Source organism: Pseudomonas sp. 14P_5.3_Bac1, assembly GCF_025466135.1.
GTDB lineage: Bacteria > Pseudomonadota > Gammaproteobacteria > Pseudomonadales > Pseudomonadaceae > Aquipseudomonas.
Genome location: NZ_JANLOF010000056.1, coordinates 286,660 through 344,330, shown reverse-complemented (window position 1 = coordinate 344,330; position 57,671 = coordinate 286,660). Strand labels below are relative to the sequence as shown.

Below are 57,671 nucleotides of genomic sequence, written 5' to 3'. Positions count from 1 at the left end.
ACAGTGCCAACCGATTCTCCGGCCTTGATGGTGATCACCGAGCCATTGCTCAAAGTGACCGTCACCGGCGTCTGCGCAGGGTTGGTCAGCGTTGCGGTGTAAGTGATCTGACCGCCTTCGGTGACAGTCTCGCCCGCCGTCAACGTGACGGTGGTGGTGTCGATCGAATCAGTAATCGTAGTGACCGCAGGCGCAGTACTCGGTACCAGGTTCTCAAAGTTACCGCCCGTCGCCCCAGTAATAGTGGTGCTAACAGTCGAACCATTGTTGTAAACGTCGTTAGCCGGCGTATCCACCACCACCGTGCCAACCGACTCACCCGCCTTGATGGTGATCACCGAGCCATTGCTCAAAGTGACCGTCACCGGCGTCTGTGCAGGGTTGGTCAGCGTTGCGGTGTAAGTGATCTGACCGCCTTCGGTGACAGTCTCGCCCGCCGTCAACGTAACAGTGGTGGTATCAACCGAATCAGTAATCGTAGTAACCGCAGGCGCAGTGCTCGGCACCAGGTTCTCAAAGTTACCGCCCGTTGCCCCAGTAATCGTGGTGCTGACAGTCGAACCATTGTTGTAAACGTCGTTAGCCGGCGTATCCACCACCACCGTGCCAACCGACTCACCCGCTTTGATGGTAATCACCGAGCCATTGCTCAAAGTGACCGTCACCGGCGTCTGCGCAGGGTTGGTCAGCGTCGCGGTGTAAGTGATCTGACCGCCTTCGGTCACTGTTCCGCCCGCTGTCAGCGTCACCGTGGTGGTGTCGATGGTATCGGTAATCTGAGTCACGGCCGGATTAGGGTCGAGGGTCAGTACCAGGTTGTTGCCGCCAGTGGTGCCGGTGACGTTGACGCTGATCTGGCTTGGATCGATGTAGGGGCTGTCATTCGGCGCCAGCGGTACGTTGACGGTGCCGGTGGTCTGGCCGGCAATGATGGTGATCACTGCGCCGTTGGACAGCGTGATGTTCAGGTTGCTGGAAGGCGCCTGGGTCACCGTGGCGGTGTAGGTCAGCACGCCGCCGGCTTCGGTGATGCTCGGGGTTGCGCTCAGCGACAGGGTGGACGCCTGCAGCACCAGGTTGCCGCTGTTGTCGGTCGAGCCTTGGGCGCCCGCCAGTTGGGTTTGTGTCGCCGTGGTCTGGCCCAGAGGGCCGGTCGGGAAGCCGATGGTCGGGTCGACACGGCCTGCGGTCGCGTCCAGCACGACGAAGCTGTGGCCGCCGCCTGCGGCGCCGTTACCGGCAGCGGTTGCGCCTGCGGCAGTGGCTTCCAGGTCGGTGGTCGGGTCGGCGCCGGCGGCGATGGCTTGTTGCAGCTCGGCAACCGACGGCGCGGCTTGCTCGGTGGCTGCGGCCAGATCGAGGCTGGAGTCCGGCATGTCGGCGCTCCATTGGGTATCCCGACCGAGGTCCAGCGTGCGGCCGTCGGCCAGTTCCAGGCTGACCGCGCCGGACATGCCGGTGTCTACCTGGTCGCCCGCGAACAGGCGATCACCTTCAACGAGGACGCGGCGTGTCCCTTCCGGAGAAATAACGAAAACGTGACCAACAATGCTTTTGACGATGGCAACAACACTGCTCATTAAAGATTTCTCCGGCGATCCGTTTCTGATGATTTCCATGCGGCCGCTCGCAAGTGCGAGGGCCAAACAGGAGGGGGCGTAGTCTAATTACTTATTGGCGTCAAATAATTGGCTAGATTTATTCGCTATCTAGTTTATGCCAAACTATTGACCTTCTGGTCGCCATCCTAAACAATTGGCCCTGTAATGTCACATTGATATTCATGCGGCGAACCGTCCTACATGTGTGAAGCAGTTCCGCTTTTTGAACTTTCCGACGTACGGTCATTACGGTAGCCATTATCCGACTCAGCGAGGCCAATCGCTGTGATTTGAGACAAGAAGTCCTGGGGAATTTTTAAATGCGTTTGCACCTGTTCAAGGCAATACCGTTCGTACTCGCCGCCAGTTTTGTACAAGCCCAAACATTGCCCCAGGCCATGCAACAGGCATTAGACGTGCACCCGGAAATTCAAGCCGGCGTGAATAGCCGTATCGCCGCTGATTACGATTTACGCGCTGCACAAGGTGGTTACTTGCCTCGCGTAGACCTGAACGCCGGTTATGGTCGTGAAGGCACCGACGATTCCAACACGCGCGCCGCCAGCGGCCCGAACGGCAACCAGTGGGACACCCACAACCGCGGCGAATCGAGCCTGCGTCTGCAGCAGATGATTTTTGACGGTTTCGCCACCTCCAGCGAAGTCGGGCGCCAACAAGCCAACGTCAATTCCCGCGCTTACTCCTTGCTGGGTACTTCCGAGCGCACCGGGTTGACTGTCGCCCAGGTGTACCTGGATGTGCTGACACGCCGTGAGTTCGTGCGCCTGGCTGAAGAAAACCTGCGCAACCACGAACGCATTTACGACCAGATCAAGCTGCGCACCCAGCGCGGCGTCGGTAACGGTGCCGACCAGGACCAGGCCGAAGCGCGTCTGGCCCAGGCCCGCAACAACCTGATCACCGAGCAGACCAACCTGGCCGACTCCCAGGTCAATTACCTCAGCGCCGTCGGCCAGATGCCCGACCAGCTCGAGCGCCCGGCGCCGTTCGTGGCCATGCTGCCGGCTGACTTCAACGAAGCACGCCGCCAGATGCTCGACAACAGCCCGGTCCTGCGTTCGGCCGAGTCGGATATTTCCGCCGCCGAAAGTCAGTACGAAGCTGCCAAGTCCACCTTCTACCCGCACTTTGATGCAGAGCTGGGCACTAATGCCGACAACAACGTCGGCGGCGATGCCGGCCACAGCAACGGTTGGGAAGCCATGGTGCGCATGCGCTTCAACCTGTTCGCCGGTGGCAGCAACAAGGCTGACCTGCAATCGAAGTCCTACCAGGCCAACCAGGCACTGGATATCCGCAACAACGCCCTGCGCCAACTCAACGAAGAACTGGGCCTGGCCTGGAACGCCTTGAACAACGCCAACGCGCAATTGCCGGTAGCCCAGCAATACGTGGATCACAGCACCCGCGTGCGCACCTCTTACCAGCAGCAGTTCAGCCTGGGCCAGCGTACCCTGCTCGACTTGCTCGACAGCGAGAACGAATTGTTCACCGCTTCGCGTCGTCTGGAAGAGATCAAGAACATTCAGTTATTTACTCAATATCGAATCAAGGCGACCATGGGCGAATTGCTCAAAAGTCAGGGCGTGGTCGCACCGATGGCCTCCGTCGTACAGAACGACGTGAAGCCAAAAGTCCAACTGCCTGGGATGAATTGAGTCACCCCTATAGCCCCATCTGTTAGTCGAGAGTGCAGCGCGTGGAATCCGAAGTCAGTCGAGTTCATCTCAGTCATGATCCACGCACGCTGCACGACGACCCGTTACTGGACGGGTTGTTGGCACTTTGTGCCTTGCATCAAAAACCGGCCAGCGCGGCCATGCTCACCACCGGCCTGCCGCTGCCTTCGCAGCGCCTGAGTGCCGAGTTGCTGCCGCGCGCAGCCGCACGTGCCGGCCTGCAAGGGCGGGTGCTGCAACGCAAGCTGGAACAGATTCCGACCATCGCATTGCCCGCGCTGCTGTTGCTCAAGGACGGTCGCAGTACGGTGCTGGTGGGTTGGCAAGGCGAAGACGAAGCCCGCATCCTGCTCAGCGAAAGCGACGGCGGTGAAGTGCTGATCAAGCGTGAGCTGTTGGTCGACGATTACATCGGCAAAGTCTTCTTCGCCCAGCCGCAGCACAAATTCGACGTCAACCACGGCACCCTGATCCCGCGAGCGCGCTCGTGGTTTCGCGACACCCTCAAGCGTTCGCGCTGGCTCTACACCGACGCCATCGCCGCCAGCTTCCTGATCAACATCATCGCCATGGCGGCGCCGCTGTTTGTGATGAACGTCTACGATCGAGTCGTGCCCAACCAGGCCACGTCCACCTTGTGGGTGTTGGCCGTGGGCATCGGCGGCGCGTACCTGTTCGACCTGGTGCTCAAGAGCCTGCGCAGCCTGTGCCTGGACCTGGCCGGCAAAAAAACCGACCTGATCATCTCGGCCACGCTGTTCGAGCGCATTGTCGGCATGTCCATGAAGTACCGCCCGGCACGGGTCGGCAGCTTCGCGCAGAACATCCATGAGTTTCAAAGCCTGCGCGATTTCCTCGCGTCGCTGACCCTCACCAGCCTGATCGACCTGCCGTTCACCCTGCTGATTTTCCTGGTGATCGCCATCCTTGGCGGCCACCTGGTGTGGATTCCGGTGCTGGCTTTCCCGATTGCCCTGGGCATCGGCTACGCCCTGCAAAAACCGTTGGTAGCGACCATGGAGCGGACCATGGCCCTGGCTGCCGAGCGCCAGTCGAGCCTGATCGAAACCCTCGCAGGTTTGGACGCGGTCAAGGTCAACAACGCCGAGAGCGAGCGTCAGTACGGCTGGGAACAGACCATCGGCACCCTCAGCCGGCTGGAGCTGCGCGTGAAGTTGCTGTCGGGCCTGTCGATGAACATGACCCTGCTGATCCAGCAACTGGCCGGCGTGATCATGATCGTGTTCGGCGTGTACCAGATCATCGACGGCAACCTCAGCATGGGCGGCCTGATTGCCTGCTACATGCTCAGTGGCCGTGCGCTGAGCCCGCTGGCCTCGCTGTCGGGCCTGCTGACCCGCTACCAGCAAGCCAAGGTCACCATGACCTCGGTGGACCAGATGATGGAGCTGCCCCAGGAGCGCAATTTCGAAGAACGCCCGATGAGCCGCCGCACCCTGCAAGGTGCCATCGAGTGTCGAGGCCTGAACTTCACCTACCCGAACCAGCAGAATGCCGCGCTGAAAAACATCAACCTGGTGATCAAGCCCGGCGAAAAAATCGGTATCATCGGCCGCAGCGGCTCGGGCAAAAGCTCCCTGGCCAAACTGATCGTCGGCCTGTACCAGCCCGACTCCGGCGCCTTGCTGGTGGACGGCGTGGACGTGCGCCAGATCGACGTGAGCGAATTACGCCACAACATCGGCTACGTCGCCCAAGACATCCAGCTGCTGGCAGGCACCCTGCGCGACAACCTGGTCTCGGGTGCGCGTTATGTCGAAGACGAAATGGTCCTGCAAGCCGCCGAACTGGCCGGCGTGCACGAATTCGCGCGCCTGCACCCGCAAGGCTATGAACTGCAAGTGGGCGAGCGTGGGCAGAACCTGTCCGGCGGCCAGCGCCAGAACGTCGCCCTGGCCCGTGCGCTGTTGCTCAACCCGCCCATCCTGCTGCTGGACGAACCCACCAGCGCCATGGACAACACCGGTGAAGAACGCTTGAAACAACGCCTGCAAGCCGTGGTGCAAAACAAGACCGTGGTGCTGGTCACGCACCGTGCCTCACTGCTCTCGCTGGTGGACCGCTTGCTGGTGGTCGACCGTGGGCAGATCCTCGCGGACGGCCCGAAAGCCGTGGTTATGGAAGCGTTGAAAAAGGGGCAGATCAGTGTTGCTTAACTCCATCAAAAGCGCGGTCGGCCGCTACTTCAAAGGCTCCGATTCGTTGCAGGGCCAGCCGCTGCCTGAGGTCAACAAAGCGCTGATCGAAGATGCACCGCGGGTCATCCGCCTGACCATTTGGGCAATCATTGCGTTCTTCGTGTTTCTGGTGGTGTGGGCAGGCTTCTCCAGCATCGACGAAGTCACCCGCGGCGACGGCAAGGCGATTCCGTCGTCCAAACTGCAAAAAATCCAGAACCTGGAAGGCGGCATCGTCTCCGAGCTGTTCGTCAAGGAAGGCCAGATTGTCGAAGCCGGCGCGCCGCTGATTCGCCTCGACGACACGCGGTTTGTCTCCAACGCCGGCGAAACCGAAGCCTTGCGCCTGGCCATGCAACTGCGCGTCGAGCGCCTGAGCGCGCAGGTGGATGACCGCCCGCTGAACATTCCCGACGACGTGCTCAAGGCCGCGCCAAGCCAGGCGGCCAACGAGCGCTCGCTGTATGAAAGCCGTCGCCAGCAGTTGAAAGACGAAGTCGGCGGTTTGCAGGAGCAACTGGTGCAGCGTCAACAGGAACTGCGCGAGTTCACCTCCAAGCAAGGCCAGTACCGCAGCCAGTTGTCCCTGCAGCGTCAGGAAATCAACATGTCCGAGCCACTGGTGGCCCAGGGTGCGGTGTCGCCGGTGGAAGTGCTGCGCCTCAAGCGCGCCGAGATGGAAACCCGTGGCCAGTTGGACGCCACCACCCTGGCGATTCCCCGTGCCGAATCAGCGATCAAGGAAGTGCAGCGCAAGATCGACGAAACCCGGGGCAAATTCCGCAGTGAAGCGCTGACCCAACTCAACGAAGCGCGCACCGAACTGAACAAGGCCGAATCCACCGGCCGCGCCCTCGAAGACCGCGTCAGCCGCACGCTGGTCACCTCGCCGGTGCGCGGTATCGTCAAGCAGCTGCTGGTCAACACTGTCGGCGGCGTGATCCAGCCGGGCAGCGACATGGTCGAAATCGTGCCGCTTAACGACACCTTGCTGGTGGAAGCCAAGATCCGCCCGCAAGACATCGCGTTCCTGCACCCTGGGCAAGAAGCGATCGTCAAATTCACCGCCTATGACTACACCATTTATGGCGGGCTGAAGGCCAAGCTCGAACGCATCGGTGCTGACACCATCACCGACGAAGACAAGAAAACCACCTACTACATGATCACCTTGCGCACCGACCGCAGCCATTTGGGCACCGATGAGAAGCCGCTGCTGATCATCCCCGGCATGGTCGCCTCGGTGGACATCATCACGGGCAAGAAAAGCATCCTGAGCTACCTGCTCAAGCCGATCATCAAGGCGCGGGCCGAGGCGTTGCACGAGCGCTGATCTTCAGCGCCGGCACGGGCCTCATCGCGGGCAAGCCCGGCTCCCCCATTTGAATATGTTCACAAATCAAAATGTGGGAGCTGGCTTGCCTGCGATGGCGCCATCGGCTTCATCACAGACCCCCCACCCTAATGCATATCGATATTCACTAACGGTATTTAATCGCCCGTTCTTATATCTATAAAGTCACTCTCCTGTCCGACCGGGAGTGCCCTCATGTCCGCCACCTCTACTGTTCCAACAGCGACCCCAACCGCCCAAACCTTCGACATCCGCCCATTCCCCGGCAGCGTTGGCGCCGAGATCGTCGGCCTGGATTTGTCTCGCCCGGTTAACGACCAGGACTTCGCACGCATCCACCGCGCGCACCTGGATCACCACGTCGTGGTGTTCCGCGACCAGCGCATCACCCCCGAACAACAGATCGCTTTCAGCCGCCGCTTCGGTGTGTTGCAGATCCACGTGCTCAAGCAGTTCCTGCTGGCCAACCACCCGGAAATCCTGATCGTCTCCAACATCATAGAAAACGGCCAATCCATCGGCCTGGGGGACGCGGGCAAGTTCTGGCACTCGGACCTGTCCTATAAAGAGCTGCCAAGCCTGGGCTCAATGCTGCACGCCCAGGAGCTGCCCTCCGAAGGCGGCGACACACTGTTTGCCGACATGCACAAAGCCTGGGACCAACTGCCCGAGCACCTGCGCAAAGCGGTGGAGGGCCGCAGCGCTGCGCATTCCTACACCGCGCGCTACAGCGAAACCAAATTCGAAGGCAATTGGCGGCCAACCCTGACGCCTGAGCAGCTGGCCCAAGTGGCCGAAGTGGTGCACCCGATCGTGCGCACTCATCCGGAAAACGGCCGCAAGGCGCTGTTCGTCAGTGAAGGTTTCACCACCCGCATCGTCGGCCTGCCCGAAGATGAAAGCCGCGACCTGCTGGCCCAGCTCTACGCCCACAGCGTGCTGCCGCACAACATCTACCGCCACCAGTGGCAGCCCCACGACCTGGTGTTCTGGGACAACCGCTCGCTGATCCACCTGGCCGCCGGTTGCCCGAGCCACCTGCGCCGCAAGCTGTTTCGCACCACCATTCAGGGCGATGCGCCTTTCTAATCCTGATCCTCGGCAAGAGAGTTGAAATGAACGCGCCCCTGCAAGGCCACGCGGCCAGCAACCTGAACACCGCCCAGCCGCTGTTGGCGGTGGACCACGTCAGCCTCGAATACCGCACCCCCGAGCGCGTAGTGCGGGCCACCCATCAAGTCAGTTTCGAGATCGACCCGGCTGATCGCTACGTGCTGCTCGGCCCTTCGGGCTGCGGCAAATCCACCTTGCTCAAGTCCATCGCCGGGTTTATCAAACCCTGCGAAGGCGAGATTCGCCTGCTCGGGCAACAGGTCGAACAACCCGGCCCGGATCGCATCGTGGTGTTCCAGGAATTCGACCAGTTACCGCCGTGGAAAACCGTCAAGCAGAACGTGATGTTCCCGCTGCTGGCGTCCAAAACCTTGAAGCGTCGCGAAGCCGAAGAGCGTGCGCTGTACTACCTCGAAAAAGTCGGCCTCAGCGCTTTTGCCGATTCTTACCCCCACACCCTGTCCGGCGGCATGAAAGCCCGTGTGGCGATCGCTCGCGCCCTGGCCATGCAGCCAAAAATCCTGCTGATGGATGAACCCTTCGCCGCCCTCGACGCCTTGACCCGACGCAAGATGCAGGAAGAACTGCTGCTGCTCTGGGAAGAGGTGCGCTTCACGCTGTTGTTCGTCACCCATTCCATCGAAGAAGCCTTGGTGGTGGGAAATCGCATCCTGTTGCTGTCGCCGCACCCGGGGCGTGTGCGCGCGGAAATCCATAGCCATCAATACGACCTGCACAGCCTCGGCGGTGTGGAATTCCAGGCGTCGGCGCGGCGCATTCATCGCCTGCTGTTCGATGAAGCGCCCGAGGCCGAACGTGAGTTGGGTTTCGCCGATATCCGCATCGCTTACTGAGGGGCCGACCTATGCGCCAGGAATTTGAAGTACACCTCGAACCGCTGCTCAGCGTCCCCGTTGAACGCGAGCTGCCGCTGCGCCAACGCTTGTGGCAGCAAGGCTGGCTGCGCAAGGGCCTGATCCTGATCGTGCTGGCGGTCCTCTGGGAGGCAGTCGCGCGTTACCAGAACAATGACCTGCTGCTGCCGAGCTTCTTGCAGACCTCTCAAGCGTTATTCGATGGCCTGCTCAGCGGTGAGTTGTTGAGCAAAGTGAGCATCTCGCTGGCGGTGCTGATCAAGGGCTACGTGATCGGCATCGTGCTGGCGTTTGCCCTGACCACGCTGGCGGTCTCGACCCAGCTTGGCCGCGACCTGCTGAGCACACTGACCTCGATGTTCAACCCGCTGCCGGCCATTGCATTGCTGCCGCTGGCCCTGCTGTGGTTCGGCCTGGGGCAGAACAGCCTGATTTTCGTGCTGGTGCATTCGGTGCTGTGGGCCTTGGCGCTGAACACGTATTCGGGGTTTCTCGGCGTGTCTGAAACGCTACGCATGGCCGGCCGCAACTACGGCCTCAAGGGCATGCGTTTTGTGCTGTTCATCCTGATCCCGGCGGCGCTGCCGTCGATTCTTGCCGGGTTGAAAATCGGCTGGGCATTTGCCTGGCGCACGTTGATCGCCGCCGAGCTGGTGTTCGGCGCCAGCAGCGGCAAGGGCGGTTTGGGTTGGTACATCTTCCAGAACCGCAATGAGCTGTACACCGACAAGGTGTTTGCCGGTTTGGCCGTGGTGATTCTGATTGGCTTGCTGGTGGAAAACCTGGTGTTCGACACCTTCGAGCGGCTGACGGTGAAACGCTGGGGCATGCAGCGCTGAACCCGCGATTTTAATCCTGCTACGATTGCACGCAATTCACTCTCCACCGACCATGAGTGCTTGGCATGCAATTACCGGACATGAACCTTCTGGTCGCGCTCGACGCGTTACTCGATGAGGGCAGCGTGGTCGGCGCCGCGCGGCGCATGAACCTCAGCCCGGCGGCCATGAGCCGCACCCTCACGCGTATTCGCGAAGCGGTGGGCGACCCGATCCTGGTGCGCGCCGGGCGTGGTCTGGTGCCAACGCCCAAGGCGCTGCAGTTGCAAGGCCAGGTGCGCAACGTGGTGGAGCAGGCGGCGTTGTTGTTCCGCTCGGCAGACCAGGTTGACCTGAGCACCTTGCGCCGGCGTTTCAGCGTGCGTGCCAATGACTTCTTTATCGGCGTGTATGGCGGTCGGCTGTTCGACACCATGGAACGCATGGCACCGCTGTGCGAGCTGTGTTTTGTGCCCGAAGGCGACACCGATGACGAGGCATTGCGTGAAGGCCGGCTGGACCTGCGGGTGAGTAATTCCATGCCGTCCAGCCCCGAAGTGAAGGTGCAGAACCTGTTTTCCACCACCTTTGTGGGCCTTGCGCGCGAGGACCACCCACTGTTTGACGAAGAAATCACCGCCGCGCGGTTTGCCAGCTACTCCCACATCAGCATTTCGCGACGCGGCATCGCCCGCGGGCCAATCGACACGGCGCTCAATGCCCTGGGCCTGGAGCGCCGCGTGGCCATGATCGCCCCAGGCTTTCATGGCGCGATGTTCATGCTGCCCGATTCCGACCTGCTGCTGCCGGTGCCCAAGGAAGCCCTGCTGAGTGCCAATCGCCTGAAGCTGCCCCTGCGCGCATTCCAATTGCCAATCTCCCTGCCGACGCTGATGCTGGCCCAGTTCTGGCATCCGCGTTTCGACAAAGACCCTGCCCATAAGTGGCTGCGCGAAACCATGCGCGAAAGTTGCCACGCCACCTGGCTGGAAGCGCAGCCCACCTAAAGTGTAGGCACTGGCTTATCGTGGCGAGCGGGCTTGCCCCGCGTTGGGCTGCGAAGCGGCCCCAAAGCCAGGCGCTGAGTTTCATCAGAAAACTCTCAGTGTCTTTATCGGGGCCGCTTCGCAGCCCAGCGCGGGGCAAGCCAGCTACCACGGGATCAGTGCGTGGCCAAACAGTTGCGTCTGGCGCACTTATAAGCTTCCGGCAAGTAACTTTTTGTTATGGGTGTGCCTGATTAAACTGCTCGGGTATTTCTAATCCCGAGTTACCTGTCCATGACCTCCCTCGCTGCCCCCGCCCTCCAGGCTGCAGCCAAACCCACTGCGCTCAACCCGCCCGTGTTCGGCCCGCGCATCATCATTGGCTTGGTCGGCGTATTGCTGGCGGTGCTGGTGTCCGGTCTCAACGAGATGGTCACCAAAGTCGCCCTCGCCGATATCCGTGGTGCGCTGTACATCGGTTTTGACGAAGGCACCTGGCTGGTCGCGGCTTATACGGCGACCTCCGTGGCGGCGATGGCCTTCGCGCCCTGGTGTTCGGTGACGTTTTCCCTGCGCCGCTTCACGCTGTGTGCCATCGGCGTGTTCACCGTGCTGGGCATCCTGTGCCCGTTTGCGCCGAACTACCAAACCCTGCTGGTGCTGCGCACCGTGCAAGGCCTGGCCGGTGGCGCGTTGCCGCCGATGTTGATGACCGTGGCGCTGCGTTTCCTGCCGGCCAACGTCAAGCTGTATGGCCTGGCGGGTTACGCACTCACCGCCACGTTCGGCCCAAGCCTGGGCACGCCGTTGGCGGCGCTGTGGACTGAATACGTCGGCTGGCAATGGGCGTTCTGGCAGATCGTCGCGCCGTGCCTGCTGGCGATGGCCGCCGTGGCCTACGGCTTGCCGCAAGACCCGGTGCGCCTGGAGCGCTTCAAGCAGTTCAACTGGCGCGGCGTGCTGCTGGGCTTCCCGGCGATCTGCATGCTGGTGATCGGCTTGTTGCAGGGCAATCGCCTGGACTGGTTCGAGTCCGGCCTGATCACCTTTCTGCTCAGCGGCGGCACGCTGTTGCTGGTGCTGTTTCTGATCAATGAATGGTCGCAGCCGATTCCGTTTTTCAAGTTGCAGATGCTCGGCCTGCGCAACCTGGCGTTTGCCCTGATCGTGCTGGCGGGTGTGCTGATGGTGCTGACGTCGGTCATTATCATCCCGTCGAGTTTCCTCGCCCAGGTTCAGGGTTACCGGCCGTTGCAAACTGCGCCGGTGATGCTGCTGATGGCGTTGCCGCAGTTGATTGCGCTGCCGTTGGTGGCGGCGCTGTGCAACCTGCGCTGGGTCGATTGCCGCTGGGTCCTGGGGATTGGCTTGAGCATGCTGGTGCTGTGCTGTGTGGGCAGCTCGCACCTGACGTCGGAGTGGATCCGGGATGATTTCTACGGCCTCTACCTGCTGCAAATCTTTGGTCAGCCCATGGCCGTACTGCCGCTGCTGATGCTCTCCACTGGCAGCATCCAACCGATGGACGGGCCGTTCGCCTCGGCGTGGTTCAACACCGTCAAAGGCCTGGCCGCCGTGATCGCCACCGCCGTGCTGGACACGCTGACCACCCAGCGTCTGCACTTTCACTCGACCATGTTGGTGGACCGCCTGGGCAACTCGCCCCTGGCCGACGGCGACGCGCCGGGCTTGGCGCACCGCCTGCACGAGCAGGCCGTGGTGCTGACTTCTTCGGACCTTTATTACGTCATGGCCGCTGTCGCAGTGGCGTTGATTCTGCTGATTTTCTGGATGCCGACGCGGATTTTTCCACCGCGCGCACCGACCTAGCCAAAAGGATTTCTCATGAAACGCAAAGACAAAATTGCCGTCGCCGTTATTGCTGTGTTTGCCGTCGGTGTACAGGTTTATCTGGTTGCGCCCGGCCTGTTGGGCAGCAAGCGCCAGACCACCAACGACGCCTTCGTTGCCGCCGACTTCACCTTGGTGGCGCCGCGCGTGGCCGGTTTTATCAAGGAAGTGCTGGTGGAAGACAACCAGCGCGTCAAGGCCGGCCAGCTGTTGGCGTTGATCGATGACCGCGATTTTCGCGCCGCCGCCCAGGCGGCCGATGCCGACACGCTCGTCGCCCAGGCCCAACTGAAAAACGCCACCGCGACCCTCGAACGCCAAAGCTCGGTGATCGCCCAGGCCCAGGCCACCGTAGCGGCGGACCGTGCCGAAGTGGCTTTTGCCGAACACGAACTGAACCGCTACAACCACCTCGCCGGGGTAGGCGCGGGCACCGTGCAGAACGCCCAGCAAGCCAAGACCCGCATCGACCAGGCCACCGCGCGCCTGGCCAATGCCACGGCGGTGCTCGCGGCAGAGCGCAAGCAGGTGGAAATCCTCACCGCCCAGCGCGATGCCGCCGAAGGCGGACTCAAACGTGCCCAGGCAGCGCTCGAAATGGCCAGCTATCAACTCTCTTACACGCGCATCGTCGCGCCGGTGGATGGCATGGTCGGTGAGCGCGCGGTACGGGTGGGCGCCTATGTGACGCCGGGCAGCAAGATCCTCGCCGTGGTGCCCTTGGCCGAGGCCTATGTGGTGGCCAACTTTCAGGAAACCCAGTTGTGGCACATGCACGCGGGTCAAGCCGTGCAGGTGCGCGTCGACAGCCTCGACGGCGAACTGCTCAAGGGCCACCTGGAAAGCCTCGCACCCGCCACGGGCGTGACGTTCGCCTCGGTCAAACCCGACAACGCCACCGGCAATTTCACCAAGGTGGTGCAACGCATTCCGGTGAAGATCGTGCTCGAACCCAATCAGCCACTGACCGAGCGCTTGCGTGTCGGCATGTCGGTGGAGGCCAGCGTCGACACCCAGCCTGTTGCGCAGCCGCGTGAGGTGGCCCAGCAATGAAGCCATTTGCCTGGCTCACCTTGAGCCTCATCAGCCTCAGTGCCTGTACCGTTGGCCCGGATTTCCAGCGGCCGCAAGGCCCGCACATCACGCAATGGGGCGAGCCCCAAGGGCGCCAAGCCGCCAGCCGCGCCGTCACCGAGCCTTTGCAGGAGCGTTGGTGGGACGTGTTCCACGATGCGCAACTCTCGGCCCTCACACGCCGTGCGCTCACCGATAACCTCGACCTGAAACTGGCCAGCAGCCGCCTGCAACAAAGCCGCGCCGTGCGCCAGGTGACCACCGCCGAGCGTTATCCCAACGTCAACGCCACCGGTGGTTATCAGCGTGAGCGCAACAGCGCTAAGGGTTTGAGTGATCCGTCCGGCGAGAATGGCCGTTCGGGGTTCAACCAATGGGACATGGGTTTCTCCGCCGCCTGGGAATTGGACTTCTGGGGCCGTGTAAAACGTGAAACCGAAGCCGCCGACGCCACCTTGCAAGTGGCCGAAGACGACCGCCGCGCCGTGCTGTTGTCGGTGCTCGCCGAAACCGCCCAGGACTACATCCAGTTGCGCGGCGTGCAGAACACCCGCGCCGTCACCGAGCAAAACCTCGACGTCGCTCGCCACAGCCTCAAACTCTCGCAACTGCGCCTGGCCGACGGTGTCGCGACCGACCTGGACGTGGCCGAAGCGGCTGCCCAAGTGGCCGCCATCGAAGCGCGCCTGCCGGATTTGCAGCAGCGCCAGGACCAATTGATCAATGCCCTGAGCCTGTTGATGGGCGAGCCGCCACAGGCCCTGCATGCACAGTTGTCCAAGGACGCCGCCGTGCCGCAAACCCAGCGCCAGGTCGCCATCGGCTTGCCGTCGGAGCTGGCTGAACGCCGCCCCGACATCCGCCAGGCCGAAGCACGCCTGCACGCGGCCACCGCCACTATCGGCGTGGCCAAGGGTGACTTCTACCCGCGCATCACCCTGTCCGGCAGCCTGGGCTCCCAGGCCTTGCAACTGTCGGATTTCGGCTCATGGGGCTCGCGTGCGTTCGCCTTCGGCCCGCAATTCAGCTTGCCGCTGTTCAACGGCGGGCGCCTGCAAGGCATGTTGAACCTGCGTGAAGCGCAGCAACAGGAAGCCGCGCTGGCCTACCAGCAAACCGTGCTGCGCGCCTGGCATGAAATCGACGACCAGCTGACTCGCTACAACGCCAGCCAACTGCGCCGCGACAGCCTCGCCGAAGCGGTGCGCCAGAACCAGATCGCGTTGAGCACCGCGCAACAGCAGTACGTCGAAGGCGTGGTGGATTTCGTCAACGTGCTGACCGTGCAAAGCGCGCTATTGGCAACGCAAGAGCAATGGGTTGAAAGCTCCACCGGCGTGTCGTTGGCCATGGTCGGGTTGTACAAGGCGCTGGGCGGCGGGTGGCAGTCTGTTTATCCCGCAGGCTAAACACAACACCCTGTGGGAGCGGGCTTGCCCGCGATGAGGGCATATCATTCAACATCACGTTGACTGAACTGCCGCTATCGCGGGCAAGCCCGCTCCCACAAGGGGTATTGAGTGACTATGGATTCTGCAGAAAAACCACATACCCGCGAAACCACTCATTCCCCTTCAAATACCCCGGCGCCTCCCACACGCCGCCCTGAATCAAGCCGACCTTGAATGGCAGCCCCAGCCGGTTCATGCGCGGCAAATACGCGGCGTAATCCGGGATGCTGTGGCGCCCTTGATACGTCTGCACCACCACTTCATCCACCACGCCTTTGAGCTGCGCGATGGCGGTTGGGTCGGCATTGCTGCTCCAGTCCATCAGCCCGGTGATGCTCAGCTTCAAGTCGGCGGGCAGGCGGTGGCGCAGGTCGCGCAGGAAGTCGGCGTACTCGTGCAGGTATTGGGTGCGGGCGTCGAAGTCGATCTGGATGCCGACCACCGGGTTGCCCGCGTCGCGCCAGCGTTGCACCTGGCCGAGCAGTTGGGTGTAGACCTGTTCTGGCCAGTGCAGAGTGTGGGCGCGGTAGACCACCCAGACGTCGCCCCGGGTGAGGCGCGGGATGCCGAGGCCTTGGGCGATCAGTTGCACGCCGCGCTCGGGGGCGCGGCGGGTGGAGTTGATCTGGCCTTGCAGGATGTACAGGGTTTTTGCCTGCTTGAGGACTGGCTGTGGAGTAACGCCACTCCACAGCCAGAAGGCGTCGTAGTCGCGAGCGTCGACGGCGCCAAAGGCCGGGCTTGCCAGCAGGAGCAAGCCGAGCCACAGGTGCTTCACCAGTAGTACTGCAGCGATTTGCCCCACTGGGTGTCGGCGAAGCCGCTTTTGAGCTGGCGGAACCAGGCCTTGCGCACGGCAGGTTCAACGTCATCGCCGCCGCAGCTGTTGTAGCCGGCCGGTGCATAGCAGTTGATGGCGCGGAACAGTGCGTAGGCCTTGTCGTTCTTCGGCGCCTTGGCGTTGGCGATCACCTGCTTGTAGCCGTTGAGCCGCGAGAAGGTTTCACCGGGGAATGGCGACGCGGTGCTGCCCAGGCTGCCGGCGGCGCGTGCCTGTTCCAGGGGCATGCCGTCGAGGTTATTGCGCAAGATGAATTCACCAAAGCAGTTCAGGGCTTGCGGGTTTTTCGCATCGGTTTGCAAGGTGGCGGCGGTTTGCGCGATGGTCGGGCAGCTGTAGCCGGATTCGGCTTTTTCACCGTTCCATTGGAACAGCTTCAAACTCTGGCCGCCGCTGTAGACGTAGCCCAGGCTGGTGCCCAGCTTGTCTTCAGGGGCCGGCGCTGGCAGTTGCTTGAGGTCGTCGGCGAAGGTGGCGAACTGGCCGCGCAGCAAGTCCTTATAAAGCAGCACGAATTGCGCGGTCTGGCGCTCCACCGGGTCGTCGGCGTTGGCGATCTGCTGGCGCAGCAAGTCAGGCCCGGCAACGTTGCGCAGCAGGATGTAACGCACTTGCTTGGCGCTGATCGGCGAATCGGCGGCGAACACTTTGGCCAGTTGGCCGCTGCGCTCGTAGTTGAGTGCCAGGGCCAACTCCAACTGGTCGCGTTGCAGCGCCAATTTGGCCAGCGGCAGCAGTTGCAGCCACAGGTCTTGTGCGCCTTTCCAGTCTTGCTTGGCTTCCAGGGCCAGGGCGCGCAGGGTTTGTTGGCTGAAGGCGAAGTAATTCAGGCTCGACGGCACGCTTTGCGGCAACTGCTTCAAGGCGGCATCCGGTTGATGCTCGACGTACAGCGCGATCACGGCTAACAAGTAGTTGTAAAACGCCGGCTCATCGGCAAACGCTGCTTTTTGCTTCTCAAGGTCTGCGCGGCTGAGCGCGGGCTGGTTGCCGCCACGCATGACCATCAGGTCGCTGACGAGTTGGATCATCGGCGTCTTGACCGTGTCGCTATTGACCATCAACAGCTTGAGGTCGGCCTCTTCGACCAATTCATCCACCGACACATTGCGCTGCTCGTCGGTGGCTTGAGTCAGTTGCCAGGCAAACGCCTCGGCGAGTTTTTCGTTGTCGTCCGCCAGCCAGTAAACCCGGCGCAGCAAGCCGCGCGCCGAGGCGCTGTACTCGCCCTGTGGATAAGTTTTCAGATACGCGTTGAAGCCTTTCTCGGCCTCGGCGAGCGCAGGTTTATCCACACGGTCGAGGTGCGGCACGCCGTCTTCGTCATAGGTGTTGGCCTGGGCCTGATTGAGTGCGTTACGCGCGATCATGTACAGCGCGGTTTCTTTCAGCCAGGGCGAAGTAGCGTTCTGGGTGGCGACGAAGCCAGGCCCGGCGTCGGTGAAACGGCCTGTGTAGAAATCGGCGGCGGCTTGCAGGTACGTGCGAAACAGCTGACCTTCGGTCGACTGGATATCTTGCGGCGGCTCCACCACCGGGCCTACCCATTCACAGGCGGTGAGCAATTGCAGGCGCGCCTTCACCAGCAGATCGCGTTCAGTGGCTGGCATGTCGGCTTTGACCACCTGGCTGATAAACGCGGCGGCGCTGTTTTCGTCGTTGCTGCGGCAGCGGCTGCCTTCGCCATTGAGAAACGCATCGCCGGCAGCTTTGGCGTCGTCGCGCTTGATGCCCAGCGGTTCAAGCAGTGCATCGAGTGGCGAGGTGTTGGGGGCGTCGGACGTGCTGACCGGCTCGGCTTCGCCACGCGGCACAAGGCGATACACCGGGAACGGCACCGGGCCAAAACCCTCGGCCAGGTCATCCTCGCTCAGGGCATTGGGCGTCAGCGGCGCGGCTTTCCTGTCGGCCAGCAACAAGCGCAGATTGGCCCGGCTGTCATTGCCAGGGCTCAGGAACGGCAGGTTGTTGCAGGGGTCCAGCGTGTCACGCGACACCCGCCAGTCGGGGTAACACGAGTCGTCCGAACTGGCCTGGGCCGGTAGGGAAATGCCGGCAAGCAGGGCCAGAGCCAGAGGTGACAAAAAACCGATGCGCATGACGTGTCCTTGATCCTGAGTCCTTGGAGGGTGCCAATCATAGCTTGATCCGGCAGCAGCTTCGGTGAAGGCCTACACAAATTGCTGATTTGTCCGATTTTTGGTCGTGGCAATGCTCAGCGAAATCCGGGCGCAGTGGCGGGTCTATGAGCTTCAAGTCAAATCCCGCGGTGTGCCGCCCGACGGTTGTAAAACAGCGAGCGAAACCGGGGCTTTTGTCCTAGAGTGGCGCTTGTTTGCGCGTGTGCAGGGTTTGCCCGGGAAATGGGCAGTGTCAGGGGAATTGAGGTGCGACGGTCTGTGGTAGAGCAAGACGACAAAATTGGGACGTTTCCCGCAGTCAATCGCCTCACAGGCGCCTGGGAGGGTGCCGGTTGGCTCAGCCGATTATGGTGGTTGCCGATTCTGGCGCTGGCCATGGCCGTGCGTTTCTATGGCCTGACCGCTTCGGCGATCTGGGGCGACGAAGCGTCGAGCCTGCTGCTCAGCGAATACGCCATGGAGGACCTGTGGTTTCACGCCGCCCATGATGTGCACCCGCCGCTGTACTTCTTCATGCTGCGCGGTTGGATCGAGCTGTTTGGCGATGGCATCTGGTCGATTCGCGGCATGAGTGCCCTACCCGGGATCGCGGCGGTGGGGCTGGGCATCTGGCTCACGCGACAACTGTCCACGCGTCGGGCGGCAGTGCTGGCGGGCGTGCTGCTGGCGTTGTTTCCGACGGCGGTGCGTTACAGCCAGGAAGTGCGCATGTACTCACTACTGGCCGTGTGGTTGCTGGGCGCCACGCTGGCGCTGGTGTACTGGGTGCGCCAGCCCGAGCGCACGCGTTACCTGGCCGTCTATGTAGTGCTGATGGCGGCCGGGTTCTACACCCACTATTTCACCGCGCTGTGTGTGCTGGTGCATTGGGCTTATCTGGGCGTGTTGTGCCGCTCACAGGCACCCGGCCAACGCTTGATCATTCGCCCGTCGTGGTGGTGCGCCAATGCGCTCATTGTGGCGTTGTACCTGCCGTGGCTGCCGAACCTGCTGGACCTCACCCAGCACATTGAGCAGCTCAAGGTTGGCGGTGACATTGGCTGGGAAGATCCGGTTTCGCTGATTTCCGTGCCGTCGATGGTCTGGCAGTTCATGCTTCAGGATGAAGGCATCGGTTTCTGGCCGCCGCTGTTCTGGCTGTTCCCGCTGCTGTTGATCGCCGTCGTGGGCATCGCGGCCTGGCGTGATCGTGAGCGCTATCGCCCGGCATGCCTGCTGGCGCTGTTTTTCCTGCTGCCGCTGTTGCTGGTGTACGGCGTCTCTTTCATCTCCCCGGTATTTATCGAGCGCTACCTCACGGTCTACGCACTCGGCTTGCCGATCCTCATGGCCCTGGCCATCGACCGCCTGCCCAAGCGCCTGGCATGGTTGGGCGCGGCGTTGTTTGTGTTGTTTGTTGGTGTGGAACTGCTGGGGTTGAAGAACAACGCCACCGTGGATGTGCATGATCAATTCAACGTGCCGGTGGAGTTCGTTAACCGCAACTATCAGGAAGACGACCGCATCGTCCTCAGCGATATGCTGTGGTACTTGCCCTACGTGTATTACGACGAGACCGACGCCCAATTGCAGCTTTACACGCCCCCCAAACCCGACGGCACGCCGACCCGGCCGAACGCCTACGGTTTCGGCACGTTGGTGGATCAGGACGGCGGGCGTATTTACCTGGACCGTTTGTCGGCATTGCCGGCCGATACGCACCGCGTGTGGCTGATCAGCAGCACGGATATGCCGGACGAGTTCGCCCCGATTCCCGCCGATTGGCGCCAGCTTCTGCAGCAAGTCGGCGGCGGAGCGCGGGCGCGCTTGTTTGTGCTGTGCCGCGGGCCAGAGCCCTCGCAACCCGAGGGTTGCCGTTAATCAAGCATCGGCATTAAGTACATGCCCGGAACGCCTGTTCCGGGCCAATCCCTTCGAAAACACTCAGCGGGTTTACGATTTCGTTGATGGCACAGCAGTGCGTCACGTGGTTGTTGGCCTGGCTGGCGCCTGGACTAGACTCACAGGAATGGTCTTTGTAGGAACCCACCATGGAATCGCCTGTGCACAGCTTGCCGTCACTGTTCAAACAACTGGGGCTGCCGGATGACCCGGTGAGTATCGAGCAGTTTGTGACGGTTCATTCACCGCTCAAGCCTGAGCTGCATCTGGCGGACGCGTTTTTCTGGACGGCCAGTCAGCGAGCGTTTTTGCGCGAAGAGATTTTGGAGGATGCGGATTGGGCGGAAGTGGTGGATCAGCTGAGTGTGTTGTTGCGGACGGGGCGTGAGGGGTAAAAATAGTGGCCTCCCTGGTGTTTGGGATTTTGCCGACGGCTTGTACCGATAACTGTCAGGTGCGAGGCCAACGCTGACCCAATGTGGGAGCCAAAGTGGAAAAACCAGCACGCCCACTCAAACCCGCTTTACTTACCCACAGCGCCCCGCGCCACCGATCACAAATTTGTTTCAAAACTTGACTGCTCTGGACGCATCCACCATATTGATAGTTAGCAAACTAACTGTATGCGAACAATCCAGTGCCTCATACCCTCGAACAACTCCAGATGAACCTCAGCAGCAGTATGGTGGTGGGCGCCCGCAATTGGCGCAAAATCTGCCAGACCACGCTGGTGAGCTACGGTATTTCCGAAGCCTGCGCCGTGCCGTTGTTGATGATCGGCCGCTTGGGCGACGGTGTGCACCAAGTCAAAGTCGCCCAGGCCTCCGGCATGGAAAGCCCGTCGTTGGTGCGCCTGCTTGATCAGTTGTGCGCCGGCGGCTACGTGTGCCGGACCGAAGACGTGCATGACCGTCGCGCCAAGGCCTTGAGCCTCACCGAGCGCGGCCGCGAGCTGGTGCAAGCGGTGGAAGTGCAACTGGTGCGCCTGCGTCAGGAAGTGCTGGCGGACATTGCCCACAGCGACCTTGAAGCCGCCCTGCGCGTGCTGCGGGCGTTCGAAGCGGCTGGGGTTGCAGCGCCTTGAACGGATTTTTTACCGGTTTTCCGCCAGCCCGCGATTGGTTCTACGGGGTACGGACGTTCGCAGCGTCAATGATCGCGCTGTACATCGCCATGCTCATGCAAATGCCACGTCCGTACTGGGCGATGGCCACGGTGTATATCGTCTCCAGCCCGTTTGTCGGTCCTACCAGTTCCAAGGCGTTGTACCGCGCCATCGGCACCTTCATGGGCGCAGCGGCGGCGGTGGTGTTTGTGCCGATGTTTGTGCAGGCGCCGTACGTGTTGGTGGTGGTGATTGCGTTGTGGACGGGCATTTTGCTGTTCCTGTCCATGCACCTGCGCACCGCGAATAACTACGCGCTGATGCTGGCCGGCTACACCTTGCCGCTGATCGCCTTGCCGGTGGTGGATAACCCGCTGGCGGTGTGGGATGTGGCCGAGGCGCGTACCGAGGAGATCTTTCTTGGTATCGCCGTGGCGGCAGTCGTCGGCGCGATGTTCTGGCCGCGTCGCCTGATGCCGGTGTTCGATGGCTCAGTGACAAAATGGTTTGCCGATGCCCAGGTCTACAGCCTGCGTTTTCTAGCGCGCAACGTGCAGCCGGAAGAGGTCAGCACCTTGCGTGGCGGCATGGTCGCCACCTTCAACACCCTGGAATTGATGATCGGCCAGCTGCCCCACGAAGGCGCGCGGCCGCAGACCGTCCGCAACACCAAGGAACTGCGCGGGCGCATGATTCACTTGCTGCCCGTAGTGGATGCGCTCGACGACGCCCTCTACGCCGTCGAACACCGCGCGCCGGAGTTTCTCGACCGGCTCACGCCGGTGCTGGAGGCAAGCCGGCAGTGGCTGGAAAGCACCGTTGAAACCGCCCCACTGGAAAGCTGGCGCGTGCTGCGCGATCAGGTCGATGCCCTGCAGCCCCAAGGCGAAGCGCTGGACGACCGCCACACACTATTGTTCTCCAACGCGCTGTATCGCCTCGGCGAATGGATCGATCTGTGGCAAGACTGTCGCAGCCTGCAGGCCGCCATCCAGTGCGAAAGCCAGGACACCTGGCGCGCGGTGTACCGCCACTGGCGCCTGGGCCAGCTGACGCCATTTCTCGACCGTGGCTTGATGTTCTATTCGGCGTTTTCCACCGTCACCGCGATCATCGTCGCCTCGGTGCTGTGGATTCTGCTGGGCTGGACCGACGGCGGCAGCGCGGTGATCCTGGCGGCTGTGGCCTGCAGTTTTTTTGCCTCGATGGACGACCCGGCGCCGCAGATCTACCGGTTCTTTTTCTGGACCGCGATGTCGGTGCTGTTCGCCAGCCTTTATCTGTTTCTGGTACTGCCTAACCTGCATGATTTTCCGATGCTGGTGCTGGCATTTGCCGTGCCGTTTATCTGCATCGGCACGCTCACCGTGCAGCCGCGTTTCTACCTCGGCATGCTGCTGACGCTGGTCAATACTTCCTCGTTCATCAGCATCCAGGGCGCCTATGACGCGGACTTCCTGAACTTCGCCAACGTTAACCTGGCCGGTCCCGTGGGCTTGTTGTTCGCCTTTGTGTGGACGTTGATTGCACGGCCGTTCGGCGCCGAACTGGCAGCCAAGCGCCTGACCCGTTTCAGTTGGCGCGACATCGTCACCCTGACCGAACCTGCGACCCTCGCCGAACACCGGCACATGGCCGCGCAAATGCTTGACCGCCTGATGCAGCACCTGCCGCGCCTGGCCCTCACCGGCCAGGACACCGGCATCGCCCTGCGCGATTTGCGTGTGGCGCTGAACCTGCTCGACCTGCTGGCCTACTCGCCGCGTATCTACGGCGTGCCACGGGTACTGCTCAACCAGGTGGTGGAAGGCGTGGGCGGTTACTTCAAGGCCTGCCTGAAGGCGGGTGAACGCTTGCCCGCGCCGAGCGGTCTGCTGATGACCCTGGACCGCACGCGCCGCGCCCTCAACGGGCAGGGCCTGCAAGACGAAGACGACACCCGCCTGCATCTGCTGCACGCACTGGCCGGCTTGCGCCTGTCGTTGCTGCCTGGCGTGGAATTTATTGGCGGCACCGAAATGGAAGCGCCGCTGCCTGATGGAGCGCCTTTATGATCGGTGATCTGGATATCAGCGGGGTGTTCCTGCCTACGCTGCTGGTGCTGATGGGCATTACGTACGTGTTGTTTCTGGTGGTGCACGGGCTGTTGACGCGCATTCACTTCTATCGCCTGGTCTGGCACCGGGCATTGTTCAATGTGGGGCTCTACGCGCTGTTGCTGGGCGCGGTGGACTCACTCAGTCGATATCTGATGACATGAAAAAACCTTTTTTGACCATCGGCCGTGTTGTCCTGACGTTATTGATAGTGACCTTCGCTGTCGTCGTTGTGTGGCGCATGGTCATGTACTACATGTTTGCGCCCTGGACCCGTGACGGGCATATCCGTGCCGACATCGTGCAGATCGCTCCGGACGTGTCCGGGTTGATCCAGCAAGTCGACGTGCGCGACAACCAGCTGGTGACCAAGGGCCAGGTGCTGTTTGCCGTGGACCAGGACCGTTTCAAGCTGGCCCTGCGCCAAGCCCAGGCCGCCGTGGCCGACCGCCAGGAAACCCTGGCCCAGGCCAATCGCGAGTACAAGCGTAACCGCGGCCTGGGCAACCTGGTGCCAAGTGAGCAACTGGAAGAAAGCCAGTCCCGCGTGGCCCGCGCCCAATCGGCCCTGGCCGAGGCGCAGGTGACGGTGGACGCCGCCCAGCTCAACCTCGACCGCTCGGTGATCCGCAGCCCCGTGGACGGCTACGTCAACGACCGTGCGCCGCGCAATCAGGAGTTCGTCACCGCCGGGCGCCCGGTGCTGTCGGTGGTCGACAGCAACTCCTTCCACATCGACGGTTACTTTGAAGAGACCAAGCTCGACGGTATTCACGTCGGCATGGCCGTGGATATTCGTGTGATCGGCGACAACGCGCGTTTGCGTGGCCATGTGCAAAGCATTGTTGCCGGTATCGAAGACCGTGACCGCACCAGTGGCTCCAACCTGCTGCCCAACGTCAACCCGGCGTTCAGCTGGGTGCGCCTGGCCCAGCGGATTCCGGTGCGCATTGCCTTTGATGACGTGCCGGCGGACTTCCGCATGATCGCCGGGCGCACAGCCACGGTGTCGATCATCGATGACAAGACCGCCGCCAAAGAAAACGCGCAGCAGGGAGAAAAACCATGAAACCGGCGGCGTTGCTGGCCACGGCTGGCTTGGGTTTGCTGCTGTCGGCCTGCCAGGTGGTAGGCCCGGATTACAAGTTGCCGGACAAGGCCGCTATCAACCGTGGCGACCTGCAAGGGCAGATCGCGGGCGAGGGCCACAACGTGGTGTCGGCGCCGGTGCCGGCGGACTGGTGGAAGCTCTACAAAGACCCGCGCCTGGACGAGCTGGTGCGTCAGGCCATGGCCTCCAACACTGACTTGCGAGTGGCCGCCGCCAACCTGCAACGCGCGCGTTTCCAGACCCAGGAGGCTGAGTCGGCAGGCGGCTGGAGTGCCGGTGCCAAGGCTGAGGCCCAACGTTTGCAGGAATCAGGTGAAGCGTTTTTGCTGACCGAGAAAGTCCCGGTCGGCAACATCGGCAGCGCCAGCATCAGCACCTCTTACCAGTTCGACCTGTTCGGCACCCTGCAGCGCGGCATCGAAAGCGCCCAGGCCACCACCGACGCCGCCCAGGCCGCCGCTGACATCGCGCGCATCACGCTGGTAGCGGATGTGGTGCGCTCCTACACCCAGGTGTGCGCGGCCAACGAAGAACTGGCGATCGCCAACGAGTCCCTCGACCTGCAGGCCCAGAGCACCAAACTGACCCAGCGCCTGCGTGACGCCGGGCGTGGTGATGAAACCCAGGTGACGCGTTCGCAAACCCAATACAAGTCGTTGCGCGCCGACATGCCGCGCTACGAAGCATTGCGCCAGGCGGGCTTGTTCCGGTTATCGATGCTGCTGGCCAAGCCGGTAGACCAACTGCCAGCGGGCACCGGCACTTGCGCCGAGCTGCCGCACATTGCCCAGTTGCTGCCGGTGGGCGACGGCGCGACCCTGCTCAAACGTCGCCCCGATGTGCGCCAGGCCGAGCGCCAACTGGCCGCCGCCACCGCGCGTATCGGCGTGGCCACTGGCGCTTTGTACCCGGACATCAGTATCGGCGCCACCGTGGGCACGGTGGGGCTGCTCGATGACTTGGGCACGCCGGCCACCAATCGCTGGGGCTTTGGCCCGTTGATCAGTTGGTCGGTGCCGACCAACGGCGCGCGTGCGCGCATTCATGAAGCCGAAGCCGCGACCCAGGGCGCCCTGGCGCACTTCGACGGCGTGGTGCTCAATGCCATCCGCGAAACCCAGACCGGCCTTGCGCAATACACCGCGCAGTTGCAACGCCGCGATGCGTTGGCCGATGCCGGCCAGTCCGCCAAAGAAGCGTCGGAGCAGACGCACCGCTTCTTCCAGGCCGGGCGCGCCTCGTTCCTGGCCGACCTGCAGGCCACGCGCACCTACACCGATGTGCGCGCGCAGCTGGCGGCGGCGAACACCCAGGTTGCCATGAGCCAGATCGATCTGTTCCTGGCGCTGGGCGGTGGTTGGGAAAGCGGACGAACGCAAGCGTCTCAGGCCAGCAAACCCTGAGCTAAAAGCTATGCTTTGTCAGGTGAGTCGCCGTGGCGGCTCACCTGACACTGCTCGCGTTTGCTCATGGGGATTCCAATAATGAAAAACCCTTATGCTCCCGCTTTCTGGTGCGTGTGCTTCGCACTGGTGTTGTTATCGGCTGCCTATTTCTACGGCGTCATGCTTGCCCATCAAATCGACAAGGCCATGGTGTTTCTCGACAGCGCGTGCCTGGTGATTGGCACGTTGTCCATTGGCGTGGTGGCGTGGGCGTCGTATCAAAATCAACGGGTGAAGAAAAAACTGCTCGAACAAGGCAAGACCCGCGTGGCGATCTGGGACACCAAAGTCGCCTTGCGCCGCGTCGAAACCGTGTTCGACCGCTATTTCTGGGGCAGCTACTGGCAGCCCGGGCGGACCTTCCAGGAAGTCATGGGCGAACTCACCGGCACCCCACTGGAAAAAAGCCTCGAAGCCCTGAAAAAACAGTGCGTGCTGCTCGACCAGCAGGTAGCCGACGGTAGGCATTGGCTGAATAACGCACGGGAATTGTCCGACGTGGCCAACGCCATGGCACGCGAGCGCTACCAGCTGGACTTCTGCAACCCCAAGGTCGACACCCCGGGAAACGCCGTCATACACCGCGAATTCGAGGTGTTGGTGTACACCTGGACCGCACGTTTGAAGAGTTTTGATCATCAACTCGATGAGATTGAATTGGAGTACTCGTGAACCAACGGTTGACCTGACCCCTCTGAAAAGCTGGGCCGTTCGCGGCCGCCAGTGCTAATCTTCCCCCGTTTTCGGCGGGTTTGAGCCAACCCCTCTTGGGGTTCAAGGAAGACAGCCCACTTCTCACAGGATTTGATCAGGTCACTTCATGAATAAGCCAGCAGTCGTTCTTTTGGGTTTCGTTGTCGCCGTCGGCGTCGTCAGTGCAGGCGGCGCCTGGTACACCGGTAAGCAACTGGAGCCGGTGCTGCAGACCGCGATCCAGAACGCCAACAAGGAACTGCAGACCTCCATGGCCGGCGTCGACGGCAGCGTGAACCTGGAGCTGGTGTCCCTGGACCGTGGCCTGTTCAGCAGTACCGCTCACTACCGCCTCAAGGGTCAAGGCAGCGTATTCGGCGAAGAAAACCCGAACCCTGAGCTGCTGTTTGTCGACCACATCGAACACGGCCCGTTGCCGTTCTCGCGCCTGGTTTCGCTGAAGTGGCTGCCGGTTATGGCCACCAGTCACTATGAGCTGGAGAAGAACGCCACCACCGAAAAATGGTTCGCCGCCAGCAAAGACGTGTCGCCGCTCAGAGGCGTGGCCAATATCGGCTACAACCGTTCGGTCGATGGCAACGTCGAACTGCTGCCTCTGGAGCTCAAGGACGACAAGTCCTCGGTGAGCTTCTCCGGCGCCAACCTGGACTTCGACGGCACCGCCGAAGGCCAGAAGGTCAAGGCTGAAGGTTATATGAACAGCCTCAAGGTCGCGGTGATCGATGCCAACGGCGCGCCTTTTGAAGCCGAGCTGTCCGGCCTGACCGTGGCCAGCAACCTGGAAAAAACCACGTTTGGTTTCTACACCGGGCAAAACACCGTTGAGCTGACCGACACCAAAGTGACCTACGGCCCGCAGAAAGCCGTGCTGACCCTCAAGGGCTTCGAGCAGAAAGACACCAGCGAGACCAAGGACAACAACCTGGCCGGCCGCGTCGATTACAAAATCGACGAGATCGGTTACCAGGGCAAGCCTGTCGGTTCGGCCGCCATGGCCCTGAGCATGAAAAACGTCGACATCCCGGCCATGCTGGTACTGACCAAGCTGTATCAAGACAAGATGCAGCCGGTGCAAGCCGCCGCCGCTGCTGGTCAGCCTGTGCCTGAGCTGCAACTGACCGAAGCCGAGCAGACCCTGGCCGAGGCCAACGTCAATCAGGTGCTGGCTGCCAAGCCGCAAGTGGCGGTGGAAAACCTGTCGTTGAAAACCACCCACGGCGAAAGCAAATTCAACCTGGTGGTCGACCTGACCAAGCCGGCTTCCATGGAGCTGCCGCCGGTTGAACTGGGCAAGCAGGTCATCGCGCTGCTGGATGCCAACCTGACCCTGTCCAAGCCAATGATCGGTGACGTCGCTGCATTGCAAGCGCAAGTGGGCGGCGTGACCGACCCTAAAGCCATCGAGCAGCAATCGCAGATGGCGGCCGAGATGGTCAGCGGCATGGCCGTCGGCACCCAGTTGGCTACCCTGGTGGGCACGGATGTGGTCTCCAAGCTGCATTACGCCAACAATGAAGTGACCTTCAACGGCCAGAAGATGACGGTTGAGCAATTCATCGGGTTTGTGATGGCCAAAGCCGGCGCGGTCAGCGGCGCGCAGTAAGATTTCTTACATCAGTAAGAAATAAATAATGGGGGAGCAGGGTTGCCTGGGGCAGCGGTCAAACAGTCGGCATACGGGCCGGCGGTGACCGGTCAGCCCAGGCAAGTCTGCTCCCCCATTGGCTTTTCTGTTGACGGGACAATTCTGAACAATTGTTCCGAATCGGACATATTCCTACATTCATAGGGGATAGTTCCTACAGGAAAGCTAGGCCGGGTCATCAGACGCCGGCACCCTGATGCAAACCGCTCAGGACCACCTATCGTTACAGCTTTCCGCGTGTAAGGAAGCTCACGATATGTTGCGAAACCTACCCATCAGTGCTTCAGGCCGGTTGCGACTGCTCATCGGGGCTGCCTTGTGCAGTCAATTGCTGATGCCCGGCCTCGCCCTGGCCGATCCGGCCTACGACGCTTTGATTATTCAGGCGCGAAACGGCAACTTCACGCCGGCCCTTACCCAACTGCGCCAATTACCTGCCGAGCGCCAGACGCCAGGCCAGATCAGCGATCACATTGTGATTGCCGGCTGGGCCGGGCAAGACGCCGAAGTGCTGAAGGTGTACGAGGCGCAAGGCAAGAATCGCAACTTGACTACACAGGCGCTGGCCACGGTCGCCCGTACCTATCGCAATCAAAAGCAGTGGCCTCAGGCCCTGGCGGTTTATCAGCAGGCGCTGCTGCGTGAACCGAATAATATCGACCTGCAACTGGGCCAGGCCCTGACCCAGGCCGACGGTGGCCAAACCAACGAAGCGGTGCAACGCACCCGCGCATTGGTGGCGGCGCAACCCAATGACCCCAACCGCCGCATGGCCCTGGGCTATGCGCTGACCCGCGCGGGCTTGAACTACGACGCCCTGTTCGAGTTCGACCAGGCTTTTATCCGCGCGGGTGACAAACCCGAAGTGGTGCGCGAATACATCGTCGCTCTGCAAAAGGCCCGTTTGCCGGAGCCGGCCCTGCGCCTGTCGGCCAAGCACCCAGGCGTGCTCGATGTTGTGACCCAGCGCCGCCTGGAAGGCGACCTCGCCGCCGAACGTGTGCGCATGGCCGAGTACGCCACGCGCACCGAGAAAGAACGTTATGTGGTCGCTGATCGCGCCCTCAGCGACTACGACACACTGCTCGCCCGCTGGACCCCTGACCAGAGCGCCCATGACGACGTGGTGCGCTGGCGCATCGACCGCCTGGGCGCCCTCAAGGCACGCGCGCGCACCGCCGAGGTGATCCGCGAGTACGAAACTCTCACTGGCGAAGGCGTGCAGTTGCCGACCTACGCTTTGCGCTGGGTGGCTGCGTCCTACCTCGACCAGCGCCAGCCGGAAAAAGCCGAGCCGCTGTACCGCCAGGCGCTGACGGCACCGGATGCTGATCCGGGTGACCACGTCGAAGACAGCACCGCATTGTTTTACGCCTTGCTCGAAAGCGACAAGGTGATGCAAGCGCGCGAAGTCGCCAATAACCTGGCCACCAACCAGAAACCTCGCGTTGAACTCAAGGGCTTGCCCATCGGCAACCCCAACGACAGCTGGATGGACGCGCAGCAACTGGCGGCCCAGGCCGGCACTTACGGCGGTGACCTGCCAGGCAGCGAAACCGGGTTGGAAGCCCTGGTGGCGAAAGCCCCTGGCAATGTCGGCCTGCGCCTGGCCCAGGCTGATATGTACCGCGCGCGTGATTGGCCGCGGCGCGCCGAAGGCTCGCTCAAGGAAGTTGAAACCCAGGCCCCGCGCGATATCGGCCTGGAAGTGTCCCAGGCCTACACCGCCATGGACCTGCAGGAATGGCGGCAGATGGACGCGCTGACCGATGACGTGCTGGCGCGCAACCCCGACAGCCGCCAGGTGCAGCGCCTCAGCCGCCTGCGCGACGTACACGACATGGCCGAACTGCGCGTCGAAGCCTACACCGGTAAAAGCTACGGCGGTGGCGGTAATGATGATGTGGGCGCAGTGGCGGGCAGCCGCGACTGGGGCATCGAAAGCGTGCTTTACAGCCCGCCCATCGATGAAGACTGGCGCGTCTTCGCCGGCGCCGGCTACGCCACCGCAGACTTTACCGAAGGCACCGGCCAGCATCGTTTTCAGCGCGTCGGCGTCGAGCAGCGCACCCGCGACATGACCCTGGAAGCCGAGGTGTCCAACCACTCCTACGGTTATGGCTCCAAGCAAGGCGCGAGCGTGTCGATTGCCCGTGACATCAATGACAACTGGCAGTACGGCGGCAGCCTCGGTTACCTCCTGGCGACCACGCCGCTGCGCGCATTGAATGCCGATGTCACGGCCAACGGCGGCAGTGGCTTTGTCCGCTGGCGCGAGAATGAAAGCCGTGAATGGAAGCTGTCCCTGAGCCCGTCGCATTTCAGCGACGGCAACAACCGGCTCGAAGCGCTGCTCACCGGCCGCGAGGGCATCTACAGCTCGCCGCATGTGCAAGTGGACCTGGGCCTGGAAGTCGGCGCCAGCCGCAACACGAAGGAAGACGTGGTGTATTTCAACCCGAAATCGGACTTCAGCGTGTTGCCCACCATGACGGTCAATCACGTGCTTTATCACCGCTATGAGACCCAGTGGAGTCAGCAGTTCCAGGTCGGTGCGGGTACCTATAGCCAGCGCGATTATTCCACCAGTGGGGTCGGCCTGATCGGCTACGGCCAACGTTTTCGCTGGAACGACGTGCTGGAAGCCGGCGCCAACCTGAGCCTGATCAGCCGCACCTATGACGGCGATCGCGAACGCGATCTGCGCCTGCTCGTCGACCTCACTTACCGTTTCTAAAAGAGCCTGAACATGACTGTCCTCAGCCGTTGTTTATTGGTCCTGGGTGTATTGCTGGCCGGCGCGTGCGCCCAGCAACCTGCGCCCTATACCCCACCCGCCGAGCGGCCGACACCTGCGCGTGAAGCGCCGTGGCCGAAAAACCATTTCCTGGGCATTGCCTACCACGACATTGAAGATCGCGACCCCGATCAGGCGGTGGTGGCGGTGCGCACCGAACGGTTGGTCGACCAACTGGCCTGGCTGCGCGAGAACGGCTACCGGCCGGTCAGTGTCGATCAGATCCTGGCAGCGCGCAGCGGTGGGCCGCAGTTGCCGCCCAAAGCCATCCTGCTCAGCTTCGACGACGGCTATTCCAGCTTCTATACCCGCGTGCTACCGATTTTGCGTGCCTATAACTGGCCGGCAATTCTGGCCCCGGTGGGCTATTGGATCGACACGCCGCTGAATAAACCGGTGGATTTTGCCGGCACACCGCGCGCGCGTTCCGACTTCCTGACATGGGAGCAGGTGCGCGAGATCTCCAAGTCGGGCCTGGTCGAAATCGCCGCCCACACTGACGCCAGCCACACCGGCATCCTGGCCAACCCACAAGGTAACCAGGAGCCGGCCGCCGCAACGCGACGTTATGACGCCGCCACTGGCACCTATGAAACCGAGGCGCAGTTCCAGGCGCGGATGCGCGCCGACGTTACGGCCATTACCCACAAACTGCGCGCCGTCACCGGCAAGGCGCCGCGTGTATGGGTGTGGCCTTACGGCGCCGCCGACGGCACCTCGTTGGCGGTCGTCGGCGAACAGGGCTACCAGATGGCCCTGACCCTGGACGACGGCCTCGACGACCTCGCCAACCTCAAAAGCAGCCCACGCTTCCTGGTGGCCTCCGACCCGGACGGCGAGCACTACGCCAACGCGATTGTCGGCACACAGGCGCGGACCTCGATGCGCGTGCTGCACGTGGACCTGGATAACGTCTACGACCCGGACCCGGCCCAAGAGGCACGCAACCTCGACCAGCTGGTGCAGCGCGTGGTCGACATGGGCGCCAGCACCGTGTTCCTGCAAGCCTTCGCCGATCCCAAGGGTGACGGCCTGGTGCATTCGCTGTACTTCCCCAACCGCCATCTGCCGGTGCGCCGCGACTTGTTCAACCGCGTCACCTGGCAACTGCGTACCCGTGGCCACGTGGCGATCTACGCGTGGATGCCAGTGCTGAGCTTTGCGCTCGACCCTTCGTTGCCGCGTGTCACGCGAATGGACCCGAAAACCGGCCAGGTCGGCCTCGACCCGGACCAGTACAAGCGCCTGTCGCCGTTTGACCCGGCCGTGCGCCAGCAGATCGGTGAGATCTATGAAGACCTGGCGCGCAACACGGCCATCGACGGCGTGCTGTTCCACGACGACGCGGTCCTTTCTGATTTCGAAGACGCCAGCCCCGCAGCGCTCAAGACTTACGCCGCCAACGGCCTGCCGGGCAGCATTGCCGCGCTGCGTGCCGACCCTGCCGTGATGCAGCGCTGGACGCGTTTCAAGAGCCGCTACCTGATCGACTTTACCCAGGAACTGGCCGCAAAAGTGCGCGCCATCCGCGGGCCGCAGGTGCAGACCGCGCGCAATATCTTCGCCGAGCCGATGCTCAACCCGGCGAGCGAAGCGTGGTTCGCGCAGAACCTCGATGACTTCCTCAAGACCTACGACTGGACCGCGCCGATGGCCATGCCGCTGATGGAAGGCGAGACGCTGAAGAACTCCAACGCCTGGCTGGAAAAACTCGTGGCCACCGTCAAAGCCCGTCCCGATGCCTTGCAGCGCACCGTGTTTGAACTGCAAGCCAAAGACTGGCGCACCAAAGACGCGCCCGATATCGACGGCGCGCAGATGGCTGAATGGATGGGTGTGCTCAAACGCCAGGGGGTCAGGAGTTTTGGCTACTACCCGGACAACTTCCTGGAAAATTCGCCGGACCTGAAGACGGTACGTCCGGCCCTGTCCAACCAATGGAACCCTTGACCATGTTCGACAGAATCCTGGCTTTATTCGTGTTGGCGCTGGTGTTGGGTGTGCCCCTTGGCCTGATCTTTCTGGTCACCGGGCAGTTCCTGATGGACTTCGTGTTTTTCTACCCGCTGTTCATGTCGGCATTGTGGATCGCCGGCGGGCTGTACTTCTGGCTGCACTGGGAGCGTCACTGGCCGTGGAAGGAAGACACGCCGGCGCCGACCCTGGCCGGCAACCCGCTGATCTCGATCATCATTCCTTGCTACAACGAGGGCGATAACGCCGCCGACACCATTCATGCGGCGCTGGACCAGCTGTACCCGAACATCGAAGTGATCGCCGTCAACGATGGCTCCAAAGACAACACCGCCGCGGTGCTTGATGCACTGGCGTTGGAACACCCACGCTTGCGGGTGCTGCACCTGGCGCAGAACCAGGGCAAGGCTGTGGCCCTGCGCATGGGCGCGGTGGCTGCGCGCAGTGAGTACCTGGTGTGCATCGACGGCGATGCCTTGCTCGATAAAAATGCGGCGGCCTACATGGTCGCGCCGATGCTGGACAACCCGCGCCTGGGCGCCGTGACCGGCAACCCGCGCATTCGTACGCGTTCGACCTTGATCGGCCGGGTGCAGGTGGGCGAGTTCTCTTCGATCATTGGCTTGATCAAGCGCACCCAGCGGGTGTTCGGCCGCATCTTCACGGTGTCGGGTGTGGTGGTAGCGTTTCGCAAGAAAGCGCTGGACCGCATCGACTACTGGAGCACCGACATGATCACCGAGGACATCGATGTCAGTTGGAAGCTGCAACTCGATCACTGGGCCATCTTCTACGAGCCGCGTGCCCTGTGCTGGATCCTGATGCCCGAAACCGTCGGTGGCCTGTGGAAGCAACGCCTGCGCTGGGCCCAGGGCGGCGCCGAAGTGCTGTTCAAAAACATCCGTGGCATCTGGCAATGGCGCCATCGTTACCTGTGGCCGCTGTTGTTCGAGTACTGCTTGTCCACCGGTTGGGCCTTCACTTTCCTGCTCTCGGTGATCTTCTGGGGCCTGGGCAAATTCATGGTGCTGCCGCAGGCGATTGCCGTGGATTCGCTGGTGCCGCCGGCGTTTACCGGGCTGGTGCTGGCGATGGTGTGCCTGCTGCAGTTTGCGGTGAGCATCCTGATTGATCGGCGTTACGAAAAAGACCTGTGGAAAACCCTGTTCTGGACCGTGTGGTACCCGATGGTGTTCTGGCTGGTCAGTTTGCTGACCACATTGGTCAGCTTTCCCAAGGTGCTCTTCAACCAGCACCAGAAGCGCGCGCGCTGGGTCAGCCCGGACCGCGGTATTAAACCTAGCGAAGAGGAGGCGTGACGATGAAACTGGTCAGAACTCGCCAGAACACAGTGATGTGGATCATCGACGTGCTGCTCACCCTGCTGGCCTGGGCGGGGCTGGTCTGGCTGCTGGCACGTGGGATCGGCGCAATGCTGGAAACCCATGGCGGCCCGCGCATTGAGGCGCCGATTTTTGCGGCGCTCAACACCTTGCAGATCTACCTGTGGATCGCCTTGTTCAATGCGGTGATCCTGATCAGTTGGGCACGCTATCAACAGCGCCGTGGGCGCAAGTTTGCCCAGCGTCGCGCCGAAGCCAACGCGCTCAGCGATAAAAGCCTGAGTGAAAGTTTTAACTTGGGCGACGGCCACCTCGAGCAGTTTCGCAAGTCGGGCGTGCTGGTGATCCACAACGATGACGAGGGCGGCGTAGAAGATGTGAAGGCCCATGTTTCGCGCGACGTTGAGCGGCCAGGGCTGACCCTGGTGCCAGGGCAGGAAAAAGACAAAGGCGCAGGCTAATTGCCCCGTGCTCTTTACCCCGCGCTCTGTGGCGAGCGGTCTGTGTGGCGAGCGGGCTTGCCCCGCGTTGGGCTGCGAAGCAGCCCCAAACCTGACGCCACGATCTTCCTGACGTAACGCGGCGACACTGACCAGGGAACGCTTCACGCCCCAACGCGGGGCAAGCCCGCTCGCCACAAGAGGCGCTATCCCAGACTCATCCGATAAATGGGATCCAATTCACAAAACATCCGCGAACTTTTCTGTATTCCCCTGTACTAACCTAACTCGGTATTTAGTTGATGGCTAAGTAATGGCATCTGCAGGGTTGTTTGCCGAAGGGTTATCAAAAACAGTGGCCGCTTGTCGGAATAAAAGTTTCAACAATAAGCGCTTTCACCGTTTGATGATTATTTGTTGTTATTAATCAATAGGTTGTGGTTTTAATAAGTACGAATGCCCGACAAGTCCAGCTTCTTGGGCTAGCGCGAGTTCGATGTTAGTTTGCCGCCCCTTGATTTTCGATGGATCGAACATGTCTTTGTTATTGCCACGGACTCGGTATTTGCTGTGCACTTTCCTGCTCGCCTGTCTGGGCCTGAACAGTGCCACAGCCGCTCCCACGCCAGGGGATCAAGACTTGATCCGCGACCGGCAAAATCGCCTGCTCGAAGAGCAGGGCCGGCGCCTGCAAGAACTCCAGGACCTGCCCGGCAAAGAGGCCAAGCCCCAAGCCCCGGCGACGCCCGCTGACACCCGCTGTTTCCCGATCAAAGACATCGAGCTCAAGGGCGCCGACAGCCTGTCCGCTGCCGACCGCACGCTGTTGCTCAAACCCTATGTGGGCCAATGCCTGGGCGTCTCGCAGCTCAATGAGCTGCTTAAAGTCATCACCGACTATTACATCGCCAAAGGCCGCGTCACCAGCCGTGCCTACCTGCCGCAACAGGACCTGTCCAGCGGCCACCTGCAAGTGCTGGTGGTCGAGGGCAAGCTCGAGGCCTTGAGAAGCGCCGAAGGCAGCAACGTGACCGGTCGCGAGCTGGCCATGGCCTTTCCCGGCAAGGTCGGCGAGGCGCTGAACCTGCGCGAGGTCGAGCAACTGGTCGACCAGCTCAACCGTCTGCCGTCCAAACAGGCACAAATGGAACTGACCCCCGGAAAAGAAGTGGGCGGCAGCGACGTGGTGGTCAAGAACACCGCGCAAAAGCCGTGGCGCGCCAGCCTGTCGCGCAATAACGATGGGCAAAGAAGCACCGGCGAGCAGCAATGGGGCGCGGGCCTGGAGTGGGACAGCCCGCTGGGGCTGGCCGACCAACTGGTGCTGCGCGGTGGTCATGACGCGATCAGCGACCACCAGAAAACGTCGAAAAACACCATGCTCTACTACAACGTGCCGTGGGGCTGGTGGAACTTCAGCTACACCTACAGCGAGAGCGATTACCGCGCGCTGGGTTACACCGACACCTTCAAGTTCAAGCAGTCGGGCGATAACGAAAACCACCAACTGCGCGCAGAGCGCGTGATTCACCGCGATGACGTGAGCAAGACCTCAGTCAACGTCGGTCTGGCTCACCTGCGCACCAACAACTACATCGACGACGCCCACCTCGAAACCAGCAGTAACCGCCTCAGCGAACTGCAATTTGGTATCAACCACGGCAGGCGCATCGGCAATGCCTTCGTCAACGTTGACCTGGGCGTGCAGAACGGCATCGGTGCATTTGACGCCCAGCGCGACGACCAGCATCGCGATCAGTACGGGCACCTCACGGCCACTCCCGATTACCGCAAATACACCGCCACCGTCAGTTACCTGCAGCCATTCAGCCTGTGGGGCGAGTCGTTCAGCTTTACCAGCTTGGCCACCGGGCAACGCAGCGAAGACGTGCTGTTTTCGCCGCAACGCATCAGCCTCGGCGGCTCTTCTTCGGTACGCGGTTTCAAGGATCAGCAACTGTCCGGCGACAGCGGTGGCTACTGGCGCAATGAAGTGCGCTGGGCCCGCCCGGTCACGTTGGAATGGCTGCGCCCGGCCTTCGCCGAATACGGCACCAGCCTGGGTTACGACCAAGGTGTGATCCGCAACGACCGTTACAACGACGACTACCACGGCCGCGTTTCAAGCAACTCCGTGGAGCTGTTCGCCCGGGGCAAATACGTCAGCACCAGCGTGACGTTTGCTCACTCGTTAGAAAGGCCTGGGGTCGTGACGGAGCGCGAAGCACCGATCTACTTCCGCATGGATTTCTTCCTGTAATTCAACGCCCTGCTGCAACGAGAATCTGAAAATGGATGTTCGCCACTTTGCCTTTCTGGCCCGCCAACCTTCTGCTGCCCTGAAGCGCCGGGACGCGTTCCTTGGCCTGCCCAAGCGCGGCCTGGTGCTGATTTTGGCCAACGCGCTGTTCTGGCAGCCGTTGCTCGCCCAGGCCGAAGGCATTGTGGTCAGCAATCCGGCCACCAGCGTCGGCCAGGCCGGCAATGGCGTGCCGGTGGTGAACATCGCTGCGCCCAATGGCAGTGGCTTGTCCCATAACCAGTTCAAGGACTACAACGTCGGCCCCAACGGCGTGATCCTCAACAACGCCACCGGCGCGGTGCAGAACACTCAGCTCGGCGGCTACATCGTCGGCAACCCGAACCTCAAGGGCGGCGCCGCCAACGTCATTCTCAACGAAGTCAACGGCGGCAGCCCCAGCCAGCTGCGCGGCTACACCGAAGTGGCGGGCCAGTCGGCCAAGGTCATCGTCGCCAACCCGTACGGCATCACGTGCAGTGGCTGCGGTTTTATCAACACGCCCAACGTGACCCTGACTACCGGCAAACCGGTGATGGACAACGTCGGCCGTTTGGACCACTACCAGGTCGACGGCGGCGCCGTGACCATCGACGGCGAGGGCCTGAACGCCAGTAACGTCGACCGCTTCGAAATCATCACCCGCTCGGCCAAGATCAACGCCCAGATCAACGCACGCGAGCTGGCCGTAATCGCCGGGCGCAACGACGTCGATGCCAAAAGCCTGAAAACCACCGCACGCGCCGACGACGGCAGCGCCAAACCCGAGCTGGCCATCGACTCCAGCGCGCTGGGCGGCATGTACGCCGGCGCGATCAAACTGGTGGGCACCGAAGCCGGCGTGGGCGTGAAGCTCGACGGCACGTTGGCGGCCAGTGGTGGAGATATTCAGCTTGATGCCAATGGGCATTTGAGCATGGCGCAGACCGCCGCCAGCGGCGCGGTCAACGTCAAGGCCGCGAGCCTGGACGCCAAGGGGCCGGTGTACGCCGGCACGGCACTGGACGTGCAAACCCAAGGCGATCTGACCAACCGCCAAAGCCTGGCCGCCCGTGACCGCATTGCGCTGTCCAGCGGCGGCACGTTGACCAATAGCGACATTATCGAAGCTGGCGTCAACACCGATAACACCCGCAACGCAGCGGGCGACGTCAGCCTGCGCGGCAAGACCGTCAGCAACACCGGCACCAATGTCATCGCCAGCCGTACGTTGAGCGTCGATGCCCAGACCCTGAACAACCAGGGCGGCACCCTGAGTGCAAAACAGCACACGCAGATTACGGCAGGCACAGTCGACAACCAGAACAAAGGCCGCATTCTGAGCAACGGCGGCCTGGCCCTCACGGCCGATCGCCTGCAGAACACCCAAGGCGGGCTGGTCACCAGCAACGGTCCGCTGACCGCGGTTGTCGGTGAGTTGCATAACCAGGGCGGCGAAGTCTCCAGCCTGGACACCGCAGCGCTGACGGTCACCACCCTCGACAACGTCGCGGGGCTGGTCACGGCGGGTAAGGCGTTGAGCCTTAACGTCGGCAGCCTGAACAACCAGGGCGGTCTGCTCACCAGCCAAGGCTTGGTCAGCGTGGCCGGTAACAGCCTGGACAACCGTGAGAAAGGCTTGGTCGCCGGCGTCGAGGGTGTGCAGGTCACTGTCGCCAACATCGACAACCGCAACGGCGAGCTGTCCAGCCGTGCGGGCGTGCAGGTCACCGGCACGCAACTGGATAACAGCGATGGCGGGCTGGTGATTGCCGGCAGCGGCGCAGGCCTGAATGTCGATCAATTGCTCAACCGCAACCAGGGCCTGATCAGCAGCGAAGGGCTGTTGAGCGTCACGGCGCGCAACGTGGGCAACAACGGCGGTACGCTGTCCAGCGCCGGCCCGCTGACCCTCAACGCCCTTGGCGCGGTGGACAACCAGGGCGGGCGGCTGGTGACTGACGCCCGCCTGATCCTCAACAGCGCGAGTCTCGACAACAGCCAAAAAGGCACCCTGAGCGCACGTCAGGCCGCGCAGATCACTACCGCTGACCTGAACAACCAGCAAGGCGGTCAGATCACCAGCGCCGAGGCCCTGACCCTGGACCTCAACCGTGGTCAGCTCAATAACCAGGGCGGACTGATCAACGCGCCGCTGCTGATGCTCAACAACCTCAAAGATGTGCATAACCAGGGCGGCGAGATTTCCAGCAGCCAGGCGTTCACACTCACCGCCGACAACCTGGACAACAGCGGCGGCAAACTGCTGAGCAATACCGCGCTGACCTTGCGCATCGGCCAGGCCCTGGCAAACGTCAAAGGCATGATCGCCGCAGCGTCGGTCGACGCGCACGCCGCCAGCCTCGACAACAGCGGCGGTACACTCACCAGCCGTGGCGACACCGTACTCAACATTGATGGCCGCCTGACCAATCGCGATCAGGGCCTGCTCAACGCAGGCGCTGCCCTGACACTCAACAGCGCCGAGCTGGATAACCAGAATGGCTCACTGCTGGGCAGCGCAATTGCCCTGGACTTCGGCAACGCCACCGGCGACCTGAACAACGCCGGGGGCCTGATCACCACCGCCGGCAATCTGACCATCAACCATCTGCGTGACCTGAGCAACGGCGGTGGCGAACTCTCCAGTGCGCAAACCCTGGACCTCAGCGGTCGCACGTTGAACAACAGCAACGGCAAGCTGATCAGCAATAACCTGCTGCTGCTCAATGCCACAAACCTGATCAACCAGAACGGCTTGATGTCCGGCTGGCAGGGCCTGACCGTCAGCGGCGCGAACCTCGATAACCGCAACAACGGCACCTTGTCGAGCCGTTATGGCGACCTTAATGCCACACTGACCGCCAGCCTGCTCAACAGCGGAGCGGGTGCGCTGGTGAGTCAAAAAGCGCTGTACGTGACCGCCGCCGAGCTGGACAACAGCAACACGGGCGTACTCTCCAGCGCCGCCGGCCAACGTCTCAACGTGGGCGGTTTGCTCAACAACGCCCAGGGCGGCGTGATCGACAGCGGCGCAGCCCTGAACCTGAACGCGCAAAACCTGGACAACAGCGCCGGCAGCATCAGCGGCGGCACCGCCACCACCCTCGACCTGCTCGCGACCCTGACCAACACCAATGGCAAGTTGGCCAGCGGCGGCCCGCTGCTGATCAGCCGTGCCGCGCAGATCAACAACCAGGGCGGCCAGATCGCCAGCCAGGGCCTGTTGACCCTGCTGACCGGCGGCCTGGACAACCGCAACCGTGGCACCCTGGCCGCCAACGACCGCTTGAGCCTCACCGCCAGCGGCCTGGTGCAGAACGGCAACGACGGCTTGATCTACAGCCAGAACGCCGACCTCAGCCTCACGGCCAACCGCGTGGAGAATGGCAAAGGCACCGTGCAAAGCCAGGGCGGCATGACCGTCGACGTGGCCGACGCGCTGGACAACCAGAGCGGCAAACTGATCGCCCAGGCGGGTGATTTGAGTGTCAACGCCGCCAGCCTCGACAACCGTGGCGGCACCCTTGCCAGCCTCAAGGCCGCACTGCAAACCCGTGTGGTCGGCGTGCTGCGCAACGGTTATGACCTCAACAACAACCGTCAGGGCGGCGTGATGCAGGGGCAAAGCCTCAACCTGCAAGCCGGCAGCGTAGACAACTATGGCGGGCGCATCGCGGCGCAGGGCGGCAACGCACTGGTGACCACCGGCAATTTCGACAACCGCAACGGCGGGCTCTATGCCAAAGGCCTGATGCGCGTGGTCGGGCATGACTTTGATAACAGCGGCGACAACGACGGCCAGATTGCCGGTCAACAAATCGACCTGGACCTGAGCGGCGCACTTAACAACCGCCTGGGCATCATCGAAAGCGAAAGCACCCTCAAGGTGCGCGCTGCCAGCCTCGACAACCAGACCGGGCGCCTGCGTGCCCTGGGCACGGCGGGCACCACCGAATTCGCCATCGGTGGCCTGTTCGACAACCGCAACGGTGTGCTCGAAACCGCCAACAACGACCTGACCCTCAACGCCGGCAGCCTGCAGAACCTGGGCGGCAACGTACTGCACGTGGGCACAGGCAACTTCGGCATTGCCCCCGCCAACCTCAACGACGTGGGCGGCAGCCTGGTCACCCGTGGCGACCTGACCATTAGCCAGGGCCACTGGACCAACAGCAGCGTGATCCAGGCCGGGCAACTGACAGTCAACGTCGACACCCTCGACCAGACCGCCAGCGGCCAACTGCTCGGCGCCCGACGCTTCGTCGGCAGCGGCGCCAATTGGAACACCCAAGGCCTGATCGCCAGCGACGGCACGCTCGACCTGACGTTGAGCGGTGCCCTTAACAGCAGCGGGCGCATCAGCAGCCTGGGCGACCTCAACCTCAGCGCGGCACAGGCCACCCTGACCGACACGGCAAGCATCGCCGGCGGCGGCATCACTACGGCCAACATCGCCGGCACGCTCAACAACCGCGGGCGCATCACCGCCGCCACCGACCTGGTGCTTAACGCGGGCGCGATCAACAACTACGCGACCCTGGGCAGTGGCCAGCGACTGACCGCTACCACCGGTGCGTTACTCAACGACCACGGCCTGATCTTCAGCGGCGGCGACATGAGCCTGCGTGTCGACGCGTTGAACAACAGCTACGCCGACCTCTACAGCATGGGCAACCTGAGCGTCGACCGTGACGGCAAGGGCGGCCTGGCCAGCAGCATCCTCAACAGTTCTTCGACGATCCAGAGTGACGGCAACCTCAGCCTGTCCGCCAACTCGATCAAAAACGAACGGGCGGTACTGACCGTCAACGACGCGGGTGTCTATACCGCATCCGCCACCGAAGGCACCTGCATCGAGTACGTCAACGCGGGTGACTGTCATGCCGGTGGCACGGCGCGCAACTACGTGTGGGAGCTGGTGACCCGCGACAAACTGGAAGTGACCGCCGCCAGTGCCGGTTCGAGCATCACCTCGGGCGGTAACATGACGCTGGCGGGCGGTGACTTGCTTAACAGCAGCAGCTCGATTGCGGCCGGCGGCAACTTCACCGCGCGCCTGAACAACCTGGTCAACACCGGCATCGAAACCGGCGAGACCGAGACCTACCGGCTCTTTACATCGGCGCGCACCGAGCACCCAAGCGGCTGGTTCAATGCGGCTCGCGCACTGACCAATAAATACTGGTATCAAAGCCCTGGCTACAATCCCAATGACCTCGGTGGCCTGGAGGCTGCCGTGGCCAACTTCATCGGGATCATGGAGAGCGAGCGCACCCAGTTCGGCAAAGTCACCAAAATCGCCAGTGACGACCAACGTTACGCTGCGGTGATTCAGGCCGCCGGCGCGGTAGACGTCAAGGCGCAAGCCGGTATCGACAACAGCGTGGTGCGCCTGGGCTACAACTACATCGGTGCGGGCGCCAAAACCACCACCGGCGCCACGGGCGCCAGTGGCGCAGCCGGTTACTCGACGCGCGTCACCCTTAACCAGCAACTGCCGCCTGACCTCGCCCAACAGCAGATCAACCCGCTGAGCCTGCCCGGCTTCACCTTGCCCAGCGGGCAGGGCGGGCTGTTCCGTCTCAGTGGCGAAAGCGCCAGCGCGCCGGCCAGTACCGGCCCGCAAGGCTGGACCCTCGGCGGCGGCGGTGTAGACCGCACGCCGGTTACCGGCCCGGTCGTACCCGGCAGCGGCACCTCGGCCGACGGCGTGGTGATCAACCGTGTGCAAGGCCTGCCAGACAGCCAGTTCGTCTCCAACCCACAGAAATACCTGATCGAAACCAACCCGCTGCTGACCAACCTCAGCCAGTTTTTAAGCTCTGATTACATGCTGTCCAAACTGGGCTACGACCCAGACCAGGCCCAAAAGCGCCTGGGTGACGGCCTGTATGAACAACGCCTGATCCAGCAAGCCGTGATCGCGCGCACCGGCCAGCGCTTCATCGATGGTCAGACCAGCGACACGGCGATGTTCAAGTACCTGATGGACAACGCCATTGGCACCCAGCAGGCGCTTAACCTGTCGGTGGGCGTGAGCCTCACCGCCGAGCAAGTCGCGGCCCTGACCCACGACATCGTGTGGATGGAAAACGCCACCGTCGCTGGCCAGCAAGTGCTGGTGCCCGTGCTCTACCTGGCCCAGGCCAACAACCGCCTGGCGCCCAACGGCGCACTCATCACCGGCAGCGACCTGAACCTGGTCAGTGGCGCCGACCTCAACAACGTCGGCACCCTGCGCGCCACCAACAACCTGGCTGCCAGCGCCGGGCGCAACATGGTCAACAGCGGCCTCGTGCAAGCCGGCAACCGCCTCGACCTGCTCGCCGGCAACAACCTCACCAACCGCGCCGGCGGCATCATCGCCGGGCGCGACGTCAGCGTCAGCGCAGTGAATGGCGATGTGCTCAACGAACGCACCGTCACCAGCCACCAAAGCAGCAGCGGCTACCGCACCGAGCGCACCGACTTCGTCGACAACGCCGCCCGCATCGAAGCCGCCAACACCCTCACCCTGCAAGCCGGGCGCGACGTCAACAGCACCGGCGGCGCCTTCAAAAGCGGCGCCGACCTGGGCGTTCAAGCCGGGCGCGATGTAAACCTGGCCACCGCCGAACAGCGCAATGCCAACACCGTCAGCACCTACATGCGCAGCAGCAGCGCAAACCAGTACGGCACCGTGATCGAAGCCGGGCGCGACTTCCAGGTGGTGGCTGCGCGCGATATCAGCGCCATCGGCAGCCAGTTGAATGCCACGCGTGATCTGGCGCTGGTAGCCAAGGGCAATGTGAACCTGGCGTCGGCGGCGAATGAACAGCATTCGGCGTTTAATTCCAAGAAGGTCACCAGCCAGGAAGACCACGTTCAGCAAGTATCGACCGTGCTCAAGGCTGGCGGTGGCGCCACCCTGAGCGCCGGGCAGAATCTGCAACTGGTGGCCAGCCAGGTGGATGCGGGCAAAGAAGCGTACCTGGTTGCGGGTAACGACCTTGCCCTCAAGGCGGCTGAAAATCAGGACTACAGCTTCTACAGCAAAACCAAGAAGACCTCGTCCGGGAAGAAATTTCGCCTCGATGAGACATCCGCCGTCAACAATGTCGGCAGCCTGGTCAGCGCAGGTACCAACAGCACCGTTGTGGCGGGTGCAAACCTGTTACTGGCCGGGAGTGCGGTCACTGCCGAAAAAGGCGCTGCGCAACTGGTCGCAGGCCAGGACGTCAGCATTCTAGCGGTCACTAACTCCGACAGCGCCCGTCACGAACGCAAAGAAAGTAAAAGCAGTTGGGGTGGGTTCAAGTCGAGCAAGGTTGAAGACAAAGTCGACGAGAAACGCACCACTGCCGTGGGCAGTATGGTGTCCGGTGATACGGTCACCGTCGCTGCCAAGCGCGACGCCACAGTTACGGGATCATCCCTGGTAAGCACAGGCAACCTCGCCGTAGAGGCCGGGCGCGACCTGACCATTGATGCGGCGAAGAACACCTTTTCACGTGTCGACATGCACAAGGAAAAGAGCCGCGACCTCACCGGTGTGCTCACCGGCAACAAGCTGGGGCTGGATGACATCACCGGCAACCAACACCTTTCCATTGGCAGTCAGAAACACAACGGTACTGCCGATGAGATGACCTTGACCGGCAGCACGGTGGGTTCGAGTGCGGGCAATGTGTCGCTGACGGCTGGCCGAGAGTTGACGGTGGTGGCGAGTGATTTGGTGAGTACCAAGAGCATGGCGCTCACGGGGGCCAACGTCACTATCACCTCCGGCATGGAAACGTCGAACCAGACCAGCAAGGACAGCTCCAAAAGCCTGGCGGTTGGCCGTGTGATCGGTGGCACGCTGGTCGATACGGTCAACAGCATTCGCGACGATGTTCGGGCTGCAAAAAATGCCGATGACAGCCGTTTGAAAGCGGTCAAAGGCGCTCAAGCGTTGCTCTCGGCTTATAACGCCATGGGTGGCGATGACAGCGCTGCCAACGAGTCAGACGGCAAACCCGCGAATAGCTCGGGTTCGGTCATCAAAATCGGCACCGAATTAGCCTCGACTCGCAAGAAAAGCACCAGTGAATACCATGCTGAAACTGCCAAGCAATCCACGCTTAACAGCGGCGGCGGCTTGTCGATCATTGCTACGGGGGACGCGGCTAATACTGAAGGCAACCTCCATGTCATTGGCAGCAGTATCAAAGCTGGCGACACGCTGTTGTTGGCGAAAAACAACATCACGCTGGAGAGCGCGCAGGACCGAAAAAACTGGGATAACAAGAACAGCAATAACAAAACCAGCATCGGCGCCAGTTTCAACATTGGTGACCAGAACGGTTTCACCCTCGACCTTGGCGCAAAAATGGCCAAGGGCATGGGCACCGGGCATGAGTTGACCCAGGTCAACACGACGCTCGACACCGGTTCGTTGGTGCTCAAAAGCGGGCAGGACACTACGCTGGCCGGCGCCCAGGTACGGGCCGATGTCATCAATGCCAACATCGGTGGCAACCTGAATATCGCCTCTCGACAGGACGAGGCAAGCCAGAAAAACAAGCAGACCAGCGCCGGTGTGGGCGCCAGTATTTGCGTACCGCCCTTCTGTTGGGGCTCGATGGTAACCGCCTCCGGCACGATCGGCGGCAGCAAGATGAACAGCGATTACAACGCTGTGACTGATCAGACCGGGCTGTTTGCCGGCAGCGGTGGCTACGACATCTATGTCGGCAAAAACACCACACTGCAAGGTGTCGTGATTGCCAGCGAAGCCAGCGCTGATAAAAACGTCCTCAGCACCGAGCGGCTGCTGGTCAGCGATATCAAAAACAAAAGTGATATCAAGAGCCAGGCCGCCAGCCTGAGCTTGTCTTACACCAGCACCAAATGGGACAAGCCGGGCGGCCCGGTCACGCCACCTGACGAGCGTAAGTGGGCACACACCGACACCGGCGGGGCGATACCGCTGCTGCTTAAAGAGTCCGACAGCAGCAAAACCCGCAGTGCGGTCAGCCCTGGCACCATCATCGTTCGCGATGCCGCAGGGACCTATGACGTCGTCGGGCTCAATCGTGATACCGCAAACGCCAACCAGCATCTGGACCGTCCGGATGAAAAGGCCATGCAGGAACGGATCGACCTGATCCAAAGCTCGGCGCAATTGGCCAGCAGCGTGATCAACACGGTCGCCAAAGCCAAGTCTGACGCGGCCAAGGCTCAAGCGAAGAAAGCTGAAGGTGGCACCCCTGAGCAAGTGGCCGCTGCCAACGTGGCATTGGCCGATGCGGCCAGTTGGGGTGTGGGCGGCGATAAACGGATCATGGCGGACATCGCTACAGGTTTGATCGCAGCTGGCTTGGGCGGTGCCGGTGCAGGCACCACCGTCGGCATTGTTGCGAATACGACGGCCAGCGATACGTTCTACAAGATTGGTGATTACGCCAACCAAAGAGAGGTTGCAGCCACTAGCGCTTCGGAAAAGGCGGCCTGGGCTGAAGGTGGGGCTGCGCGAGTCTTGCTTCACACCCTGGCAGGCGCTGCCATAGGGCTGTCGAGTGGCAGCGTGCAGAGCTCTGCGCTTGGCGCAGGCGCTTCTGCCGCCTTGATGCCTATCGTCGAGAAAGCACTGAAAAACAGTGTTGACGACCCCCACAATCTGGACGCGATCTCCTCGCTGATCGCAACAGGCGTGGGCGCGGGTGTTGGCTCCGGTACCGGCGTAGCCGGAGCTGTGGCCGGTGGGAAAAGTGCGGCGAACGTCGATATGTTCAACCGTCAGATGCACCCTGCGGAAGTCATGGCGCTGAAGCAACAAGTCAGCGCATTGGCGACCGAGGCCCAGATCACCACGGCCGAGGCCGAGAAGCGTCTGGCCAGAGGGCTCGTTTACTACGTTGATGCTGATTGGAACAAGGTGGTAGGTGCGCATCAGGACCAGCCGGATGCACTGACGCTTAAATACCTGGGGATTGCTTTAGCACCTTTGGGGGACAAATACACCCGTCGCGCTGAGATGGGCGATGTACCGGTTATTGCCGACGCTGGAAAGATTTATACGCCCGACGAAACGGTTCGTTTGCTTCAGGACTATCGACTCAATCTTCCTAGCGAATACAACAATCGGAGCATCAACGGGGAGTACCTGGTCGGGAAATTTGATCCTGTCGTGCATCAATACGATTTCTACCAGAACAACCTCCGCTATGGTGCATCGTTAGGAGAGACGATAGAAGGCGTGGGAACGGGAATTCCTCAGGGATTGGCCGCTGGAACGGTGAGTATGGCTAACGGTCTTTGGGCGCTCGACAAGGCACTCCTTACCGACTTTACGGGTGTAAGCTCGCAAATGGCCAATGGCTTGGTGACCCTGCTATCAGGGCGGGGAGAGCCTGATACCGAGAAAGAGGCGCAAAGATTCCTGGATAGGCTCCAAGGCAACGAAATCGCTAGTATCAGGTTTGAAACAAAGCTTGCCACTGAGTTTGCGTTGTCGATGATTCCTGCGGGCCGAGCGGGTGCAGTGGGCAAAGTAGGGGAGATTGCTAAAGGGGCTGAAGGCGCTGCTGAGGTGGGTGCGGGTGCAAAAGGCGGTTCTCCAGAAACTGCCACCTATTTCAGGGTTGAGGGCGGCGGATCTGGCACTAAGACCAGTCAGAACCGTATTACTGCCAATGAGGATGGAACCATCAGCATCAACCCAGGTTGCGCAGGGCAAATTTGCGTAAGTGTTGGCAATGCTGATCACGCTACGTACTACTTGACGAACAAGCGACCTGATGGCTCTGTAGTGGTTTTTGACGTTGATGCTGGCCTTCATAAGGAAATTATGGACAGGGTAGTCCCTCAGCGGCCTGTCGCTGGTATGACGAAGGATCCTGATGCACCTAAGAGGGTAGACAAAGACCAGCCCGGTTACTCCCTCGAGCTACCCAAGATTTGGGAGTCGCTACTCGAAAAGAACTCGAGTAACGCCCGTGTTTATACACAGGATGAATTTTTCAAGGAGTTCAAGCAATGAAGGTGAACCAGACAGTTTTTGATGATCTTTGGAATGGAGAGAGAAGTGTCTGCTTTTTTGTACACTCTGGAAGATGTTATTGGGTGATAGATGAGAAGTATAATTTCTCTCTTGACGCAGAAAAAGACTATCGCGCCTATCTTGAAGATGGCGATATAACCCAGGAGCAATACGAGCAGTCTTGCAAAAGTTTCAGGGGCGGTATTCTGAAAATGACTTCGGAAAATTTTCCGCAGTATCTAGATGATTCAAGTGAAAAAATTCTTACTTCAAGCGATTTGAAAAATTTCATAGAAGCGGATTATGAAGTTTTTGAAAAGACTGAACATTATTTTTTAACCGGCGAGGGTTTGTCCCCGGCCCTATTTAAAAAGGCCAATATCATTCATTCCAGGTTTCCAAAGTTCTACATAAATTTTGACAGAAAAATTTTTATGCATATGGATGACGTGCGTGCTCATGAAAGTCTAGCTTATTCGGACTGGACTGCTGAATGCTTTGATTTTAGCTTTTTGATCCCTGCTCGCGAGCGGTACTGGATAGTGGCGGGCAATGACTATTGGAAACTTCGGTTTATATAAAGGGGAAAATAGCGGTCAGACCACGTTTTTCCGTTTTTCGTTTTTTAGAGTTCAGCAGAGTTGCTCTTTAAAAACATGATTTATTTTTTGTGATTTTTTGTTTTTGTCGTCCTCGGAAGAATAGTGGTCTGACCCCTATTTTTCTCAACGAGGCGGACCCGAAAATACCTTCGTTGATCACGGATAGGATTGCATATAAAGCCGCTGCGAATCCTGGCAAACTTTATCCAAACGGAAATATGAAAGATGCCTACGCTGAAATCGGTGTGATCCAGCAAGCATATAGCTCTGGTAAAAATGCCGGAGCGGACATGTCTATGACAGTCACAGGGAAAGATGTATGCGGATTCTGCAAAGGTGACATAGCCGCTGCCGCAGAAAAGGCTGAGTTGAAATATTTAACCGTAAGAGCTATAGATGATAAAACAGGACTTCCGAAAAACTATTACTGGGAGTCAGGTATGAAGTCTATTAAGGAGAAAAAATAGATGATCATCGGAGGGTATACCCTTAGTCCTGAGCATGGCAAATCGCAAATCCCTCTCATTGATCAGCCGACCATGGAAGATGTAAGGTCCATTATATGTGAATATAGTAAAGTCGACGGCGTCGCTTCGTTGTCTATTTCCCCGGCACCTGAAGCCGGACCTTACGAAATCAATCTTTATGCTGATTCTGGAAATTATATTGTGATGCTGAACCAATACCTTGATGATGGTGAGCATGTTGTGCGTACTCTTAATAATACGTCGACTGGAGCAAAATTGGTTGATGTTCTGGGCGATTACTATCCGGAGAGTTTTGTCACAAGAAATATAGATATCGTTATTTCTTGTTTTCAAGAATTTTTGAGGTCCGGTGATGTAAGCTTTGCAGTGTTGAATGCTTAAAGTAAAAAGGAAAAAGGAAAAATATAGGGCAGACCCTGAGGGATCCCCACAAATTTACTCCAAGCTCTGCGCCTGATGAAGGACCTCATCACGCAGAGCATGCTCCAATATCTCCAGTTGTTCTCGGCCACCAAAATGAAAAAGGAGACGGATTTATTTAATTTTCCGAGTTCTTTCTTACTTTAATAAATCTGTCCCCTTTTCGCCGCAGGAAAAGCCAAGGTTCAAGGTGTAACAGTCAAAGTCGGTGTTCCCGCCCCGAGTAAAACAGGTGTAGCAGAATTTAAGGTGGAACCATGGATCAAGAAGTAATTCAGTGCGAGCGCTCGGGCGTAAACCCGAAATGGCCCTCCTTCAAAAGTGTGCTGGGGCGCATAGCCAAGGGGCCACACGTCTCAGATGAATACGAGTTGAATGGCATCCGTGAATATGTTGAGCGCGGCGATGCATTTGCGAAGCCATCAATGCCTGTACCGAATAGTGACAACGTTACGCGTAGTAGCTCCGAATGGATGGCCGTCACACGAGCCCACAAGGTATTGGCAACCGCCCCAGATAACCCGCAATGGCTTCTGGAATTGGCCCATTGGCTGCGCTATTACCAAGTAGGAATTTGGCAGTTGTTCTTCTGGGCGGGTCAGTTCGACATTATTGCCAAAGCGGCAGGCAATGATCGACGCCGCCAAAACTACAGCATCCAAACCGCCACCAATATGATGGCCGCCATGGCGATCCTAGGATGGAAGGATGCCGTCATCCATCAGGGCTATCTCACCCATGCGGCTCTCAACCGTGGGCATCAATTAGTGATTGAGTACGAAGAGCAACACCGCCGCGCCCAAGCCTTTATGCTGCGTGTGTTTGCCGATTGGGTGGGCGATGTCTCGCATCAATGGCCTGCTTATGCTTACGACGAACCCATCTACGAAGCCTTGTTGGCCAAGTGGCGCACTCCCAGCCCCGACGACCTGATGCCCTGCCTGTTGGCCGCGTGTGACCGCCACACTTGGCAAACCGGCAAAGAGAGCCTGAAGAATTCCTACGACTTCAATCAGGACTGGCACTTGGAGCGCGTGCCGGTGGAAATTCTCTATATCCTGCGCCTACGCCAGTGGGAAGGTTTAGCCAATCCGCAGAAGATTGATCATCCGCTGCTGGCCGCGCCCTTTGACCAATTGCCGCCCGAGCAACCAGTGCCTGAGTTGGACAAGTTGATGCAAGGTGTGCTCAAGCGCGCAAGGGAAGACTGGCCACATTACGATGAAGTACTGTCTTTGCCAGCATTGAAGAGTTGAATAGGTGCAAAAGGGCTTTGAAGGGAAGAAATAGGGGTCAGACCACGGTTTTTTTCTTTACCCCCTGGATATATAGCGGTATCTCGCTGGGTTTCTGCTGACGAGATTCCTTATTGGATACAAAATGGAGGAACGGCTATTCCCAATGGCATTGGAGCTGGTGGACGTGTATATGTAACAATTCCGGGTGCGGCTAAGCCAGGCGGGACTGGTCCTGTACGGATAGACTTTGCCATTCCAGAAAAAGCTCTAAGTCAGGGAGGGAAGCCAGAATGGAAGCAAATTTTTCAACCCGCTCAGAGTACACCTGTTTATAACGTTAAAATAAATGTGCCCGATGGCGTCAAACTTCCAGGAGTGACACCATGAGTTATATTGATGTGGTTGAATTTGGATTGGTTATTCGTCGGCAAGAGCTATTATCTAAGTTAATAGATATTGATAGGTTGTCAGCGGTGCTTGAGTTTGATATGCCGCTTGATATAAGCGCTGATCTGGTTTCCTTTGGGCCCTGTTTCGGTGGAGAGGCTGCGAATGAATTCATTCGCCGTTTGGAGGCGTTGGGCTTGCAATACGTTGATGATTTTTTTGTTTTTTCTGGGGACTTCCCGTTGTGGTGTAAATTTAAAGTAGCTATAAATAAAGGTTAGTTGGCAAAAAAATTATAGGTGCAAGAAGTATCGGTAATTGATTTTTCATCTGGTAAAAAAAAGAAAAAGGGGACGGATTTATTTAATTTTCCGAGTGCTTTGTTAATTAAATAAATCTGTCCCCTTTTCGCCTGGATTAAATTAGGGTGATATATGAGCATGTTGTCAGAAGATTTTGATTTTCTACTGCTGTCCGGCTGTTATTTGGAAATGATTTCTTTTGGAGTCCGTATCACCAAGCTAGACTTTTCGAGGCCGCAGACGTTCCCTGGTGTATCTCCATATAAAGTTTCTTTCTGCGTAGAAGCTGGATTGAAGTATCGAATTGGAAATGTCGTTGGTCAACGTGATTTTGCTGACTCGTCAACCAGTGCGCCCTTGTTAGACTTTTTGTTAATGGACGTTCAGTCGGTTGAGGAAGTTAAGCCTGCTACGCTACAGATAACATTCTGCACGGGAGATAAAATTTTAGTCGAGCCTAACGATACAGGTGATTGCGAATCCTACTCAATTTATCTTGATTCCGGTGACGTGATCGTAATATGACGCTGGAGATAAGATGGAATCATAACGAGCGGTTTTATTTGTTTTCAGAAGTTGCGTTGGTGGCGATAGACTAAAAATTTATTGCGGTTGATTGCTTTTAGCTAGTGGGTTAGTGTGAAAATAGGGGGCAGACCACTATGCAAAGGGGACAGATTTATTTAAGTAAATAGCTGTTAATAGATCTGTCCCCTTTGCAAGGTTACAACGCTAGTCAAGGGTGTGTACCATGACATTAGAAAATTATCCTCGAAAAACAGTATTTTTTGCATTTTTGCTATGTCCGTTTTTTTCGGGCTTGGCGGCTGTTCCTATGATGTTAATTACGGTGCTGATAACAGTATTTAAAAAACCATCATTGATCGGAGAGGTGAGAAGCGGTGAGCTATTTTCACTTTTTATTACCGTTCCCATCATGGCGCAATTGATTTTTCTTTTCCCCGCTGTGGTGCTGGCGATAGTAGTAACTTTTTTTAAGCTTGAAGGCAGGGCTGGCAGTTATTTAGTGATTTCAATTGTAAGCGCTGTTGTTTCATCCGCTTGGATGTCTAGTATTGTTTTTTTCTTTATAAGTGAAGTTGAAAATTATCAATTGATGAGAAATATATTTCCTGTGGTTTTGAGTTTTTTGTTGGGAGGTATTTCAACGGGGGTAGCTGCCTATTGGTTTCTGCCCAGGCAAAGGGGACAGATTTATTTAAGTAAATAGCTGTTAATAAATCTGTCCCCTTTGCAATACCGTTGCGGATAAGGTCAATTCCACCTTGGGGCAAACTCGTCAGCCGCCCTGTCGCGGTCAGTTGACGCTGTTAAGCCTGCGAATGATGACATCCAGCAAATCACACCCATCACGCAGCGGAATAGCCAGCAATTGGGCGAAGTCTTGAAGCACCACGGCATCGCTGCTGAGCTGTTCGCGGAAGGCCAGGTTTTCCAGCAGTTGCGTGACGGCGCGAATCCGGTACGCGGCGGCGTCGTGGAGCACGTCGAGGGGCGCACTGGTGTCGATAAGCAGAGCGGGGACGGTGCAGTCGTGGCCCGTTAGGGGCATGTATTGGTTCATGGTGAAACCTCGGTCAGTAGAGTGAAGCTGTCACCTATCGTCGCCAAACGAATGGGTGACAGCTGTACGCAGGTTGGCGAACCGGGACCGAGTTCCGGCAGACCCGAAGGTCTCCCGCGCACAGCTGCCATAAAGCAGCGATGCGGGTACGGAAGCCCCTGCAAGCAAGCAGAAAGCTTTCGCATACGGTCAACGGATCGCCAAATCCGATCGCCCTTGTTGGGCGACGGGCCGGACTATAAGCCCCGCACCCAAACCCACGCAAGGCATCAACGCCCTGACTCAAACCCCTGCGTCCTATCCCCAACCCCCACCGACGCCAACGCTTCCGGCCGTCTGCTCACGGGTATTAAGCAAATCCCCAGTCGTTTCGGGAAGCGTCCTACCGCAAAAGGAACCATTTCCCTCAAGCCCGGGTCTTTACCCCGCCCACCCGCAACCGGTCGGGCTGCATGGACTGCAGCGTTTTCAAAATACATTAAGGATTAATGTGAACCTCGCCTCCCTATTCCCTTTTCTGCCACCACCGGCTGCGGTGCGTTTGCTCGCGCCTGCGTTTCAGAAAGGCGCCTTGGGAGCATGCACTCGGATCAAGTGATCCTTCGCTCAGCACACCTACGGCCGCCGGGCTTATTGGCGGCTTTGACTGTAGTTCATGGAGTTTGAAATGAAGCGTAAGCCGTTCCAGAAAACCCTGTTGGCCTTGATGGTCAGCGCAGGCGCCGCGCACGTTGCTGCGGTGGAATTTGACGTCAGCAGCGGCCAGAACACGTGGAAAGGCCAGGTGTTCAACGAGCCTGTGACCTTGGTCGGTTCGCGCAATGTGGTGGCCACCCAGCGTTATGTCGATGGGGCGAGTGTTGCCGAGACCGATATTCAGGGCTCGCTGATCAACCGCGCCGACTACACCATCGATGGCAGTGGCCTCAACATTCGCGGGTTCGTGGTGGATGGTGCGATTGACTCAGATCTCAGAGCCCGTGGCGGCATTATCACCGGCGATGTGGTTCAGTCCGGTGTGATCAGGCTGACCAACCAGACCTGGGCCGAAGGGTTTGAGGTAGGCGCCGCCACCGTCGGCGGCAACGTGATCAACACGGGCACCATCATCACCGTCGACGTGCCGGGTTCCGGCCCCGAGAGCGACGGCGAGGGGATCTACCTCAACGGCACCACCGTAGGCGGCGATGTCGTCAACTCCGGCCTGGTGGACGTGACGTCCTACTACGGCTTCGGCCTGATCCTGGACACCCACAACAATTTGCCGGTGACCGTCGGCGGCAAGATTCTCAACTCCGGCACTATTCGCGTCACCGGTGAAGAGGCGCTGGGCATCGAGGTGGAAACCGACACCAGTGACCTGCGCATTGAAAACAGTGGGTTGGTGACGGTCAATGGCGGCCTTGCCAGAGCGGTGCGGTTCGACTCCGGTACTTACGACTATCTGCTCAACACCGGCACCCTCGAAGCCAATGGCGCCAACGCGGTCGCTGTCAGCCTGCGGGGCGCGACCTTTACCTTGAACCCACAGACGGGCGCGCGCGGCATCGTCAACCGTGGCCTGATCAAGGCCGACAGCACGGCGATCCTGGTGGATGCGCGGTACCAAACCTCGCCTTTCGAAATCAACCAGCAAGCCGGCGAGATCCGCAGTAACGCCGGCACCGCCATCGACGCCGCCAACCTCGCCACGCTGAACTGGACCGGCGGCAAAATCGCCGGCGACCTGCTCAACTTGAGCGCGGTGAATGTCGCGGGCCAGGCTGATTTCGTCGGCCAGCGCATCATCGCGCCGGTCTCGGTCAACGCCGGTTCGTTGAACCTCTCTGCGCCGGGCACCACGATCACCGGCGACCTCAACGTCGCCAGCGGCGCGGGCATTGATATGCACTTGGCCGACAGCGTGGTGCCGACCACGCCGTACCTGACGGTCAACGGCACGGCCAATTTTGCCCAGGCCTCAAAGCTGACCGTGAGCGCCAACCCTGGCGATTTCACCCGCACCAACAACGGCACCCAGTACACACTGCTGCAAGCCAGCAGCGTGCAAAACAACGGGCTGTCTGTTGCCAGTTCTTCATCGCTGCTCAACGTGCTCAGCTACTCGGCGGATGCCCAAACGGTCAAGGCTGTCGTCGCGGTTAAAGACAACCAGCAAGTGCAGCAGGAACTTGCCGGTGCGGGTGCCACCGCCGCAGCGGCGACGGCGGTCAATACCTTCAAGAACGAGGTGCTCGGCGGGCTGAACCAGAACGACCCCGTGTTCCAGTCCCTCGCCAACGCCGGTACTGCGCAACAGCTTGCTCAGGTGAGCGAGCAGCTCAAGCCAGACGTCAACCGTGGCGCGCTGGACGTGGCGTTGTCGGGTCAAACCGTGATCAACGGTGCGATCTTCAACCGCCTCACTGATCAGCGCGAAGGCCATCAAACCGGCGGCGTGTGGGTGCAGGGCCTGAGCAGCAACATGGACCAGGACGGCCGTGGCGGCAACAACGGCTACTCGGCCAACAGCAGCGGCATGGCGGTGGGTGTGGACGGTCGCTTGAACGACACCACCCGCTTGGGCGTGGCCTACAGCTACCTCAACTCCAACATCCACTCCGACCTGGGCAACAAGACTGACGTCGAGGGCCACGCGCTGTCGCTGTATGGCAACTGGGCGCTGCAAAACTGGTTTGTCGACGGCAGCCTCAGCTACGGCCACAACGACAACGACAGCAAACGTCATGTGGCAGGCACTACGGCCAAGGGCAGCTACGACAGTAATGTATTGGCGGCCAGCGTGATCGGCGGTTATAGCTTCAAGCCGTCGCAGGCGGTGGTGATCGAGCCGCGCGTGGCGGCGCGTTATGCCAACGTGCGCATGGATGGCTACGACGAGAAGGGCTCTTCGGCAGCGCTGAGCACCCGCTCGCAACGCTACGAAGTGGGTGAGCTGGGCGCCGGCCTGCGGTTGGCAGGCAACCTGCCGATGGGTGCTGGCAAGCTGCAACCGGAAGCAACCCTGATGGCCTATCACGACCTGATGGGCGATCGCGTCGCGCAAACTTCCGGCTTCGTGGCAGGTGGCTCGCCATTCACCGTCACCGGCGCTTCGGTGGCGCGTGACAGTTATGAAGCCAGCGTGGGCGTGAACTACCAGGTGTCGGACTTTACCGTGGGCGCCAGCTACACCCGCCAGGCGCGCAGTGGGTTTGACGCCGATGGCGTAATGCTCAAGGCACGGTATGCCTTTTAAGCGCTGACGGCGTTGCTCGGTCCGGGGCCTGCTGGCCCCGGACCACGATTATTCAACCTCGAGGTTCTTATGAAAGCATCCATCGCAATCCCCGTCGCGCTGGCCTTTGCCGTGCTGATGGCGGGGTGCAGCAGCCATCGGCTTGCCGAGCAAAACTTCTCGAAGCCTGTGGTTCCGTTGGCCACCAATGACCATCAGGCCAGCCTGACATTTCGCACCAAGGGCGGCGCAGGCGACAACCCCGTGACCTATTCCCTGGCGTACGCGGAGTCGAGTTATGGCCTGGCCGAGGCTGGCGAGCGGGTTTACGACGGGTATTACTTCAGCCGCGTGCCGGGCTACCTGAAAAAAATCGGCGGTGGCACTGACTCTATCGACAAAGTGATCGAGGCCAACAAACCGCTGCGCATACACGCGAACGTCAAGCAGCAGATCGCGACGCTCAACGGCATTCCGATGCATTCCATGTTTGGCTATGCCATTACGGCGCAACCGGCGACTCAGGTGTTTACGCCGCAGCCGAAGAAGCATTACCTGATTGAGACGGTCATCAGTGATGCGTTTGTGATGAGCATTTATGAACTGACGGCGACGGGTGAGCGCAAACCGGTGGAGGTGACAGTGGCCGCGGACTGAGCCGGCGACGCAATTGCCAAGGCGAGCACTGCGACCGTGGCGAGCGGGCTTGCCCCGCGCTGGGTTGCGAAGCGACCCCCAAAAATGGGCCTGCTACGCAGTCCAACGCGGGGCAAGCCCGCTCGCCACAGGGTGCGATCGTCACCGTGCAGCCGAAGAAGCATTACCTGATTGAGACGGTCATCAGTGATGCGTTTGTGATGAGCATTTATGAAGTGACGGCGACGGGTGAGCGCAAACCGGTGAAGGTGACAGTGGCCGCGGACTGAGCCGGCGACGCACTTGCCAAGGCGAGCACTGCGACCGTGGCGAGCGGGCTTGCCCCGTGTTGGGTTGCGAAGCGCCCCCCAAAAATGGGCCTGCTACGCAGTCCAACGCGGGGCGAGCCCGCTCGCCACAGGGTGCGATCGCTACCGTGCAGCCGAAGAAGCATTACCTGATTGAGACGGTCATCAGTGATGCGTTTGTGATGAGCATTTATGAAGTGACGGCGACGGGTGAGCGCAAACCGGTGGAGGTGACAGTGGCCGCGCACTGAGCCGGCGACGCACTTGCCAAGGCGAGCACTGCGACCGTGGCGAGCGGGCTTGCCCCGCGTTGGGTTGCGAAGCGACCCCAAAAAAATGGGCCTGCTACGCAGTCCAACGCGGGGCAAGCCCGCTCGCCACAGGGTGCGATCGCTACCGAATCAGAACAACTTGCGCTGCACCGCCTCGTCCAGCGTGCTTCGCGTCAACGCTTCAACCACTTCACCCGTGTTCGCCTGGAACGGGATGCCCAGGATCAGCACCAGGTGCATCCAGGTGCGCACGGATTCGCTTTTGCTCACCCGGCCCAATTCTTTGCCGTCCTTGTCCTTGAACACCGTTTCCATCGTGAAGGTGTTTTTCGCCGTGGACGGAATAATGAAGAAGGTGGCACCGGTAATGATCGCCGAG

General features: G+C 60.4%; 40 protein-coding genes and 1 pseudogene (2 of these 41 only partly in view). 36 read left to right on the top strand and 5 right to left on the bottom strand.

All coding sequences use genetic code 11. The features are described from left to right. Nucleotides 1-1,580 (bottom strand): annotated as a pseudogene (locus NTD89_RS13855) (LapA family giant adhesin) (its annotated part extends 2,701 nt beyond the left edge of the window); the annotation flags it as partial. Between the two features lie 341 nt (nt 1,581-1,921). Between NTD89_RS13855 and NTD89_RS13850 the strand changes: the two are divergent. The 10 genes from NTD89_RS13850 to NTD89_RS13805 all read left to right on the top strand — a co-directional run bounded on the left by NTD89_RS13850 (nt 1,922) and on the right by NTD89_RS13805 (nt 14,979). Beyond that, complete coding sequence (locus tag NTD89_RS13850; protein WP_145159602.1) at nt 1,922-3,280, top strand: TolC family outer membrane protein; 1,359 nt, start codon at nt 1,922-1,924, stop codon at nt 3,278-3,280. Between the two features lie 41 nt (nt 3,281-3,321). Then, entirely contained in the window at nt 3,322-5,478 is a 2,157-nt protein-coding gene (locus NTD89_RS13845; protein WP_119738405.1) for a type I secretion system permease/ATPase, read from the top strand. After that, entirely contained in the window at nt 5,468-6,832 is a 1,365-nt protein-coding gene (locus tag NTD89_RS13840; RefSeq protein WP_106577304.1) for an HlyD family type I secretion periplasmic adaptor subunit, read from the top strand. The genes NTD89_RS13845 and NTD89_RS13840 overlap by 11 nt, the downstream gene beginning before the upstream one ends. Before the next feature lie 216 nt (nt 6,833-7,048). Further along, nucleotides 7,049-7,942 (top strand): TauD/TfdA dioxygenase family protein, encoded by an 894-nt coding sequence (locus tag NTD89_RS13835; RefSeq protein WP_262208242.1) that lies wholly within the window; start codon nt 7,049-7,051, stop codon nt 7,940-7,942. A gap of 26 nt (nt 7,943-7,968) precedes the next feature. After that, complete coding sequence (locus NTD89_RS13830) at nt 7,969-8,820, top strand: ABC transporter ATP-binding protein (protein ID WP_262208241.1); 852 nt, start codon at nt 7,969-7,971, stop codon at nt 8,818-8,820. An 11-nt stretch (nt 8,821-8,831) separates the two neighbouring features. Then, entirely contained in the window at nt 8,832-9,680 is an 849-nt protein-coding gene (locus tag NTD89_RS13825; protein ID WP_262208239.1) for an ABC transporter permease, read from the top strand. A gap of 65 nt (nt 9,681-9,745) precedes the next feature. After that, nucleotides 9,746-10,666, top strand: coding sequence for a LysR family transcriptional regulator (locus tag NTD89_RS13820; RefSeq protein WP_145159612.1), 921 nt, complete (start codon nt 9,746-9,748; stop codon nt 10,664-10,666). A gap of 273 nt (nt 10,667-10,939) precedes the next feature. Continuing rightward, complete coding sequence (locus NTD89_RS13815) at nt 10,940-12,475, top strand: MFS transporter (RefSeq protein ID WP_262208238.1); 1,536 nt, start codon at nt 10,940-10,942, stop codon at nt 12,473-12,475. A gap of 15 nt (nt 12,476-12,490) precedes the next feature. Beyond that, the gene (locus tag NTD89_RS13810) at nt 12,491-13,549 is read left to right on the top strand and encodes an HlyD family secretion protein (protein WP_262208236.1); all 1,059 of its coding nucleotides are present in this window, start codon (nt 12,491-12,493) and stop codon (nt 13,547-13,549) included. Next, nucleotides 13,546-14,979 (top strand): efflux transporter outer membrane subunit, encoded by a 1,434-nt coding sequence (locus NTD89_RS13805; RefSeq protein ID WP_262208235.1) that lies wholly within the window; start codon nt 13,546-13,548, stop codon nt 14,977-14,979. The genes NTD89_RS13810 and NTD89_RS13805 overlap by 4 nt, the downstream gene beginning before the upstream one ends. A 115-nt stretch (nt 14,980-15,094) precedes the next feature. Here the strand turns inward: NTD89_RS13805 and NTD89_RS13800 are convergent, their stop codons facing one another. After that, complete coding sequence (locus NTD89_RS13800) at nt 15,095-15,799, bottom strand: DUF3142 domain-containing protein (RefSeq protein ID WP_262208234.1); 705 nt, start codon at nt 15,797-15,799, stop codon at nt 15,095-15,097. Further along, nucleotides 15,796-17,961 carry an outer membrane assembly lipoprotein YfiO gene (locus NTD89_RS13795; protein WP_262208233.1) on the bottom strand — a complete coding sequence of 722 codons (2,166 nt, stop codon included), beginning with the start codon at nt 17,959-17,961 and terminating at the stop codon, nt 15,796-15,798. The genes NTD89_RS13800 and NTD89_RS13795 overlap by 4 nt, the downstream gene beginning before the upstream one ends. A gap of 288 nt (nt 17,962-18,249) precedes the next feature. On the opposite strand from NTD89_RS13795, the gene NTD89_RS13790 reads away from it, so the two are divergent. From NTD89_RS13790 to NTD89_RS13685, 22 genes are all read left to right on the top strand, one after another. Beyond that, nucleotides 18,250-19,863, top strand: a complete 1,614-nt coding sequence (locus NTD89_RS13790) for a glycosyltransferase family 39 protein (RefSeq protein ID WP_262208232.1) — start codon at nt 18,250-18,252, stop codon at nt 19,861-19,863. 170 nt (nt 19,864-20,033) lie between these two features. Then, nucleotides 20,034-20,279: a DUF2789 domain-containing protein gene (locus NTD89_RS13785; protein ID WP_145159625.1), complete on the top strand. Its 246-nt coding sequence runs from the start codon at nt 20,034-20,036 to the stop codon at nt 20,277-20,279. A gap of 269 nt (nt 20,280-20,548) precedes the next feature. After that, complete coding sequence (locus NTD89_RS13780) at nt 20,549-20,968, top strand: MarR family winged helix-turn-helix transcriptional regulator (protein WP_106577317.1); 420 nt, start codon at nt 20,549-20,551, stop codon at nt 20,966-20,968. Beyond that, a complete protein-coding gene (locus NTD89_RS13775) occupies nt 20,965-23,043 on the top strand; it encodes an FUSC family protein (RefSeq protein WP_262208230.1) in 2,079 nt (692 codons plus the stop codon). Before NTD89_RS13780 ends, NTD89_RS13775 begins: the two co-directional genes overlap by 4 nt. Further along, the gene (locus NTD89_RS13770) at nt 23,040-23,249 is read left to right on the top strand and encodes a DUF1656 domain-containing protein (RefSeq protein ID WP_016969155.1); all 210 of its coding nucleotides are present in this window, start codon (nt 23,040-23,042) and stop codon (nt 23,247-23,249) included. The genes NTD89_RS13775 and NTD89_RS13770 overlap by 4 nt, the downstream gene beginning before the upstream one ends. After that, nucleotides 23,246-24,154: an efflux RND transporter periplasmic adaptor subunit gene (locus NTD89_RS13765; RefSeq protein WP_262208228.1), complete on the top strand. Its 909-nt coding sequence runs from the start codon at nt 23,246-23,248 to the stop codon at nt 24,152-24,154. The genes NTD89_RS13770 and NTD89_RS13765 overlap by 4 nt, the downstream gene beginning before the upstream one ends. Further along, nucleotides 24,151-25,599: an efflux transporter outer membrane subunit gene (locus tag NTD89_RS13760; RefSeq protein WP_106577320.1), complete on the top strand. Its 1,449-nt coding sequence runs from the start codon at nt 24,151-24,153 to the stop codon at nt 25,597-25,599. Before NTD89_RS13765 ends, NTD89_RS13760 begins: the two co-directional genes overlap by 4 nt. 81 nt (nt 25,600-25,680) lie before the next feature. Next, nucleotides 25,681-26,313 (top strand): NADH:ubiquinone oxidoreductase subunit N, encoded by a 633-nt coding sequence (locus tag NTD89_RS13755; RefSeq protein ID WP_106577321.1) that lies wholly within the window; start codon nt 25,681-25,683, stop codon nt 26,311-26,313. A gap of 148 nt (nt 26,314-26,461) precedes the next feature. Beyond that, nucleotides 26,462-27,958 carry a YdgA family protein gene (locus tag NTD89_RS13750; protein ID WP_145159633.1) on the top strand — a complete coding sequence of 499 codons (1,497 nt, stop codon included), beginning with the start codon at nt 26,462-26,464 and terminating at the stop codon, nt 27,956-27,958. A 298-nt stretch (nt 27,959-28,256) separates the two neighbouring features. Beyond that, a complete protein-coding gene (gene pgaA, locus NTD89_RS13745) occupies nt 28,257-30,737 on the top strand; it encodes a poly-beta-1,6 N-acetyl-D-glucosamine export porin PgaA (RefSeq protein WP_262208226.1) in 2,481 nt (826 codons plus the stop codon). Nucleotides 30,738-30,749: 12 nt separating this feature from the next. After that, on the top strand, nt 30,750-32,747 hold the full coding sequence (pgaB, locus tag NTD89_RS13740) for a poly-beta-1,6-N-acetyl-D-glucosamine N-deacetylase PgaB (RefSeq protein ID WP_262208224.1): 1,998 nt from the start codon (nt 30,750-30,752) through the stop codon (nt 32,745-32,747). A gap of 2 nt (nt 32,748-32,749) precedes the next feature. After that, the gene (pgaC, locus tag NTD89_RS13735) at nt 32,750-34,090 is read left to right on the top strand and encodes a poly-beta-1,6-N-acetyl-D-glucosamine synthase (RefSeq protein WP_124416133.1); all 1,341 of its coding nucleotides are present in this window, start codon (nt 32,750-32,752) and stop codon (nt 34,088-34,090) included. A 2-nt stretch (nt 34,091-34,092) separates the two neighbouring features. After that, the gene (gene pgaD / locus NTD89_RS13730) at nt 34,093-34,575 is read left to right on the top strand and encodes a poly-beta-1,6-N-acetyl-D-glucosamine biosynthesis protein PgaD (protein WP_106577326.1); all 483 of its coding nucleotides are present in this window, start codon (nt 34,093-34,095) and stop codon (nt 34,573-34,575) included. Between the two features lie 514 nt (nt 34,576-35,089). Further along, nucleotides 35,090-36,814, top strand: a complete 1,725-nt coding sequence (locus tag NTD89_RS13725) for a ShlB/FhaC/HecB family hemolysin secretion/activation protein (protein ID WP_262208222.1) — start codon at nt 35,090-35,092, stop codon at nt 36,812-36,814. Nucleotides 36,815-36,845: 31 nt separating this feature from the next. Continuing rightward, a complete protein-coding gene (locus NTD89_RS13720; RefSeq protein WP_262208221.1) occupies nt 36,846-47,837 on the top strand; it encodes a hemagglutinin repeat-containing protein in 10,992 nt (3,663 codons plus the stop codon). Further along, nucleotides 47,834-48,418 (top strand): hypothetical protein, encoded by a 585-nt coding sequence (locus NTD89_RS13715; protein WP_262208219.1) that lies wholly within the window; start codon nt 47,834-47,836, stop codon nt 48,416-48,418. The genes NTD89_RS13720 and NTD89_RS13715 overlap by 4 nt, the downstream gene beginning before the upstream one ends. A 239-nt stretch (nt 48,419-48,657) precedes the next feature. Next, nucleotides 48,658-48,906 (top strand): hypothetical protein, encoded by a 249-nt coding sequence (locus NTD89_RS13710; protein WP_262208218.1) that lies wholly within the window; start codon nt 48,658-48,660, stop codon nt 48,904-48,906. After that, entirely contained in the window at nt 48,907-49,308 is a 402-nt protein-coding gene (locus tag NTD89_RS13705; RefSeq protein WP_262208217.1) for a DUF6911 family protein, read from the top strand. A gap of 620 nt (nt 49,309-49,928) precedes the next feature. Next, nucleotides 49,929-50,603 carry a hypothetical protein gene (locus NTD89_RS13700; protein ID WP_315975609.1) on the top strand — a complete coding sequence of 225 codons (675 nt, stop codon included), beginning with the start codon at nt 49,929-49,931 and terminating at the stop codon, nt 50,601-50,603. Between the two features lie 365 nt (nt 50,604-50,968). Then, a complete protein-coding gene (locus NTD89_RS13695; RefSeq protein WP_119738321.1) occupies nt 50,969-51,253 on the top strand; it encodes a hypothetical protein in 285 nt (94 codons plus the stop codon). Between the two features lie 159 nt (nt 51,254-51,412). Then, nucleotides 51,413-51,799, top strand: coding sequence for a hypothetical protein (locus NTD89_RS13690; RefSeq protein ID WP_262208215.1), 387 nt, complete (start codon nt 51,413-51,415; stop codon nt 51,797-51,799). A 226-nt stretch (nt 51,800-52,025) separates the two neighbouring features. Beyond that, nucleotides 52,026-52,505, top strand: coding sequence for a hypothetical protein (locus tag NTD89_RS13685; RefSeq protein WP_262208214.1), 480 nt, complete (start codon nt 52,026-52,028; stop codon nt 52,503-52,505). Nucleotides 52,506-52,592: 87 nt separating this feature from the next. On the opposite strand, the gene NTD89_RS13680 is transcribed toward NTD89_RS13685, so the two are convergent. Beyond that, entirely contained in the window at nt 52,593-52,847 is a 255-nt protein-coding gene (locus tag NTD89_RS13680) for a hypothetical protein (protein WP_017136667.1), read from the bottom strand. Between the two features lie 679 nt (nt 52,848-53,526). Between NTD89_RS13680 and NTD89_RS13675 the strand changes: the two genes are divergently transcribed. The 4 genes from NTD89_RS13675 to NTD89_RS13660 all read left to right on the top strand — a co-directional run bounded on the left by NTD89_RS13675 (nt 53,527) and on the right by NTD89_RS13660 (nt 57,271). Then, complete coding sequence (locus NTD89_RS13675) at nt 53,527-56,097, top strand: autotransporter outer membrane beta-barrel domain-containing protein (RefSeq protein ID WP_262208212.1); 2,571 nt, start codon at nt 53,527-53,529, stop codon at nt 56,095-56,097. A 69-nt stretch (nt 56,098-56,166) separates the two neighbouring features. After that, complete coding sequence (locus tag NTD89_RS13670; protein WP_262208211.1) at nt 56,167-56,733, top strand: hypothetical protein; 567 nt, start codon at nt 56,167-56,169, stop codon at nt 56,731-56,733. Nucleotides 56,734-56,879: 146 nt separating this feature from the next. After that, nucleotides 56,880-57,002: a hypothetical protein gene (locus NTD89_RS13665; RefSeq protein ID WP_262208210.1), complete on the top strand. Its 123-nt coding sequence runs from the start codon at nt 56,880-56,882 to the stop codon at nt 57,000-57,002. A 146-nt stretch (nt 57,003-57,148) separates the two neighbouring features. Continuing rightward, complete coding sequence (locus NTD89_RS13660; RefSeq protein ID WP_262208208.1) at nt 57,149-57,271, top strand: hypothetical protein; 123 nt, start codon at nt 57,149-57,151, stop codon at nt 57,269-57,271. 150 nt (nt 57,272-57,421) lie between these two features. Here NTD89_RS13660 and NTD89_RS13655 read toward each other — a convergent pair whose 3' ends face one another. Next, on the bottom strand, nt 57,422-57,671 hold the 3' portion of the coding sequence (locus NTD89_RS13655; RefSeq protein ID WP_119738306.1) for a hypothetical protein. It continues 338 nt past the right edge of the window; only the last 250 of its 588 coding nucleotides appear in the window; the start codon falls outside the window, past its right edge — the gene reads right to left on this strand; its stop codon occupies nt 57,422-57,424.

Bases quoted from the DNA above. Each gene is read 5' to 3' on its own strand.
- NTD89_RS13850 (WP_145159602.1), top strand. From the start codon at position 1,922: ATGCGTTTGCACCTGTTCAAGGCAATACCGTTCGTACTCGCCGCCAGT.
- NTD89_RS13785 (WP_145159625.1), top strand. From the start codon at position 20,034: ATGGAATCGCCTGTGCACAGCTTGCCGTCACTGTTCAAACAACTGGGG.
- NTD89_RS13725 (WP_262208222.1), top strand. From the start codon at position 35,090: ATGTCTTTGTTATTGCCACGGACTCGGTATTTGCTGTGCACTTTCCTG.
- NTD89_RS13695 (WP_119738321.1), top strand. From the start codon at position 50,969: ATGAGTTATATTGATGTGGTTGAATTTGGATTGGTTATTCGTCGGCAA.
- pgaC (WP_124416133.1), top strand. From the start codon at position 32,750: ATGTTCGACAGAATCCTGGCTTTATTCGTGTTGGCGCTGGTGTTGGGT.
- NTD89_RS13710 (WP_262208218.1), top strand. From the start codon at position 48,658: ATGAAAGATGCCTACGCTGAAATCGGTGTGATCCAGCAAGCATATAGC.
- NTD89_RS13755 (WP_106577321.1), top strand. From the start codon at position 25,681: ATGAAAAACCCTTATGCTCCCGCTTTCTGGTGCGTGTGCTTCGCACTG.
- NTD89_RS13680 (WP_017136667.1), bottom strand. From the start codon at position 52,847: ATGCCCCTAACGGGCCACGACTGCACCGTCCCCGCTCTGCTTATCGAC.
- pgaB (WP_262208224.1), top strand. From the start codon at position 30,750: ATGACTGTCCTCAGCCGTTGTTTATTGGTCCTGGGTGTATTGCTGGCC.
- NTD89_RS13770 (WP_016969155.1), top strand. From the start codon at position 23,040: ATGATCGGTGATCTGGATATCAGCGGGGTGTTCCTGCCTACGCTGCTG.
- NTD89_RS13815 (WP_262208238.1), top strand. From the start codon at position 10,940: ATGACCTCCCTCGCTGCCCCCGCCCTCCAGGCTGCAGCCAAACCCACT.
- NTD89_RS13825 (WP_262208239.1), top strand. From the start codon at position 8,832: ATGCGCCAGGAATTTGAAGTACACCTCGAACCGCTGCTCAGCGTCCCC.
- NTD89_RS13685 (WP_262208214.1), top strand. From the start codon at position 52,026: ATGACATTAGAAAATTATCCTCGAAAAACAGTATTTTTTGCATTTTTG.
- NTD89_RS13690 (WP_262208215.1), top strand. From the start codon at position 51,413: ATGTTGTCAGAAGATTTTGATTTTCTACTGCTGTCCGGCTGTTATTTG.
- NTD89_RS13765 (WP_262208228.1), top strand. From the start codon at position 23,246: ATGAAAAAACCTTTTTTGACCATCGGCCGTGTTGTCCTGACGTTATTG.
- NTD89_RS13675 (WP_262208212.1), top strand. From the start codon at position 53,527: ATGAAGCGTAAGCCGTTCCAGAAAACCCTGTTGGCCTTGATGGTCAGC.
- NTD89_RS13750 (WP_145159633.1), top strand. From the start codon at position 26,462: ATGAATAAGCCAGCAGTCGTTCTTTTGGGTTTCGTTGTCGCCGTCGGC.
- NTD89_RS13720 (WP_262208221.1), top strand. From the start codon at position 36,846: ATGGATGTTCGCCACTTTGCCTTTCTGGCCCGCCAACCTTCTGCTGCC.
- NTD89_RS13705 (WP_262208217.1), top strand. From the start codon at position 48,907: ATGATCATCGGAGGGTATACCCTTAGTCCTGAGCATGGCAAATCGCAA.
- pgaA (WP_262208226.1), top strand. From the start codon at position 28,257: ATGTTGCGAAACCTACCCATCAGTGCTTCAGGCCGGTTGCGACTGCTC.
- NTD89_RS13830 (WP_262208241.1), top strand. From the start codon at position 7,969: ATGAACGCGCCCCTGCAAGGCCACGCGGCCAGCAACCTGAACACCGCC.
- NTD89_RS13820 (WP_145159612.1), top strand. From the start codon at position 9,746: ATGCAATTACCGGACATGAACCTTCTGGTCGCGCTCGACGCGTTACTC.
- NTD89_RS13670 (WP_262208211.1), top strand. From the start codon at position 56,167: ATGAAAGCATCCATCGCAATCCCCGTCGCGCTGGCCTTTGCCGTGCTG.
- NTD89_RS13810 (WP_262208236.1), top strand. From the start codon at position 12,491: ATGAAACGCAAAGACAAAATTGCCGTCGCCGTTATTGCTGTGTTTGCC.
- NTD89_RS13760 (WP_106577320.1), top strand. From the start codon at position 24,151: ATGAAACCGGCGGCGTTGCTGGCCACGGCTGGCTTGGGTTTGCTGCTG.
- NTD89_RS13780 (WP_106577317.1), top strand. From the start codon at position 20,549: ATGAACCTCAGCAGCAGTATGGTGGTGGGCGCCCGCAATTGGCGCAAA.
- NTD89_RS13805 (WP_262208235.1), top strand. From the start codon at position 13,546: ATGAAGCCATTTGCCTGGCTCACCTTGAGCCTCATCAGCCTCAGTGCC.
- NTD89_RS13835 (WP_262208242.1), top strand. From the start codon at position 7,049: ATGTCCGCCACCTCTACTGTTCCAACAGCGACCCCAACCGCCCAAACC.
- NTD89_RS13795 (WP_262208233.1), bottom strand. From the start codon at position 17,961: ATGCGCATCGGTTTTTTGTCACCTCTGGCTCTGGCCCTGCTTGCCGGC.
- pgaD (WP_106577326.1), top strand. From the start codon at position 34,093: ATGAAACTGGTCAGAACTCGCCAGAACACAGTGATGTGGATCATCGAC.
- NTD89_RS13715 (WP_262208219.1), top strand. From the start codon at position 47,834: ATGAAGGTGAACCAGACAGTTTTTGATGATCTTTGGAATGGAGAGAGA.